Annotated in this window: 56 protein-coding genes, 5 tRNA genes and 4 rRNA genes (1 of these 65 only partly in view); 34 read left to right on the forward strand and 31 right to left on the reverse strand. The window is 43.9% G+C overall.

Going from position 1 to position 56810, the window contains the following annotated elements; translation table 11 throughout:
• Positions 1-141 precede the first annotated feature (141 nt).
• The 3 genes from J7W08_RS00260 to J7W08_RS00270 form a co-directional block, all read right to left on the reverse strand.
• Positions 142-291 carry a hypothetical protein gene (locus tag J7W08_RS00260; protein WP_233084729.1) on the reverse strand — a complete coding sequence of 50 codons (150 nt, stop codon included), beginning with the start codon at positions 289-291 and terminating at the stop codon, positions 142-144.
• A gap of 315 nt (positions 292-606) precedes the next feature.
• Positions 607-684: transfer RNA gene (locus J7W08_RS00265), tRNA-Glu, on the reverse strand.
• 85 nt (positions 685-769) lie between these two features.
• The gene (locus J7W08_RS00270) at positions 770-1969 is read right to left on the reverse strand and encodes a proteasome-activating nucleotidase (RefSeq protein ID WP_048193874.1); all 1200 of its coding nucleotides are present in this window, start codon (positions 1967-1969) and stop codon (positions 770-772) included.
• Positions 1970-2639: 670 nt separating this feature from the next.
• On the opposite strand from J7W08_RS00270, the gene J7W08_RS00275 reads away from it, so the two are divergent.
• The 3 genes from J7W08_RS00275 to J7W08_RS00285 all read left to right on the forward strand — a co-directional run bounded on the left by J7W08_RS00275 (position 2640) and on the right by J7W08_RS00285 (position 5887).
• Complete coding sequence (locus J7W08_RS00275; protein ID WP_233084730.1) at positions 2640-3494, forward strand: hypothetical protein; 855 nt, start codon at positions 2640-2642, stop codon at positions 3492-3494.
• A 236-nt stretch (positions 3495-3730) separates the two neighbouring features.
• A complete protein-coding gene (gene uvrB / locus J7W08_RS00280) occupies positions 3731-5713 on the forward strand; it encodes an excinuclease ABC subunit UvrB (RefSeq protein WP_233084731.1) in 1983 nt (660 codons plus the stop codon).
• Positions 5714-5815: 102 nt separating this feature from the next.
• Positions 5816-5887: transfer RNA gene (locus tag J7W08_RS00285), tRNA-Gly, on the forward strand.
• Between the two features lie 266 nt (positions 5888-6153).
• Here the strand turns inward: J7W08_RS00285 and J7W08_RS00290 are convergent.
• A complete protein-coding gene (locus J7W08_RS00290; protein ID WP_233084733.1) occupies positions 6154-7107 on the reverse strand; it encodes a bile acid:sodium symporter family protein in 954 nt (317 codons plus the stop codon).
• A 172-nt stretch (positions 7108-7279) separates the two neighbouring features.
• Here J7W08_RS00290 and uvsE point away from each other — a divergent pair, with 172 nt between their 5' ends.
• The 6 genes from uvsE to J7W08_RS00320 all read left to right on the forward strand — a co-directional run bounded on the left by uvsE (position 7280) and on the right by J7W08_RS00320 (position 12243).
• Positions 7280-8167, forward strand: a complete 888-nt coding sequence (gene uvsE, locus J7W08_RS00295; protein ID WP_233084735.1) for a UV DNA damage repair endonuclease UvsE — start codon at positions 7280-7282, stop codon at positions 8165-8167.
• A gap of 111 nt (positions 8168-8278) precedes the next feature.
• Entirely contained in the window at positions 8279-8863 is a 585-nt protein-coding gene (locus J7W08_RS00300; RefSeq protein WP_233084736.1) for an SOUL family heme-binding protein, read from the forward strand.
• Complete coding sequence (locus J7W08_RS00305; protein ID WP_233084738.1) at positions 8863-10293, forward strand: cryptochrome/photolyase family protein; 1431 nt, start codon at positions 8863-8865, stop codon at positions 10291-10293. Before J7W08_RS00300 ends, J7W08_RS00305 begins: the two co-directional genes overlap by 1 nt.
• A gap of 286 nt (positions 10294-10579) precedes the next feature.
• Positions 10580-10667, forward strand: a tRNA-Leu gene (locus tag J7W08_RS00310).
• A 507-nt stretch (positions 10668-11174) separates the two neighbouring features.
• Positions 11175-11741, forward strand: coding sequence for a hypothetical protein (locus J7W08_RS00315; protein ID WP_233084739.1), 567 nt, complete (start codon positions 11175-11177; stop codon positions 11739-11741).
• A gap of 103 nt (positions 11742-11844) precedes the next feature.
• Positions 11845-12243 (forward strand): hypothetical protein, encoded by a 399-nt coding sequence (locus J7W08_RS00320; protein ID WP_233084740.1) that lies wholly within the window; start codon positions 11845-11847, stop codon positions 12241-12243.
• Positions 12244-12318: 75 nt separating this feature from the next.
• Here the strand turns inward: J7W08_RS00320 and J7W08_RS00325 are convergent, their stop codons facing one another.
• Entirely contained in the window at positions 12319-13008 is a 690-nt protein-coding gene (locus J7W08_RS00325) for a hypothetical protein (protein WP_233084741.1), read from the reverse strand.
• A gap of 272 nt (positions 13009-13280) precedes the next feature.
• On the opposite strand from J7W08_RS00325, the gene J7W08_RS00330 reads away from it, so the two are divergent.
• Positions 13281-13448: a hypothetical protein gene (locus J7W08_RS00330; RefSeq protein ID WP_233084742.1), complete on the forward strand. Its 168-nt coding sequence runs from the start codon at positions 13281-13283 to the stop codon at positions 13446-13448.
• A gap of 195 nt (positions 13449-13643) precedes the next feature.
• The gene (locus tag J7W08_RS00335) at positions 13644-13811 is read left to right on the forward strand and encodes a hypothetical protein (protein ID WP_160174946.1); all 168 of its coding nucleotides are present in this window, start codon (positions 13644-13646) and stop codon (positions 13809-13811) included.
• A 92-nt stretch (positions 13812-13903) separates the two neighbouring features.
• Here J7W08_RS00335 and msrA read toward each other — a convergent pair whose 3' ends face one another.
• The gene (gene msrA / locus J7W08_RS00340; RefSeq protein ID WP_233085792.1) at positions 13904-14362 is read right to left on the reverse strand and encodes a peptide-methionine (S)-S-oxide reductase MsrA; all 459 of its coding nucleotides are present in this window, start codon (positions 14360-14362) and stop codon (positions 13904-13906) included.
• A 29-nt stretch (positions 14363-14391) separates the two neighbouring features.
• Positions 14392-14790: a peptide-methionine (R)-S-oxide reductase MsrB gene (gene msrB, locus J7W08_RS00345; RefSeq protein WP_233085793.1), complete on the reverse strand. Its 399-nt coding sequence runs from the start codon at positions 14788-14790 to the stop codon at positions 14392-14394.
• Between the two features lie 188 nt (positions 14791-14978).
• Between msrB and J7W08_RS00350 the strand changes: the two genes are divergently transcribed.
• The 3 genes from J7W08_RS00350 (at position 14979) to J7W08_RS00360 (ending at position 16848) form a co-directional block, all read left to right on the forward strand.
• The gene (locus J7W08_RS00350; protein ID WP_233084743.1) at positions 14979-15314 is read left to right on the forward strand and encodes a Rieske (2Fe-2S) protein; all 336 of its coding nucleotides are present in this window, start codon (positions 14979-14981) and stop codon (positions 15312-15314) included.
• Positions 15315-15411: 97 nt separating this feature from the next.
• A complete protein-coding gene (locus J7W08_RS00355; protein WP_233084744.1) occupies positions 15412-15828 on the forward strand; it encodes a hypothetical protein in 417 nt (138 codons plus the stop codon).
• A 123-nt stretch (positions 15829-15951) separates the two neighbouring features.
• Positions 15952-16848 (forward strand): mechanosensitive ion channel family protein, encoded by an 897-nt coding sequence (locus tag J7W08_RS00360; protein WP_233084745.1) that lies wholly within the window; start codon positions 15952-15954, stop codon positions 16846-16848.
• Between the two features lie 37 nt (positions 16849-16885).
• On the opposite strand, the gene J7W08_RS00365 is transcribed toward J7W08_RS00360, so the two are convergent.
• Positions 16886-17182 carry a class I SAM-dependent methyltransferase gene (locus tag J7W08_RS00365; protein ID WP_233084746.1) on the reverse strand — a complete coding sequence of 99 codons (297 nt, stop codon included), beginning with the start codon at positions 17180-17182 and terminating at the stop codon, positions 16886-16888.
• Between the two features lie 165 nt (positions 17183-17347).
• Between J7W08_RS00365 and J7W08_RS00370 the strand changes: the two genes are divergently transcribed.
• From J7W08_RS00370 to J7W08_RS00380, 3 genes are all read left to right on the forward strand, one after another.
• Positions 17348-18079 (forward strand): fumarylacetoacetate hydrolase family protein, encoded by a 732-nt coding sequence (locus J7W08_RS00370; RefSeq protein ID WP_233084747.1) that lies wholly within the window; start codon positions 17348-17350, stop codon positions 18077-18079.
• Complete coding sequence (locus tag J7W08_RS00375) at positions 18079-18378, forward strand: hypothetical protein (RefSeq protein ID WP_048193791.1); 300 nt, start codon at positions 18079-18081, stop codon at positions 18376-18378. Before J7W08_RS00370 ends, J7W08_RS00375 begins: the two co-directional genes overlap by 1 nt.
• A 66-nt stretch (positions 18379-18444) precedes the next feature.
• Positions 18445-20154, forward strand: a complete 1710-nt coding sequence (locus tag J7W08_RS00380) for a glutamate--tRNA ligase (RefSeq protein ID WP_233084748.1) — start codon at positions 18445-18447, stop codon at positions 20152-20154.
• Between the two features lie 257 nt (positions 20155-20411).
• Here J7W08_RS00380 and J7W08_RS00385 read toward each other — a convergent pair whose 3' ends face one another.
• From J7W08_RS00385 to hisS, 15 genes are all read right to left on the reverse strand, one after another.
• Positions 20412-21116: a 30S ribosomal protein S3ae gene (locus tag J7W08_RS00385; RefSeq protein WP_259370107.1), complete on the reverse strand. Its 705-nt coding sequence runs from the start codon at positions 21114-21116 to the stop codon at positions 20412-20414.
• A 167-nt stretch (positions 21117-21283) separates the two neighbouring features.
• On the reverse strand, positions 21284-22792 hold the full coding sequence (locus tag J7W08_RS00390; RefSeq protein WP_233084749.1) for a serine--tRNA ligase: 1509 nt from the start codon (positions 22790-22792) through the stop codon (positions 21284-21286).
• A gap of 248 nt (positions 22793-23040) precedes the next feature.
• A complete protein-coding gene (locus J7W08_RS00395; protein WP_233084750.1) occupies positions 23041-23589 on the reverse strand; it encodes a uracil-DNA glycosylase in 549 nt (182 codons plus the stop codon).
• Positions 23579-23824: a KEOPS complex subunit Pcc1 gene (locus J7W08_RS00400; protein ID WP_233084751.1), complete on the reverse strand. Its 246-nt coding sequence runs from the start codon at positions 23822-23824 to the stop codon at positions 23579-23581. The genes J7W08_RS00395 and J7W08_RS00400 overlap by 11 nt, the downstream gene beginning before the upstream one ends.
• A gap of 22 nt (positions 23825-23846) precedes the next feature.
• A complete protein-coding gene (gene recJ / locus J7W08_RS00405) occupies positions 23847-25160 on the reverse strand; it encodes a RecJ family nuclease (RefSeq protein WP_233084752.1) in 1314 nt (437 codons plus the stop codon).
• 37 nt (positions 25161-25197) lie between these two features.
• Positions 25198-26388, reverse strand: a complete 1191-nt coding sequence (glmU, locus tag J7W08_RS00410) for a bifunctional sugar-1-phosphate nucleotidylyltransferase/acetyltransferase (RefSeq protein ID WP_233084753.1) — start codon at positions 26386-26388, stop codon at positions 25198-25200.
• A complete protein-coding gene (glmM, locus tag J7W08_RS00415) occupies positions 26385-27686 on the reverse strand; it encodes a phosphoglucosamine mutase (RefSeq protein WP_233084754.1) in 1302 nt (433 codons plus the stop codon). Before glmM ends, glmU (J7W08_RS00410) begins: the two co-directional genes overlap by 4 nt.
• A gap of 17 nt (positions 27687-27703) precedes the next feature.
• Positions 27704-29548, reverse strand: coding sequence for a glutamine--fructose-6-phosphate transaminase (isomerizing) (glmS, locus tag J7W08_RS00420; protein WP_233084755.1), 1845 nt, complete (start codon positions 29546-29548; stop codon positions 27704-27706).
• A gap of 13 nt (positions 29549-29561) precedes the next feature.
• A complete protein-coding gene (gene glmU, locus J7W08_RS00425) occupies positions 29562-30779 on the reverse strand; it encodes a bifunctional sugar-1-phosphate nucleotidylyltransferase/acetyltransferase (RefSeq protein ID WP_233084756.1) in 1218 nt (405 codons plus the stop codon).
• A gap of 188 nt (positions 30780-30967) precedes the next feature.
• A complete protein-coding gene (locus tag J7W08_RS00430; RefSeq protein WP_048193803.1) occupies positions 30968-31426 on the reverse strand; it encodes a 30S ribosomal protein S15 in 459 nt (152 codons plus the stop codon).
• Positions 31427-31584: 158 nt separating this feature from the next.
• Positions 31585-32751, reverse strand: a complete 1167-nt coding sequence (locus tag J7W08_RS00435; RefSeq protein ID WP_233084757.1) for a DUF7284 family protein — start codon at positions 32749-32751, stop codon at positions 31585-31587.
• Between the two features lie 11 nt (positions 32752-32762).
• A complete protein-coding gene (locus tag J7W08_RS00440) occupies positions 32763-33248 on the reverse strand; it encodes a hypothetical protein (protein WP_233084758.1) in 486 nt (161 codons plus the stop codon).
• Entirely contained in the window at positions 33235-33843 is a 609-nt protein-coding gene (locus J7W08_RS00445) for a hypothetical protein (protein ID WP_233084759.1), read from the reverse strand. The genes J7W08_RS00440 and J7W08_RS00445 overlap by 14 nt, the downstream gene beginning before the upstream one ends.
• A 2-nt stretch (positions 33844-33845) precedes the next feature.
• Positions 33846-34319 carry a hypothetical protein gene (locus J7W08_RS00450; protein ID WP_233084760.1) on the reverse strand — a complete coding sequence of 158 codons (474 nt, stop codon included), beginning with the start codon at positions 34317-34319 and terminating at the stop codon, positions 33846-33848.
• An 18-nt stretch (positions 34320-34337) separates the two neighbouring features.
• Positions 34338-35573 (reverse strand): histidine--tRNA ligase, encoded by a 1236-nt coding sequence (gene hisS / locus J7W08_RS00455; protein WP_233084761.1) that lies wholly within the window; start codon positions 35571-35573, stop codon positions 34338-34340.
• 768 nt (positions 35574-36341) lie between these two features.
• Between hisS and J7W08_RS00460 the strand changes: the two genes are divergently transcribed.
• The 12 genes from J7W08_RS00460 to J7W08_RS00515 all read left to right on the forward strand — a co-directional run bounded on the left by J7W08_RS00460 (position 36342) and on the right by J7W08_RS00515 (position 46712).
• Positions 36342-37822, forward strand: a 16S ribosomal RNA gene (locus J7W08_RS00460).
• 112 nt (positions 37823-37934) lie between these two features.
• Positions 37935-38007 (forward strand) — tRNA-Ala (locus J7W08_RS00465).
• A gap of 144 nt (positions 38008-38151) precedes the next feature.
• Positions 38152-41077 (forward strand): 23S ribosomal RNA (locus J7W08_RS00470).
• Between the two features lie 67 nt (positions 41078-41144).
• Positions 41145-41266: ribosomal RNA gene (rrf, locus tag J7W08_RS00475) — 5S ribosomal RNA — on the forward strand.
• Positions 41267-41460: 194 nt separating this feature from the next.
• Positions 41461-41532: transfer RNA gene (locus tag J7W08_RS00480), tRNA-Cys, on the forward strand.
• Positions 41533-41660: 128 nt separating this feature from the next.
• Positions 41661-41782, forward strand: a 5S ribosomal RNA gene (rrf, locus tag J7W08_RS00485).
• Together the 16S, 23S and 5S rRNA genes with 2 tRNA genes alongside form the textbook arrangement of a ribosomal RNA operon.
• A 361-nt stretch (positions 41783-42143) precedes the next feature.
• Positions 42144-43256 (forward strand): amidohydrolase family protein, encoded by a 1113-nt coding sequence (locus tag J7W08_RS00490; RefSeq protein ID WP_233084762.1) that lies wholly within the window; start codon positions 42144-42146, stop codon positions 43254-43256.
• A 14-nt stretch (positions 43257-43270) separates the two neighbouring features.
• A complete protein-coding gene (locus J7W08_RS00495) occupies positions 43271-43723 on the forward strand; it encodes a universal stress protein (protein ID WP_233084763.1) in 453 nt (150 codons plus the stop codon).
• Positions 43724-43747: 24 nt separating this feature from the next.
• Positions 43748-44599 carry a CBS domain-containing protein gene (locus J7W08_RS00500; RefSeq protein WP_233084764.1) on the forward strand — a complete coding sequence of 284 codons (852 nt, stop codon included), beginning with the start codon at positions 43748-43750 and terminating at the stop codon, positions 44597-44599.
• A 68-nt stretch (positions 44600-44667) separates the two neighbouring features.
• Complete coding sequence (locus J7W08_RS00505; RefSeq protein WP_233084765.1) at positions 44668-45351, forward strand: 2,5-diamino-6-(ribosylamino)-4(3H)-pyrimidinone 5'-phosphate reductase; 684 nt, start codon at positions 44668-44670, stop codon at positions 45349-45351.
• A 166-nt stretch (positions 45352-45517) separates the two neighbouring features.
• Positions 45518-46024: a thioredoxin family protein gene (locus J7W08_RS00510; RefSeq protein WP_233084766.1), complete on the forward strand. Its 507-nt coding sequence runs from the start codon at positions 45518-45520 to the stop codon at positions 46022-46024.
• 43 nt (positions 46025-46067) lie between these two features.
• Positions 46068-46712, forward strand: coding sequence for a cytochrome c biogenesis CcdA family protein (locus J7W08_RS00515; RefSeq protein WP_233084767.1), 645 nt, complete (start codon positions 46068-46070; stop codon positions 46710-46712).
• Between the two features lie 99 nt (positions 46713-46811).
• Here J7W08_RS00515 and J7W08_RS00520 read toward each other — a convergent pair whose 3' ends face one another.
• The 7 genes from J7W08_RS00520 to cbiT all read right to left on the reverse strand — a co-directional run bounded on the left by J7W08_RS00520 (position 46812) and on the right by cbiT (position 51141).
• Positions 46812-47537 carry a precorrin-8X methylmutase gene (locus tag J7W08_RS00520; RefSeq protein ID WP_233084768.1) on the reverse strand — a complete coding sequence of 242 codons (726 nt, stop codon included), beginning with the start codon at positions 47535-47537 and terminating at the stop codon, positions 46812-46814.
• A complete protein-coding gene (gene cobJ / locus J7W08_RS00525; protein WP_233084769.1) occupies positions 47527-48330 on the reverse strand; it encodes a precorrin-3B C(17)-methyltransferase in 804 nt (267 codons plus the stop codon). Before cobJ ends, J7W08_RS00520 begins: the two co-directional genes overlap by 11 nt.
• Complete coding sequence (locus J7W08_RS00530; RefSeq protein WP_233084770.1) at positions 48299-48652, reverse strand: cobalamin biosynthesis protein; 354 nt, start codon at positions 48650-48652, stop codon at positions 48299-48301. Before J7W08_RS00530 ends, cobJ begins: the two co-directional genes overlap by 32 nt.
• Positions 48652-49137: a cobalamin biosynthesis protein CbiG gene (locus J7W08_RS00535; RefSeq protein ID WP_233084771.1), complete on the reverse strand. Its 486-nt coding sequence runs from the start codon at positions 49135-49137 to the stop codon at positions 48652-48654. The genes J7W08_RS00530 and J7W08_RS00535 overlap by 1 nt, the downstream gene beginning before the upstream one ends.
• A 23-nt stretch (positions 49138-49160) precedes the next feature.
• Positions 49161-49892, reverse strand: coding sequence for a precorrin-4 C(11)-methyltransferase (gene cobM, locus J7W08_RS00540; protein ID WP_135613175.1), 732 nt, complete (start codon positions 49890-49892; stop codon positions 49161-49163).
• Between the two features lie 14 nt (positions 49893-49906).
• Complete coding sequence (locus J7W08_RS00545; protein WP_233084772.1) at positions 49907-50518, reverse strand: cobalt-factor II C(20)-methyltransferase; 612 nt, start codon at positions 50516-50518, stop codon at positions 49907-49909.
• Positions 50519-50583: 65 nt separating this feature from the next.
• A complete protein-coding gene (gene cbiT / locus J7W08_RS00550) occupies positions 50584-51141 on the reverse strand; it encodes a precorrin-6Y C5,15-methyltransferase (decarboxylating) subunit CbiT (RefSeq protein WP_233084773.1) in 558 nt (185 codons plus the stop codon).
• Between the two features lie 76 nt (positions 51142-51217).
• Here cbiT and J7W08_RS00555 point away from each other — a divergent pair, with 76 nt between their 5' ends.
• Entirely contained in the window at positions 51218-52693 is a 1476-nt protein-coding gene (locus tag J7W08_RS00555) for a cobyric acid synthase (protein WP_233084774.1), read from the forward strand.
• A 78-nt stretch (positions 52694-52771) separates the two neighbouring features.
• Here J7W08_RS00555 and J7W08_RS00560 read toward each other — a convergent pair whose 3' ends face one another.
• Positions 52772-52918 (reverse strand): hypothetical protein, encoded by a 147-nt coding sequence (locus J7W08_RS00560; protein WP_233084775.1) that lies wholly within the window; start codon positions 52916-52918, stop codon positions 52772-52774.
• 51 nt (positions 52919-52969) lie between these two features.
• Between J7W08_RS00560 and trpD the strand changes: the two genes are divergently transcribed.
• The 4 genes in view from trpD to J7W08_RS00580 are tightly spaced (each overlapping or abutting the next) and all read left to right on the forward strand, a layout consistent with a single transcriptional unit that may run on beyond the window.
• Positions 52970-54031, forward strand: a complete 1062-nt coding sequence (gene trpD, locus J7W08_RS00565) for an anthranilate phosphoribosyltransferase (RefSeq protein ID WP_233085707.1) — start codon at positions 52970-52972, stop codon at positions 54029-54031.
• Positions 54018-54659 carry a phosphoribosylanthranilate isomerase gene (locus tag J7W08_RS00570; RefSeq protein WP_233084776.1) on the forward strand — a complete coding sequence of 214 codons (642 nt, stop codon included), beginning with the start codon at positions 54018-54020 and terminating at the stop codon, positions 54657-54659. The genes trpD and J7W08_RS00570 overlap by 14 nt, the downstream gene beginning before the upstream one ends.
• Complete coding sequence (gene trpE, locus J7W08_RS00575; protein WP_233084777.1) at positions 54656-56227, forward strand: anthranilate synthase component I; 1572 nt, start codon at positions 54656-54658, stop codon at positions 56225-56227. Before J7W08_RS00570 ends, trpE begins: the two co-directional genes overlap by 4 nt.
• Positions 56224-56810, forward strand: the 5' portion of a protein-coding gene (locus J7W08_RS00580) for an anthranilate synthase component II (RefSeq protein WP_233084778.1). Its footprint extends 4 nt past the window's final position; only the first 587 of its 591 coding nucleotides appear in the window; its start codon is at positions 56224-56226; the stop codon falls past the right edge of the window. Before trpE ends, J7W08_RS00580 begins: the two co-directional genes overlap by 4 nt.

Raw genomic sequence — 56810 nt, forward strand, 5'->3', positions numbered from 1 at the left:
TGGGTATATTGATCATGTTGATGTCTGGACTTTTCGGAAACTCTGCCAACGATAATTTAAAAAAACGGTAAGTTGAAAACGTGTTTCCAACAAGTCAATATGTTCGATGTATGTTAATTATTATTTTGTTGAATATGTGCATTAATTGTTCATTTTATTGAACATGATCCAGAATACTATTGCACCAATTATCGCACCTATTATTGCACCTGTGATCGTATAGTTAAATGATGCTTCTGCGATTGGTATCAATATCTCCTCTGTGCCGGTTAGGTCTGCTCCCCTTGTCATGACCACTCCTAATGGTAGTTTGCCTACTTGTGGAGCTTCCGGTCTTAGAAAATATGCGATTAATGCGCCGATCAGCGTTCCTACTAAGGGCAATTGTGCTAATTTTCTCTGATCCATTATATCTCTCTCTGGCCATGTTGTCTTAATACGTATTTTAATAAATGTATGGTTCTGTGCTTAATATATTTTTGCTGCTCGAACTGTCTGGATCTGACTAATGGGCCAACTGATCCCATGAAGCAATATCTAGTATCAAACACAAATTATATTTCTTCGAAGTTGAGTTCAAAAAGAGTATAATCATAAAAAAGTTAGTGGTGCTCCGATGGGGATTCGAACCCCAGTCGCAGGAGTGAGAGTCCTGCATGATTGGCCGTGCTACACTATCGGAGCACACGGTTTCGCGCCTTTCAGCACCCCCTAAAAGCAACCAATTATATTTATACTTATCGTCTAAAAAAGTAGTTGGAAGTTCGTTTTAAACGAACATTCCGAATGGTGCATTCACTTCTTCTTCCGATACGACCTTTTCGAATGCATCCATGAGGTCTTTCATGGTTATCATGTCTCCTCTCCTTCTCAGGACGAACATGCCTGCTTCTTTGACTATTACATTCAGGTCAGCACCACTAAGGCCGTCTGTCATGTTTGCGATCTTGGCGAGATCGAGGTCTTTTTCGAGGGTCATTTTCCTTGTGTGGATCTTCAGGATCTCTTCCCTTGCTTTCTCGTCCGGTAGCGGTACTTCGATTATACGATCGAATCTGCCAGGACGCAGAAGTGCCGGGTCAAGCAGGTCGATCCTGTTGGTTGCTGCAATTATCTTTACATTACCACTGGGGTCGAATCCGTCCATCTCTGCAAGAAGTTGCAACATTGTTCGGTTCACTTCTGCAGATCCGGTTGTGCCGTCGTGGGTACGCATACCTCCGACTGCATCGATCTCATCGATGAACAGTATTGACGGTGACTTCTCCCTTGCCAGCTGGAACACGTCCTTGACAAGTCTTGCGCCCTCTCCGATGAACTTCTGAACAAGGTCTGAACCTGACATGCGTATGAATGTGGCATTTGCTCTTGATGCAACTGCCTTTGCTATCAGTGTCTTACCTGTTCCCGGGTTTCCGTACATGAGAACTCCGCTTGGTGGTTCTATTCCTATGTTCTCGAAAAGTTCCGGTTCGGTCAGTGGAAGTTCAACTGATTCGATTACTTCCTTGAGAACATCGTCAAGGCCGCCGATCATATCGTAGTCGATGCCTGGTGAATTGATAAGTTCCATGACCTGGGCACGTACGTCTGCTGCCTTACTGATCGTGGATATGATGGAAAATGCTGCATTAATGCTCACGCGCATGCCTGGCTCAATAATGCCTTCCATTCCAGGTGGCACTCTTGTCATAACCTCCTGGTTGTTGCCATGCTGCCTCAGAAGCACCATGTCGTCATCTACTTCCATGACACTGGCAATGAACAGTGGTGGTGTGGTGAGGTGGTCCAATTGCTCCTTCAGTTTCTCTATTTCTGAAAGATACTTGTTAGCCATCATGTTGGCTTCAAGGAGCTTTGCTTTCATAGTTTCGTTCTGGACCTTCAGGACCTCATTCTCGTTGAGTATCGACTGGACGTCCATGTCTTCAACTTCTTCTGCTTCGCGGGTTACTTTGTCGGAATTCATGTCCGGTACATCATTTCCCGTTGATGATCCTGCACTTACGTCGGTCATGTTTCGTTCTTATAAACATCATGTAATATAAAAGCAACTGACTGGGGCAATAATGGTTTGTGCGGCAGGTGTTTGGATCGTTTCTGGATTACGTCTGGATCAATTTTCCTTTTCTTTTAAGACCTTATTTTTAATTTAAGAATATTCTATACATTTTATGCAGTTAAATATGAGTAATTATCTTTATTTTATATTATGATGGCTTTATAACTTTTCATTTTGTTTTTAGTTAGATAATCACAGTAAAAAGTATATGAAAACAAACCCCCTTACTTCCACTGGAGTATTAACTATAATACGTTGTGATTTCGGATTTTCTTGTTTTTAGACAAGTAATTTCGGTATTTTTTAAAGCGTTTTTATGTACTTTTTATTAAAAATAAGTGTTTTAAAAGCTTTAATCTGGTATAATACAGATAATGACTTATATTTTAATGCTAACTTTTATATATCATTAAGTATAATGGATGTATTGCAGTTCAAATCAATTGTACTATCACGGTACAAATCGATTTCATGAAACTGTATTCACATAAAAGCTGAGCCATTATCTGAGGGGATGAATGGTTTGTGAATCCACCGATCTGAGGGGATGGATGGATCCGCTGCAGAGGCGTAGAAGATGAAGATTCGGATCGAAATAATCGATGACGAAGGAAAAGAGAACACCAGTATTGAATTTGCTGGTGAGAATGTGAAAGAACGGGTTATCAAGTTTATTGATACTTTAGATGAGGTGCGACCTCGTTCGACCGGCTCTTCATCCTCCAATCTGCAATCTGAACAGAACGTTCAACAACTTTTTTCACAACAAACTTCCGCGACAACTCCGGAAACTGTTGTTTTACAACCTCCACAGGTTGTGCCACCACAATACTATCCTGTATCTGTGATGCCTGTTCCACAACAAGCACAGCCTTATTATCAGCCTGTGCAGATGCCGGTACAACAAGCTCAACAGTATCCACAGTACTATGTGCCTGTGAATCAGCAAACAGTTAATCCTACTGTAAATCCTGTGGTGAACCAGCCGGTTTGCTATCAACAACCTGTACAACCACAGCAAGCGAATGTATCTTCTGGTAACATCGCTCCCGTTCGTCCGGTTCAGGCTGCTATGACAGAACAACAGGTTCCACAGGTTAACAACAATGCTGTTCCTAACGTACCACTTCGCGACAAGGTCAGTAATTCAAAGCTTACGATCAACGAAAGGCTTGAGCTTTTCCTGAAGTACGAGCATCCTCGTGATTGGTCAACTTCACAACAGATCCAGGTGAACTATGAGCGTGTTTATGGTGAGATCAAGTTAAGCACAGTTTCTACCTACCTCTCCCGTATGTATCGCAAGAACCTTCTGGAACGTCGTGGTAACCGCACACAGCGTGAATATCTCTATATCGGTGACCGGGAAGAGGTTGCTGCCCAGGCAACACAACAAGGGTATGCTCCTGTCTGGCAGATGCAGAGGATATGAATTTAATTGACCTGCACTAATTGTTTTCTATGAGGTCAGAAAATGATGATCATCCATTTGTTTTTATGCTAATTATCATTGGGATTTTCTTTGTTTTTGCAGATTGGTGCTGTGGCTAAATGTTGTATCCATGTTGTAGGCATGTAATTGCGTGTTCACATTCTGTTGTATTGTGAATAGGTTCAAAGTGTCGCATACATACGTTTATAGATATTCACATACATATTCACAGAGTGATGAGCAGTTTTAAGCTTGTATCTGAATATGATCCAAAAGGCGACCAGCCAGAAGCTATCAGGAAGTTGGTGGAAGGTTTGGACAAGGGGCTAAAACATCAGGTATTGTTGGGTGTGACCGGGTCCGGTAAGACATTCACAGTTGCAAATGTAATTCAGAAAGTGCAGAAGCCTACGCTTGTAATTGCTCATAACAAGACCCTTGCAGCTCAGTTGTTCTCGGAGTTCAGGGAGTTCTTTCCTGACAATGCTGTGGAATACTTTGTCAGCTATTATGATTACTATCAACCTGAGGCTTATCTCCCGACCACCGATACTTACATCGAAAAGGATTCCTCTGTGAATGAAGAGATTGACAGGTTGAGACTTTCAGCCACAAAGTCCCTGATAGAACGCAGGGATGTTATTGTTATTTCCAGTGTTTCCAGCATTTACAACATAGGTTCTCCGGAAGAATGGAGGTCGATGTCTGTTATTTTGAGGCCTGGTGAGCAGATCGAAAGGAGTGACCTTTTTGCACGTCTTATCAATATCCAGTATGAGCGCAACGAAATGGACTATGCCAAAGGTACGTTCCGTTCTAAAGGGGATACTGTGGAAGTGTTCCCGGCACAGGAGACGCATGGAATCCGTATAGAGCTGTTTGGTGATGAGATCGACAGGATCTCTTCTTTTGATCCTCTAACCGGTAAGACGCTCGGGGTTGTGAAAGAAGATAACAGCATTGTGATATATCCTGCAAAGCATTTTGTAATGCCTCAGGAAGAGATGGTGCATGCGCTGGACTCTATTGAGGAGGAGCTTGAGGACCAGGTCGCAAAGCTTGAGTCTGAGGACCGGATACTTGAAGCCCAGAGGCTGTTGCAGCGTACGAAATTCGATATGGAGATGATCCGTGAACTGGGATACTGCAGTGGTATCGAGAACTATTCCCGTCATTTCGACGGTAGGAGCCCGGGCGACCCTCCGTCCTCTCTGCTTGAGTTCTTCCCTGACGATTTTCTTCTGGTGATCGATGAATCCCATGTGACCATCCCGCAGATAAGGGGGATGCATAATGGGGACCGGGCCAGGAAGGAATCCCTGGTCAACTATGGTTTCCGTTTACCTTCTGCTTTTGATAATAGACCTTTGAGGTACAATGAGTTCCACCAGAAGATAAACCAGGCGATATATGTGTCAGCCACTCCTGCAGACTATGAGCTGGAGATAAGCAGTGCAGTCGTGGAGCAGATCATCAGGCCGACCGGTCTTGTGGACCCTGAAGTATTCGTGCGCCCTGTGGAGAATCAGATCGATGATCTTATCGGTGAGGTCAACAAGGTCACAGAACGCGGCTGGCGCACTCTTGTGACAACCCTTACCAAACGAATGGCTGAAGACCTGACCGACTACTTGCTGGAAATGGGGATACGGGTGCGGTACATGCATTCGGACATTGACACTCTGATGCGGGCGGAGATCATCCGGGACTTAAGGAAAGGCGAGTTCGATGTTCTTGTCGGCATCAACCTTTTGAGGGAAGGTCTTGACATTCCTGAGGTTGCGTTTGTTGCGATCCTCGATGCGGACAAGGAAGGATTCCTGCGTTCGGAGAGGTCACTCATACAGACGATCGGTAGGGCATCCAGGAATGCGGAAGGTTATGTAATACTGTATGCTGACAATATGACTGGCTCAATGGCAGGTGCACTAAAGGAATCCGCCCGTAGGCGTGAGATGCAACTTGCGTATAACAAGGAGCATAACATAATCCCGCAGACCATCAGGAAGGCTTTGCAGAAAGAGCTTGTAGAAGCAGAATACGAGGAAGTGAAGTCCGAGGTGCTGGAGGTTGCAGAGGATCTTTCCGACATGGAACTTGCTGATATGATCATTGACCTTGAGGCAGAGATGCACTCCGCGGCTGCAAATCTGGAATTTGAGAGGGCAGCGGCGCTAAGGGACCAGATCAAAGAACTTCGCAGTACATATATTTTATAACCGACTAATCTCTGTATTGTATCTGACGCAATACTTTTTCACATGTCCGTTAATTTAGGCGAAAAGGTTATATTCTAAAAATGCAAGTTAGGGGATGCAAGTGCGCTGATGGTCTAGCGGCTATGACTGTGGCCTTCCAAGCCATAAACCCGGGTTCAAATCCCGGTCGGCGCATCTCTCTTTTATTATTCTTCTTGTTTTATGTTTTAAGATTCCAATAGAATTTTTTATACTTGTTTACGGTCTGGAAATATTAGCACTGCGTCTCATAAATCTTATACGTGTCCATGTGTGGTATAAATGCTACTTCTAATAAAACGGGGCTGTGAGTGGAATTAATCAGCAGCTTTGACGCGATCTGCCTATTCGCAAGCTGTGTATGATGGGACATGGTATCCACTAGCACACCATCCATATCGAAAATAACTGCCTTTAACAGATCACCATCGTTTTGGGGGAGCATCAGTTAGCATCTCTATGTCATTTTTGTCTTTACCAGATGACCAGTATGCAGCCAGCGCAGAGCCCATTATATTGTGCCAGATGCTGAATAAAGCGCCAGGCAGGGCAGCCAGGGGTGAGAAATACTTTACAGCAAGTGCGACACTTAATCCTGAGTTCTGCATGCCCACTTCTATTGCCAGTGTTCTGGCATCCTTGTCATCAAGCCCCAGCACTTTTGAAAGGAAATACCCACTGGCAAATCCAAAACCATTGTGAAGGGCCACCGCGATTATCACCATTTTTCCCGCAGTGAGAATATTATCATTGTTCAGGGCAATTATTATGGCAATGATAAATGCTATGGCAGCTACGGATAGTGCAGGAAATGCATGTTTGAATCTTTCAATATGCCTATCGAAAAGTGTGTTTATGATGATTCCAAGTGCCACCGGGATGAGCACTATCTTTGCAATGCTCATCATCATGCTTCCAACCTCGACAGGTACTGCTTGTCCAATGTAGATCCATGTAAGTGCGGGAGTCAGGATAAATGCCATTACTGTGGATACGGATGTAAGCGTTATTGAAAGGGCCACGTCACCTTTTGCAAGATAGCAGATAACGTTTGAAGCAGTCCCTCCCGGGCAGCAACCCAACAGTACCAGCCCTGCCATGATCTCAGTGGGGAGATGAAGCATATATGATATGAGAAATGCAATAAATGGCATCAGTATATACTGCATGGCAGTTCCAAGTACAATTACGCCCGGCCTTTTGAGCACAAGCAGGAAGTCCTCTGCTGAGAGTGTAACTCCCATACCAAACATCACGACCCCGAGTAATGGGGTTATTGCATCCTTATAGGGGGAAAAAACATCAGGGTGCATAAAGGCTGCTATTGCGAAGATGATTGCCCACAAAGGGAAAAGGGAGGTGAATTTTCTTATCATTTTTTGTCCCTGGATCTGACTTTAGAATTATAATCACCTTCAATTGATCTTTTCTCATATAGTTTGTTTGTTTGTTTGTTTGTTTGTTTGTTTGTTTGTTTCTATACATCAAAAGAATTAAATCACTCAGAGACTCAAGTTAAGTGGGGAATTTTTCCGGAGTGACTTGTCTATGAAATTGGGTTATCCCTGTATTAACCGGAGCATTGGTTGTGCTGCAAACAGGAAATTCAGGCTTTCTTCATATTCTGAAGAGAAATTGATCAACACGATAGCCAACAATCTGGATTGCATGCAGAGGATACTGAAATATAATCTCAGAAACAATCTTTTGTTCTTCAGGATAAGTTCTGATACTATTCCCTTTGCTTCACATCCCATATGTGACTTTGACTGGGCAGATCATTTCAGTTCAAAGCTACTGGAGATCGGCCGGTTCATAATTACTAATGGCATGAGGATCTCCATGCATCCGGACCAGTTCATACTTCTTAACTCTCCTGATATGGATGTCACTCAAAGGTCTATCTCAGAACTTGAATACCACTGCAAACTTCTGGATTCCATGGGGCTTGATAGAAGTGCAAAGATACAGATTCATGTCGGGGGTGTCTACAAGGACCGGAAACAGGCAGTTGGGCGGTTTGTTGAAAGATATGAGTCTCTCGATGAGAGTCTGAGGGAAAGGCTTGTTGTCGAGAACGATGACCGGCTCTACAGCCTCAGGGATTGTCTCCTGATAAATGAACTATGCGGGATGCCTGTTATTTTTGATAGTTTCCACCATGAATGTCTCAACAATGCTGAAGGCTTTTTCAATGCTGTGGGAAGTGCCTCTGCAACATGGTGTAAAGAGGATGGCATACCAATGATCGACTACAGCTGCCAGCAGGAAGGTGCAAGGAAAGGAAAGCATGCAACATCCATAGATGTTGCGCTTTTTCGGGATTTTCTTGAAGAGGTCAGGGATTTTGACCTTGACATAATGCTGGAGATTCGGGATAAGGAAAAGAGCGCATTAAAGGGCATTGGTATTATGAAGGAACTAGGTCTGGTATGATGGACATGATATGATATGATATGATTTTGGATGTTATTACTGGAATATTATCAATATCTTTGCTTGTTTTCATTCTAAAGATTTATTAACTTATCTTCCCCATATATTATCATGGAAAATAAGGGGGCAGTATTTGTGATAGTGGCAACATTGTTGGTACTTGTTGCAATCTGGTTCCTGATGGGGGTCAGGATATCTATGAGTACTGAACAGGTTAATTATACGGTGATCGAAGAGCTTGGCGGTGGTGTTGAGGTAAGGCAGTATGGGGGGAACACTTTCATCTCTGCAGATGCAGATGGCTCGAACTCCGGTTTCAGGATACTCTCCGGTTACATATTTGGAAAGAATGAACAAAATACAAAGATAGCGATGACAGCTCCTGTGATCTCAAGGCAGGAGGGGGATGTTATGCATATGTCCTTCGTCCTGCCGGAAGGTTATGATTCTAAAAATGTACCCACTCCTATGGATGACGATATTCTGATCCATGATGTGCCTCCAAGAAAACTTGTGGTGATCAAGTTCTCCGGCTATGTCACAGATTCTAAAATTGAATCGCACAGGGCCATACTTGAGGAAAAGATCTCCGAAAATGGCCTGAATACAAAAGGCGAGGTATTCCTCATGAGATACAATCCGCCGTGGGTGCCACCTCTTATCATGAAGAACGAACTTGCAGTGGAGATCGAGTAATGTCCCGCTTCCAGCGTTCTCTCTTTGTTTTCAGGAGGGATCTGCGGGTCGATGACAATACTGCTCTTCTTTCAGCTCTTGAGATGTCTCAGGAGGTGGTCCCTTGTTTCATCTTCGACCCGCGCCTGAGCGATCCTTCAAGGAAGAACTTCAACAGCAATGCCTTTCAGTTCCTTCTGGAATCGCTTGACGACCTCAGGGAGCAACTGGAAGCTGTGGGTGGCAGGTTGTACTTTTTTTCAGGTCTTCCGGAAGATGTGATCGGTAACCTTCTGGAAAATGCCGGTATTGATGCGATCTTCATGAACCATGATTACACTCCTTTCAGTTTTAAAAGGGATGAGCTAATCGCAAGTTTGTGCAATAACAGGAATGTTGACCTGCTTCAATTCCACGATTGCCTGCTCACTGAGCCCGGAACCGTGCGTACTAAACAGGGTACTCCGTACAAGGTATTCACACAGTTCTTCCGGTCGGCCTCGAAATGGGATGTTCTCACTCCTTCAATGTTAAATGGTGTAAGTGAAGACATTACTGATCATTTTTACACCGGGGGTCTCGGGGCAGGTGAGGTCTATGTTGTTTCAGATGTAGCTTTTTTGAAAGGCTCGCTTCCTGAGAAAAACGATCAGCTGTTTACACATGGTGGGAGAAGCAATGGCCTGTCCGTTCTGAAGTCTCTTTCTGAGTTCTCGAACTATGGTCGTGAACGTGATCTGCCTTATGTCAGGGGGACGACCGGCCTTTCTGCACACAACAAGCTGGGTACGATCTCCATAAGGGAGTTCTATTATTCGGTCCTTCATGAACTTGGCAGGAATCACATACTAATCAGTGAACTGTACTGGCGGGATTTTTTCACACAACTTGCTTTTGAGTTCCCTGAGGTCTTCAGACATGCATTCAAAAGAAAGTTCGATGATCTTGAGTGGGGCAATGACCGGAAGTTATTCGAAGCATGGTGTTCGGGAAACACAGGTTTCCCTATTGTGGATGCAGGGATGAGGCAGCTTAACAGCACTGGATACATGCATAATCGTGTGAGGATGATCGTAGCTTCCTTCCTTGTAAAAGATCTTCACATAGACTGGAAGTGGGGTGAGCGCTATTTCGCAAGTAAACTGGTGGATTATGATCCTTGTGTGAACAATGGGAACTGGCAATGGGCTGCTTCAACAGGTGCGGATTCCCAACCATATTTCAGGATATTCAATCCCTGGCGTCAGCAGAAGAAGTTCGACAGGGATTGTGAATACATCAAAGAGTGGGTCCCGGAGCTTGCAGACGTTGAATCGCCGGATATCCACAAGCTGGAAATGGGTGGTCGGTTAGAGGTCCTGAACTATCCAAAACCCATTGTTGACCACAGCAAGGAGCGGCAAATTGCATTGTTAATGTTCAAGTCCGCAAGTCAGATCGCTGATGTCTGAGGACCTTCGCAGGGGTTCGGCCAATACTCGGCTTCAATTATGTTGCAAAGTTCTATTCTCGTGTTTATGGTGCGATCTGGATGGCAGCTTCGCTCGGTATGTATCTGATGTTCGTAGTTGTGGCGGTCATGTTCTTTATGGAAGTAGGATTCCTCATACACGCTTCGACTGAATCTGTTAATTGAGGACTGTACGGGTTGCGATCTGGTTGCATGGAAAATAGATCCTGTCGTATCCATTGCATAAGATTAAATATAAAAAATGAGTTTACAGATTGTTTCTGTTTGCGGGGGTTGCCCAGCCAGGCCAAAGGCGCAGGGCTTAGGACCCTGTCTCGTAGGAGTTCGTGCGTTCGAATCGCACCCCCCGCACCATCTCAAATTCGAATAATCGGGTGTTTTTGTGCAATATTATTTTATTCCGGATCTCATGTTGTTTGTGAGATTGAAAATCCTGACTTTTCTTCGTTTTTTCAAATAATCAAAAAACTAATCGTGATCTATGAAAAGATGAGCCCCCACTCATCTGATTTCATTCCCAACCCTTTCATGCCCTGATACATCATATAGTGCGTTTGACTATATATTTATATCGAATTAATATAAGTTTTAATTCAAATTAGCTTTATTTGTGTTGTATTTTCCTCATAACATATGTGCATTTTAAGGTTCTTATTGCCTTTTCTTTAACTTTTCCAGAGATGTTAGATTCAAGACATTCAATCAATTATATTTTATAACCTCTGTTTCGATTGTACTCATTTGAATGGGGGGATGCATGCCTGACTCTAATGCCTGTGCTGGTTCTGCTTGTTGTTGGAAGAGTTTAAAAGGGTTAAATACAAATTCTCTTATAACGAATTATAAACTGGGGTGTTATCTATGAAATTAAGATTAGTAATTTCAATGGTGCTTGTGGCTATGTTTTTCATGGTACCTGCGAGTGCAGATCTGTTCGATGATCTAAATGCTCAGGTCGGTGAATACAATGATAAGATCGATCAGGTTCCCGGAACTGTGCAGTCTATATTTTCGGATCAGCACGTGATCCTTGCTGTTTACATGAATGATGCTGAAAATGGGACTACGGATGGCCCTGACTTTGATGTGGTTCTCAGTGACGGCCCATTCGTTACTGAAAGTGGTGTCACCATGAACATGATCGCTATCACAGGTAGTGATGCTTCGGTATCTAATTTCGGCAAATGGGGCGAGCTGGATTCCGAATACAAGTGGGATGGTGTAGACTTTACTGAAACCATCATTGTAACAACAAATGAGGATACGGCAAGAGCGATCCTGGATTCTGAATCTCCGGGTGAGGTCTTTCTGGAAGCATACGACAGTGGTATGATCATAATTGAGGGTGCCGATGATGCAAGTATAACAACGAAAATATATATTGCAGTAATGCCCTTGGTGATGAAGTTATATGCTTTGATCAGTTGATCTGATCATTTATTAATTTCAGCTCATTGGGGGGTTTCAATGGGCTGGTGCTTTTTTATATCTGTAAATAAGTTTTTGACAAGTGAATACCAAATTTATTAACATGGTTCGAAATCTTTACCTGTATTCTCTTGTTGTCTGGATGCTGTTCATATTTCTTGCCATAATAAATGGCACATCAAGAGGTCTTTATGCGCCTTATACGGGTGAACTTCTTGCACACCAGATAAGTTCGGTAATCTTCTGTATTGTTATATTTACAGTTTCCTATATATTCCTGAAATATTCGGGAGTTTCGGGAACCTCTGTCCAGTTCATTTATGTTGGTCTCATGTGGTTGTTCCTGACAGTATCCTTTGAATTCCTCTTCGGGCATTTTGTCATCGGTAACTCATGGGAACGCCTGCTACATGATTACTATTTTCTCGAAGGACGCATCTGGTTGCTTGTGCTTATTGTAACCGCAATATCTCCCTGGCTTGCCAACAGGATCCTGTCATGAGCTCAGGCAGAACTGCGGTCTTGTAATCTCCGAATTTTGGCATTGGTTTTGCCCTGTGATACTATTGATATTATGTCAGTAGTATATCATAGGCCAGATCACGTGCCAGATGCTGTAGTCTGCAAGACGCCAGACCACAGGTGCCAGGAATCCGTACTTTCTGAAAAGCGTGATCGGTATCAGGTTGCCTGCGAAAATGAATATGAACAGTCCTCCTGCGAAGAATGAGCTTGTAAGCATCCCCATCTGGGACATGCCCATGATCTGCATGACGGGTTCCCACAGGCTTGCAAGGATCGCAATTGATACGAATACCTGAGCTTGTTTTTCTCCTTTTAACACAACTGTCGAGATCATCCATGTGAGAGCTACCACCGGGACAAGGTGGTATAATATCTCAAGAAAGATCCCTCCGCTTAGGTAAACAGGAATTGAGTATGGAAATCCCACATGAATATTGGGCAATTGAAGGGCTAATCCAACGACTATCTCTATAATAGAAAAACCAACTCCCAGAGCTATTGGTATTGTGAACCTCTGTTTGTTCGGGATGCTCTTATCCCATATCTCCGGGAAACCTGCTTTTCCGGCAAGTTTTATACATATGGCTCCGAGAACTGCTACTGTAATGATCGCTGACCACGTGCCTGTCCATTGTTGCACGATGGGGTGGTTAACATCATAGTATTCCCATGTGGCCTTCCCAAGCAGCATTAACACTATCAAACCCAGAAATGTCTGATCAGATGTTGTCAGTTTATTCATAGTAGAAATTTAGAATGATGTTTTACATAAACATATCTATTATATTTTCAATGGCTTGGCCAATAGTTGTTTACTCATTATTCATATCCTCGCTTCCTTGTGTTTATGAGAGTTTGATCTTATTCTGATATTGGTTTGTTGGGCTATATATCTGGAAGAATAATAGAAACATTAATAAATGATTAATCATTATATATGTGTGCAATGATTAATCGTGATAATTACTCATTGACTACACAAGAATTAAAAACTAAAATTGGGGGAAATAACAAATGGATACATACCACGAAGGTTCTATGATGGACGACGAAGAGAACATTCTTGAATGGACTGCTAGAGGGCTTAATGTTGATGGCAACGGCGCATTCATTGTTACTCTTTCAGTTTCAATTGCCCTTATGGCCTTCCTAAGGTTTGCATCTTATGCCAGCCTTGTTTGAATAATGTGGATCAGGATCCAAGAATGGCTGTGGTTTGATCATATCTGTTTGTGATCCTGATATACTTCATATCTAATACATCTTCATCTCAGAGGTCTATGACAGAAACCTTAATAAACGATTAATCATTATATAAGTGTGCAATGATTAATCGTGATAATTACTAATCACTCATAAAATAGGAGGAAAGAAGAAATGGACACATACTACGAAGGTTCCATGATGGACGACGAAGATAACATTCTTGAATGGACTGCTAGAGGACTTAATGTTGATGGCAAAGGTGCATTCATTGCCACACTTACAGTGTCCATTGCTCTGATGGCCTTCCTCAGACTTGCATCTTATGTAAACCTCTTTTGAAGTAAAGGGAATTTCCGTTGATTCGGAAACTCCTTTATTTCATAGTCTTTTCATTATTCTCCATTATTTTCCATTTTCTTTTTTGAAATAAATTATCTTGATCTTAGTTTTTCGAAGTATTTCTGATGATATTCTTCTGCAGGATAAAAAATTGAAGCTGGGACAATTTCGGTTTTTATATCACTATCATATCTTTTGCTTTCTTCCTGCTTTTTCTTTGAACTCAGGGCAGCTTTTTTTTGCTTCTCATCATGGTAAAAGATCGCAGACCTGTATTGTGTGCCGATATCAGGTCCCTGCTTGTTCTTTGTGGTAGGGTCATGTATGTCCCAGAACACTTCCAGCAGTTCTTCGTATGAAATTATATCCGGATCGAAAATTATCTCTATGGATTCGGCATGTCCGGTGGTTCCTGTGGCTACATCATAGTATCCGGGATCTGCCATTAAACCGCCTGTGTATCCTACTTTTGTTGATGTTACTCCCTTTATCCGGCTGAAGTTTTCCTCAACTCCCCAGAAACATCCTGCTGCAAGTGTGGCTTTTTCCATCATTGTTACTCACCATTCACATGTGTTTTTTATTCATCTTCCCCGAACTGGAGGGCTGCAGAATTTATACAATAACGCTTCCCTGTGGGTTCCGGACCGTCATCAAAAACATGTCCCAGGTGGCTTCCACAATTAGAGCAGATCACTTCTATCCGGTGCATGAAGTGGCTGTCGTCAGTGGCAAGTTCCACACGATCACTGGATATCACATCGTAAAAGCTTGGCCACCCGGATTGTGAATCGAACTTCTTATCTGATGCGAATATGACCTGGCCACAGGCGCCGCAGTTATATGTTCCCTTTTTCTTGTTTGACAACAGTTTCCCTGTAAACGGCATTTCCGTTCTCTTTTCCCTTAAAATTGCATACTGTTCAGGTGTCAGCAGCTTTTTCCACTCCTCTTCTGACCTCTTTATTTTCTCTATTATGCTAAAACCCCCTTTAGCAGAAAAATAATGTATAAAAATTGGATCTTGAAGATAAGTACTTTATGTAATAATTAAGGTTACTGTGGTATATTTTATCCTTGTATAAATACATAATATGTAATTCATATATATGGGACAGGGGAATGTTCTTATACGGATGCCACAAATAATTAATGGGGTGATATGTCATGGCGGAATATTTAGAATTATGCAGTACAACTGATGTACCGGAAGGGGAAATGAGGAGCTTCACAGCTGGGGGTAGCGAGGTTCTGGTGGTTAACCTGAAAGGGGAATTCTATGGTCTTGATGCCATCTGCAATCACATGGGTGGCAAATTGGTCGAAGGAAGGCTCAGGGATAACCTTGTGATATGTCCTGTTCACAGGTGCCGTTATGATGTGACTTCCGGCAAGGTCAAAAGGGGTGCAGGTTTTTTAGTTGAGACGTTTTCAGGAAAATGTGGTGACCAGAAAGCATACGAGCTCAAAGTAGAGGATGGCAAGGTCTTCGTAAATATGTAAGGTTGTTATTATTCTATACTTGAACAATTTTGCTACGGTTCCTGATGTATTAGTTCCTACCGCAAATGCTTATATCAGGCAGTCTTATCATGTACTCATGGCACTTCTACTTATATTGGGATTCATTGTTGTTTTAGTATTAATTGCGTTAATTCTGCTTGGGATCGGTGTAAAGAATAGCTCTGACGCTGATCAGGGCTCAGTAATGTATCCCAAAGGCTACTGGCTTGGAAGGGGTATTGCCCTTGGTCTACTGCTTGGTGTGCCGCTGGGTCTTGGTGCAGGCATCTTAACCGGAAATCTCGGTCTCGGTATTGCTCTTGGTCCTGTATTTGGAATAGGAGTTGGAAGTGCTATAGGATCTATACTTGAAAAGAAACATAAAAATAACATCCGGGAACTGACGGATGAAGAAAAAAGGCTTCAAAGGACACTTCTGGTTTTTACAATCAGCTTTCTGATCCTTGGTGTCACTGTGCTCTTTGCTTTGTTCTACTTATACAGTAGGATGTAATTACTTGTTTATGTGCCAGATCTTAAATTCAAGGTATATATCTGGCTTAAAAAATGACTTTTACCTGATCTTATCTACTGACAATAGTCAAATATGTATATCATCTGTGTCTAATTATATTCTATGGGTATTCTGGATATTGTTCCTTCCTGGCTCTCATGGGATGTTGCGATAATTTTTTCCGTTCTGGTCATAATATTGACCTTCCTGTTAGCTAAGCTAATAGATCGGTTGCTAAAGGCATATTTTGTATTGGCCAGCAAAAAAATGAACATCGATGAGACAACTTATGGGCTTGTACGACGAATAATAGTTGCGCTAGTCTATTTCTCCGGTTTCCTTGTGATCGTTTTCAGTAATCAAGGCCTTCGTGACCTGTCCATAGCTCTTTTTGCAGGGGCAGGATTTGCAGGTATTGTTATTGGTATGGCTGCCCAGAGCACGCTTTCCAATATCATTGCAGGTATTTCCCTTGCGACCTTCAGGCCATTTCGTGTAGGTGACCTGCTGACCATACATAATGAATATGGTCGTGTGACTGATATCACGCTGGGCTATACAAAGATCAGGACATGGGACAACAGGAGGCTGAACATTCCTAATCATATCATAAGTGATGAGGCCATCATTAACTGGTCCATTGATGACCCTTCCGTTAACTGGACAGTTGAGATCGGAATAAGTTACGATTCAGATATCGATCTTGCACGTAGTATAATGATCGCTGAGGCTCGTAAACATCCAAAGGTCATGAATTATGAACAACTCCTGCATTATCAGCCCAATAAACGGAGTGGTGAAGAGATCTCTGTGCTGGTCACTGAACTGGGTGATTTCGCGGTGAATCTTAAATTATATGTGTGGGTCCATGACCGCTCAGTTGCATTTGACACTGGCTGTGAACTGAAAGAGGCTATTAAGAAAAGGTTCGATGCTGAAGGAGTTGAGATACCATTCCCATACAGGACCATCGTTTACAAAAAGGACCTAGAAGAGTCGCAGCACGAGTCTGCGGCTTAAACTTGCTTTTTGAAGATCTGGCATCTGATGTATGATTTCAGATAGGCTTCCCTCTCCAGGTCATGGAGTTCTCTTCACAGATATCCACATAAGCAAGCTGGTTATTTGAAAGGTCGATTCCCAGGACCTTACCGGTATGTTCCATCTTCTCTTCTATTTCAAGATCAAGTGATGCAGTGGCGTATCCAAGATCGAGCACTTTCATTCCTTTTTCAATTGGCATCTCTGATGCGGCTCTTTCATAGAAGGAATGCCCGAATCCCAGCAACGTTGCGAAAATATCGTAGTTCTTCCCACCATATATGGTCTCAAAGTCGTTACCCTTCGCACTCATCCAATATAATATTGGAAATCGTATTTTATATATTTATTTTCCATGTTATATTCTTCCAGAATTCACCGCTGTTCTCATCCGATTTCAGGTAATGGGGAATGTTTAACAAATAATTTATACTACAATTCTGTTCTTAACTACAATCAGAATAGAGAATGTGCAATTATGATAGGTCGATTCAAACACGGTGATGATGTTTTCTATGGTAGTGTCAGCGGGGAGCTCGTTACATCCATGGACCATGAAGGCAGGACATTTGAGCTATCTGAGCTTGCTTTACTTCCTCCTGCAACTCCTTCTAAGATAATATGTATTGGTCTGAACTATGTTGATCATGCTATTGAACTTGATATGGAGATTCCCACAGAGCCTGTAATATTCATGAAGCCTTCCTCTTCGTTGATCGGCCCTGGTGGCAAAATTGCTTATCCTGCCATGAGTCAACGCGTGGACTATGAGGCAGAACTGGCCGTTGTGATCGGGAAAAAGTGCAGGAACATCAGCTCAGATAATGCAATGGATGTCATCGCAGGTTATACCTGCTTTAATGATGTGACAGCTCGTGACCTGCAGCAAAAAGATGGGCAATGGACACGCTCCAAGAGCTTTGATACATTTGCACCTTTAGGTCCTTTCATTGTTCCAAAAGAGGAACTTGATCCTTCTGATGTTAATATCAGCAGTTTTGTGAACGGTGAGGTCAGGCAAAGTTCAAGCACATCGAATCTGATATTTGATATTCCTCACCTGATCGAGTTCATATCCGGGATCATGACCCTTGAGGTCGGTGATGTGATCGCGACAGGTACTCCGCCGGGAGTAGGCGAGTTGGAACGCGGTGACATTGTGGAAGTTAAGATCGAAGGAATTGGTACTTTGATGAATGAGGTTGTATAATGCTATTTGACCAGATCAACAGGGAACTCGAGCTTACTGAAAGGCATTTGATCGTTCTCCAGAAGGTCGTTGAAAAAGGACCTATTGGCATATTGAAGTTAGCCGAAGAAACGGGAATGCCAACTCATAAGGTAAGGTATTCGTTGCGTGTACTGGAGCAGGAGCATCTTATCAAGCCTTCCTCACACGGTGCAATGGCGGGTGACATGGCAGAAGAGTTCGTTGTAAAGTTCAATGAGAATATAGGCAGTATTCTGGAAAAGGTGAATCTGATCAGCGACCTGGGCGACAGGCTCTGATATTCATCTGCTTTTAAATTCATACATTACAGATTAAAAATTATTTGACCCTGCGAGGGATTTTAGATGACCCTGACTGATGAAGATAAGATTACTATAGAGAAATTTGCGCTTCAAAACGCTGTAAAATATGGAAAGACCCCTCAGCTTGGAGCTGTTATGGGGCGTGTTATGGGCTCGTGTCCTCATCTGCGTCCTCTTGCAAAGGATGTTGGACCTATCATCCAGCAGATACTGGACGAGGTTTCAAAAGAGAGTCCTGGGCAGTGGGAATCCCGCCTTGAGGCGATAGCACCTGAGCTTATCGAGGAGCTTAACACGAAAAAAGTGCCTGATAAAGGGCTCAAGCCTCTTGACGTTGCAGAGGGTGAGAACGTTGTCATGCGTTTTGCACCAAATCCCAATGGTCCTCCTACAATTGGAAGCACCCGTGGCATTGTGGTAAACTCTGAATATGTCAAGAAGTATGGTGGCAAGTTCATCATTCGTTTTGATGATACAGATCCACAGACCAAGCGTCCGATGCTTGAGGCTTATGATTGGTACATCGAGGACTGTACATGGCTTGGTGCAAAACCGGATCAGGTGGTAATTGCATCAGATCAGATGGAGGTCTATTACGATTATGCAAGGCAGCTCATCGAGATGGGTCACGCCTATGTCTGCTTCTGTGAAGGCGGCGACTTCAAGAAGTTCAAGGATGCCAAGGAACCCTGCCCCCACCGTGGACAGAGTCCTGTGGTGAACCTTGAGCACTGGGATAAGATGCTTGCAGGCGAATATGAGGAAAAGGCTGCAGTGGTCAGAATAAAGACCGATATCAAGCACAAAGACCCTGCACTTCGTGATTATGGTGCTTTCAGGATCGTCAAGACCCCTCACCCTCGTCCTGAGGTCGGTGACAAATATGTGGTCTGGCCTTTGCTTGACTTTGAAGGTGCCATTGAGGACCATGAGCTTGGCATGACTCATATTATCAGGGGTAAGGACCTGATGGACAGTGAGAAGCGCCAGGGTTATATCTATAATTATCTCGGCTGGGACTATCCAAAGACTACTCACTGGGGCCGTATCAAGGTGCATGAGTTTGGCAAGTTCAGTACAAGCGGACTCCGGCAGGCAATAGAGGAAGGGGAGTATTCAGGGTGGGATGATCCAAGACTTCCAACACTGCGTGCACTCCGAAGACGTGGTATCAAGCCTGAAGCGATCCGTAAATTCATGATCGAAATGGGTGTGGGTGAAACCGATGTCAGTATCAGTATGGACACTCTATATGCAGAGAACAGAAAGATCATTGATCCTATTGCTAACAGGTATTTCTTTGTGTGGGATCCTGTTGAACTTGAGATCGAAAATGCAGAAGCCTGTGTTGTGGAACCTTCATTGCATCCTACTGAAGAGAGGGGAAGGCGTAGCATCAATGTCGGATCAAATGTATTTGTCTGCAATGATGATGTAGGGTCTGTCAAAGAAGGTGATGTCCTGCGTTTGAAGGATCTCTATAATATTGAGGTTACATCTGTAAGTCCGCTGAAAGGTCGTTGCATTGGAAACTCCATGGAAGATGCTAAAACCAGGAAGATGCGCATAATCCATTGGGCACCTGAGGACAACATCGCTATAAAGGTGCTGGCACCACATGGTGAGTTCACAGGTGTTGGCGAGAAGCAGGTTGTTGAAGAGCTTAACAATGTTGTCCAGTTCGAAAGGTTCGGCTTCTGCAAGATCGATTCAGTGGATGATGGTGTCGTTGCATACTTCACACATAAGTAAAGTTAAAATTCTGGATCTGGATCCTTCTATAAGGCTGGGTTAACCAGCCATTTCTCTTTTTATTTTAGCAATATGGGCTGGTTAGCTGAAAGTGTGTTCTCAAATTGATGACCGAAGTCTCTTGATTCATCTTGAGGCAAATGAATATTCCTGCATTGCACATACGTTTGCAAGCTTAGCTAAAGCTAATTGAAAATGAATATTGTTAAAAAAAGATGTTAACGGTGACCAAAGGGTCACCATTATGTTTTAAAAAATCATTCCTCAGTTGTAGTCTCTACAACTTCCGGAGCTTCTTCAACTACCGGAGTTTCTTCAACTACTGGAGCTTCTTCAACCACTGGTGCTTCTTCAACTACTGGAGTTGCTACTGCGTGTGGTGGAACTACCTGAACTTCGGTCTTTCTGATCTCTACCCTTCTCAGTGGGTAGATGGATTTTGATTTCCTGTAGATGTTTGCGGAAAGTTTTCCGACAATAGCTTCTTCTACGAACTGCTCAAAGTCGAGTTCTGATGCGCGTTTTGCTACTGTTTCGGTCATGACATCCCTGAGACCTTTGATCTGGCTTGTCCTTGCTCTCTTGACTGTAAAGCAGATAGGTTTGACCCTGATCTTGTAACCATCCTTTGTCTTGACATTGAGATTAGCATCAATTCTGGAAGTCTGGCGCTTTACGATGGAACGCAGGTAATCGGTTGTGATCTCGTGGCCAATGAATCTTGTGTTTGCCACATCGCCGGTTACATTATCGATCTCAAGTTTGAGTTTGATGTTGTGCTTTGAGAAATCATTGGTGAGTTCACCAACGGTGGTCTCCACAATACGACCGAGAAGTTTCTCCGGTTCGTCAGTTGGGGTTACACCGATATGGTTGCTACCGATGAACTTTGGTGCAACGATGTTATACCACTCTTTTGATTTCCACTTATCCAGCTTCCTTTGTACTCTCTTTTTTGCCAAGCAATTCCTCCTTATTATTGTGATAGTTGTTTTGATCAATAAATTGATCGAATTAAGTTTTGATGTTCGTGATTCTGACCGTTATAATTTCCGTGTGAATGGTTATTAATAGCGGGTCAATACTGTACATGTCTCTATATAAATAAATCGGTACGATGAAAAGGGATTTAGAGGAAATGAATTCCCTTTGGCATTTCACCGACTCTCTTCCTGAACTCCTCTGGCCAGTTTTCGGGATCAAGACCCTTCTGTGCAAAGAATGCTGACGCCCAGCGCTCAAGTCCCACGCCTGAACAGCCTGACCATAGTTCTTCACCGGATTGGGATTTCACATTGAATCCTGATGGGTACTTGTTACCGTTGATACTGACATTCTGGAACTCAAGCCATTCCCCGTCATCGCCTCTGTAAGGCAGTGGTGCTTCATAGTCCGTGGTACCTGCTTCACCCTGCTCTGAAAGACCTGTAAGACCTTCCTGTGCCATGAACCATGGGGTTACCCATGCCTTTCTCCACTCAAGGTCAAGGATCTCATTAAAGATGTGCATGTACTTTTCATGCAATTCCTTTGCAGTTGCCACAACCTGTTCCTTTGTACCAAGCCATACGATCTCCACACGGTGGAACTCGTCCACGCGCTCCATTCCATGAATGCCGCCGCTCTCATATCGGTGTGATGTGCCTGACCTGTCAAATACCTTTATCGGGAAGTCCTCGGTAGGGATCGTTTCTCCCTGCAGGTACATCCAGAACGGAGGACATTGTGCATAGCACAGACCACCGATAGGATCTCCGATCTTCTCTTTAATAAGCTCTGTTGGCACCTCATGTGTGACCTTGTAGTGATCAGAGACCTCTTCCCAGAACTCAGGATCCCTGGTCTTTGGAGGGCAGACGTAGTAGATCTCAGGATATACGCCCTTAGCATGCCCGGATTTCTGCCAGACCTCCCATGGGATCAGTTTCGGGAAGATCATTTCCCTGTATCCCAGAGGTCCAAGGAGCTCTTCCATAACGATCCTTTCGAAGGTCCTGAACATCTTTGTGGACTGCGGTCCATGGATCCACTGTCCGCGGCTTGCTCCTCGCTTGATCCATCCTTCTTTCATCATTTCCTGTGTGGGATCGCCATGGAATGTGTGTTCCTTCTTTTCACTTTCCCAGAGGACCTGCCAGTGCTCTGCTTTGCCACCGTAGTCCTTTGCCCTGACCTTTTCTTCCATAAGGGTCAGTATCCTGTCAGGGATACGGTTCTCAAGCTCGGATTCTCCGACCTCAAGCTCAAGGACTATGCCGCCTTCAACATTTGTGATGTTGCTTACATGTGGGATCTTTATATTGTCAATTTTCTCTTCTGCAGGCATTTCAATGGTGAACTCTTTCACATCGATTCCACGAATGCCTATGTGGAACTCTTTTCCAAGCTTTCCTGCAAGGGGTTTCCTGAGCCGGATTATTGCGTCATGTGCCCTGACGAACCTTCCTGATTCTATAGAGACCTCGACACTGTTATCAACAATATTCCATTCTGTGATCCTTGCACCCTGTCCTTCTGGTGCTCCTTTTGTAAGGATGGTCTCATTTGCCTCATTGATATACTGGGCAATAATATCTTTTGCGTCGGTCGGGTCGGCGCTGGTCTTGAATGCTCCTTTCAGGTTGAATTTAAGTTCCATACGTTATTCCTCTTGAAACTGGCCATACTTTGTCAACAGGCTCTTATGTTTCATTTATGGTCATGATCGAATTAATTGTATTTATTGCATTTATTGCTAAAGCAAACAGTTATGAAATAGGCTCCAGATTTAATAATTTTTCCAACAAAAACAGTTGTATTTATGATAATGCTAGCTTAAATTGTCGAGAGGGCAAAAATATGCTGGAGCCGATGATCTCACATTTGCATAAGATCGCCTTGTTCAATTCATGAGAACAAATGCCTGTTCTCATCAATGAACCTGTGCTGGTCTTCTGTTCGGGATCTTGTATAGATCAATGCTGCCGGGTGGAATATCTTAAGCACATTTCGTCCTTCGAAATCCTCGACAGCTCCCCATTCCATCTTATGTCCATTAAGGAAAGCCTTTTCAGCAGTATTTCCAAGGAGAATTATCAATTTCGGATCAAGCAGTTCTATCTGCCTGTTCAGGAATGGTTTGCAGGATTCGAGTTCTTTCTTGTTCGGATTGCGGTTCTTTGGCGGTCTGCATTTGATCGTATTGATGACTGCCCAATCACTATCTTCAAGTCCGGCATAGTCGATCAGTTCATCCAGTATCTTCCCTGCACGTCCGCAAAAAGGAACTCCTGTCTCATCCTCGTTCTTTCCCGGTGCTTCTCCAATAAATAATACTTTAGGTTTGTCCGATCCCTTGCGTACGACCTTATTGATAACAGTCTCAGAAAGCGGACATGCCGTACAGTCAAAGATATTCTTTTCAACATCTTCGAGTGTTTTCCATTCAGAGCTCATTTTCATCCTCCACTTCCTTTATGATATCTTCGGCGATCTTTGCGTTCATGAGCAGATCGTCCACGGTCGCGATCATGGATGATATCTTCTCTGTTCTGATGGTTATGGATGCCTGTTCTTCTCCTATCATTGTTTCCATGTTGGTAAGATTGTCAGGTTTTAGTGAAAGTGCAACTTTCCTTGCAACATCAGGTGCATCCGGGCTGTTGAACTTGATCGTTGTAGATATCTTCATAATTTCAAATCCATTTTTCACATCAGTTCAGCTGTTCTCCGATAATGTCATCGACAAGTGCAATGAATTCCTCTGTTCTTCCAAGTGGTATTGATGCACCGGAAGCTACACTGTGCCCTCCGCCATCCCCGCCAACAGATGATGCTGCAGTTCGCATTGCATAGGCAAGGTCAAGTCCTTTTTCGACCAGTTCCCTGCTTCCTCTTCCGGATATCTTGATCACGCCTTCCACCTCGTTAATTGCGATGAATGGCATGTCCGGATGTACATATCTTATAATTGTACTGGCAACCATTCCTGTGGATTCAAGTTCCTTTCCACTCAGGTAGTAGATGTTCTTACCCTTTTGCAAGAGCTCTTCTGCTTTCTTAATGTCGGCGATGATGGCCTTCTGGCTTTTGAGAGTTATGTCCTGTGCTTCTTCCAGTGCTGACTCGTCCTTCATGCAAAGTGCAATGGCAAGTCCGGGAACTTTCTGTTTGCCACAGGTGTTCATGATGGCTACAAGGTCGTAGGCATTCCTGACAATCTCTCTGTTCAGTATGTATACATCTCCAATAGCAGCTTCAATAGCTTCAGGGCTGGCGGCTTTTGTAAGTTTTAATGCAATTGTGGATGTTAGTTTTTGCAGTTGTTCAGTATCAAGTGAATCGATATTGCCATGTATGTCAAGCATTTCCAGGAAATGATCTATTTTTTCACGTTCGCCTGTAATATCTAGGTAGGGTTCCGGTGTATTCTCCAGTATGTCCGCAATATCACCGCTGCCTACTTTCAGTCCCTTTTTCACAGAAACTATCCCGGCTTCAACAGCTTCATCCAGTATGACCTTGTTCGCAGTTTCGAACAGTTGTTTATCTCCAACGGCACCCGCTATAGCAAGTCCTGCAAGGTCAACATTTTCTTCATCCAGTGCCTTTGCAACAAGGTATGTTGTAGTGGCCGCACACAGGTGCACTGCTCCGTCAATTCCGACCATATGTGGGTTTATCATGGCTTTGGATGGCGAATCTCCGACTGGCTTGTGGTGATCGATCACGATCACATCCTGTTCGACCTTTTCGATTATCTCTGATTGCCCGCTACCCATATCGCAGAATATCACAATATCATTATCAGAAGTAGTTTCATTTACCATCTCTGCAACGCTTTCGTCCAGACGTCCAACGATCGTCAGATGGTATGGTATCCCTTTTCTGAGCAGTGCCTGGCAGATGATCGCGGCTGAAGATATGCCGTCTGCATCATTATGGGAGATGACACGTGCATGTTCATATTCTTCAATGATGGAAGCTATCTGTTTTGCAAGTTCTATTAAATTCTGCATTTCTATCAATCAGATCACCGTTTATTAATGTAAAAGTGGTTCTGTGTCACCTGACAAGCTCTCCGGGTTTCGTAAAGCTTCCACTTTTCATGACTGTTCCTACGTTTATGCTGGTGTTTATCCCGGTGTGGACATCGTCGCCCATGATGACGCCAAGCTTCCTTCTTCCTGAATCGGTCCTCTTTCCCTTGATATTGACCTTTATGTTCCTGCCATCATGTCTGAGGTTGGCAACTTTTGTTCCGGCACCGAAATTGCACTTTCGTCCTATAATACTATCCCCTATGTAGGTCAGGTGTCCGATCTTTGTATCATCCATTATGATACAGTTCTTAACTTCAACGGCATTTCCAATATGAACCCTGTCTCCGATAGTTGTTGAAGGGCGTATGAAACAATTAGGTCCTATGTCGCAATCTTTTCCTATCACCACAGGTCCGATTATATATGCTCCGTTGCGTATGAGGGTTCCTTCTCCCACACTTACATCGCCTATTAGGGTGGCATTAGGTTCTACAAGACCTGATCTCACCGGCTTCATATCTTCTAACAGAACTGCATTAGCATCGAGGAGGTCCCACGGTCTGCCGATATCTATCCATTCTTCTTCCAGGACCTCATAACCAACATTGGCATCGCTATCGATCAGCATCTGAAGTGAATCCGTGATCTCGTATTCTTCTCTTGGTGACAGTGGGGTCTTTTCGATAAGTTCAAAAATAGATTCTCTGAATAGGTATATTCCTGCATTGGCGAGGTCTGTGGGTGGGTTTTCAGGTTTTTCTATTATTCTGGAAACGTTATCGCCGCTGATCTCGATGACTCCGAAATCCGAAGGATTTTCCACATGTTTGACCGTGATGACCGCATCCTCTTTTCTTTCGGTCATCCTCCTAATGTGTGATGAACTGACAAGAACATCTCCATTGAGTACGATAAACTTGTCTTTGACGTACTCTTTTGCATATCCAATGGCATTGGCTGTACCAAGCTGTTCTTTCTGGTGAACGTAGTCAATAGTAACACCTCGTTCCTCTCCACTGCCAAAGTATTCACTGATACTTTCTTCATTATAACCTGTAATGAACACGAATCCTTCAATACCTGCTTCTATTGCTGCATCAACTATATGTTCAAGCATCGGTTTGTTGGCTATCGGAAGCATGACCTTTGGAATCTCTGATGTCAATGGTCGCATCCGGGTACCTTCTCCGGCTGCAAGTACTACCGCTTTCATGCCAAACCTCTTCTTACAATATTTTCCACCATGTCGTATAGTTTGTCTACGCCTTCCCTTGCCTCAGCAGTTATGCGCATCTTGGGTTCTGTTCCGGATGGTCTTACAAGCACCCATCCTTCTTCCATGTCTACGCGTATTCCATCGATATCTGTGATCTCTCCGGAAGATCCAAGTTCAGAATGTACTAACTGCATTACAGCGTCCTTTCTTTCATTGTCGCATTTGACAGTTCCGCGGCGCGTTGGGTAGTGTGGGAGTTCAGCCTTTAGCTCTGATAGCTTTTTATCCTTTATGAGTTCCATCACCTTTGCAGCTGCATAGATGCCGTCAGGGCAATATGATATTGCAGGGAATATCCAGCTTCCTGATGGTTCTCCTCCGAAGTCCGCTTCAGACCTTTTGATCTCCTCAGCGACATAGACATCTCCTACTCTTGTGCGGACAACTGTTGAATCTGGCAGTGCATCATCTATCATCATTGATGTATCAACCGGAACTACAAGTTTTGCGTCGCTTTTGCATTCGTGTCTGGCAAACATCGCAAGCATTTCATCTCCGGTAATGAACTCTCCGTTTTCGTCCACGGTCATCATCCTGTCAGCATCACCGTCCTGAGCAATGCCTATGTCTGCGCCGAATTCCTTCATTGCTTTTTTTAGTAACGTCAGATTTGCATCATTTGGTTCAGGATTTCGTGCAGGGAAGTGTCCATCAGGTTGTGAGTTCAAAGTTATGACCTCACATCCGATCTCTCGCAGGACGTAAGGGGTTATTGTGCTACCTGCTCCACACCCGCAGTCTATGATCACACGTTTTGATGACATTTCCACATTCTTCACGATCATCTCAATGTGTTTCCTGATGGCATTGCTGTCTTCGGTCAGATTGCCGATCCTGTCCCATCTGACAGGCTCGAACGTTTCGTTCTCGATGATGTCTTCGATCTCTTCCTGCTGGGATGAATCAAATGCCATTCCGTCAGGATTCCACAATTTGATCCCCACATATTCTGCAGGATTGTGGGATGCTGTTATCATTACTCCACATTCATAATCTCTGGAGGCATAGGCAAGTGTGGGTGTGCTTACCATTCCGATGCGTACTACGTCACAACCAGCTGAAAGAAGGCCAGATATGACTGCATGTTCTATCATTTCTCCTGCAACCCGTGGATCACGTCCAATAACTGCAGTTCCTTTCGTCTTTCCAAGTGCAAGCCCGACCTTCAACGCAAGATCTACTGTTACGTCCTTGTTAGTAATCCCTCTGATGCCGGATGATCCGAATAATTTCATTTGATAACTCCATCCTTTTACTCTACAGTAACGCTCTTCGCAAGGTTCTTCGGTTTGTCTATGGAACATCCTCTTGCAAGGGCTGTATAATAGGCAAGCAGTTGCAATACTACGGTTGATAGCACCGGTGAGAGTAACTCATCTGTTGCAGGTATGCGCAATACCCAGTCAACGTATTTCTCTATCTCAGTATCATCCGCATTGGCAACAGCTATGACCGTTGCTTCTCTTGCTTTTATTTCCTTGATGTTGCTCAGGATCTTCTCGTATACATGTCCTTTTGTGGCAATTGCAACGACAGGTGTTCCATCCTCGATAAGCGCAAGAGGTCCATGTTTAAGTTCGCCACCTGCAAAACCTTCTGCGTGTATATATGATATTTCTTTAAGCTTCAAAGCACCTTCAAGTGCAATAGGATAATTAAGGTGTCTTCCAATAAAGAAATAATCACTCTCTTTTGCGAACATTTTCGCACATTCGCGGATCGTATCCTTGCGGTTCAATATTTTCTGTATCTGTCCCGGGATGCGCTTCAGGTTCACAAGCAGGTCCTTTGCTTCATTTACATCTAGTGTCCCCTTGGCTCTTGCAAATCGGATCGCAAGTATGTAGAGCATGATGAGCTGTGCCGTAAAGGTCTTTGTTGCAGCTACACCTATCTCGGGTCCCGCATGTGTGTAAAGAACATTGTTTGCATCTCTTGTGATGCTGCTGCCAACGACATTGGTAATGGCGATCGAATTGCAGCCATATGATCTGCAGCTTCTGATCGCAGCAAGGGTGTCTGCTGTTTCACCTGATTGGGTGATCGCAATTGAAAGGACGTTCTCATTCATTATGGGACTACTGTACCTGAACTCAGATCCGATATCTACATCGGTGTGTATGCCTGCGAGATTCTCAAAAAGATATTTGCCTACAAGGCCTGCATTCAAAGATGTTCCGCAGGCAATGATTTCGATCCTGTCAATATTCCTGATCTCTTCATTGGAGATGTTTAGCTCTTCAAGATTCACGGAACCATCTAGTTCGGATAACTTGCCTGAGAATGTATCATTCACAGATCTAGCTTGCTCATGTATCTCTTTAAGCATGAAATGTTCATATCCTGCTTTTTCTGCAGCTTCAATGTCCCATTCAATAGTGGTATTCTCTTTTTCAAGGACATTGCCATCGAGATCAAAAAATTCCACTCCTTCTGGCCTGATGGTAACAAGATCAAGGTCATCTACAAAAACTACTTCCTTTGTGTGATTGAGGAAAGCAGTGACATCAGATGCTGCATAGTATTCTCCATCTCCTATTCCGATTATCAGGGGACTGTCCTTTCTGGCTGCGAGCATCAGGTCAGGTTCACTGGTACATACTGCAGTGACTGCATATGATCCTTCAACTTCTCGGAGTGTACTGCAGAGCGCTGTGAAGAAGTCACAAGTCTTTTTTGTGTTGTTAACATTTCCATATAATTTTGAGTGCAGAAGGTGTGCAATGACCTCTGTATCTGTGTCTGATAAAAATTCATAACCATTCTGCTGCAATTTTTCTTTGATAGAAAGATAGTTCTCGATGATTCCATTGTGCACTATGGATATGTCGCCGGAGTTATGTGGGTGGGAATTAACCGTACTTGGAATTCCATGTGTGGCCCATCTTGTATGTCCGATCCCTATATTCCCTTTTAGCTCTTCGGGGATGATCTTTTCCAGTTCCCTTATTTTCCCGACGGTCTTGTATGTGTCTATATTTCCATTGAGTATTGTGATTCCGGCTGAGTCATATCCTCTGTATTCAAGCTTTTTTAAGCAATCTATTAGTATAGGCGCTGCCTCACGGTTGCCCACATATCCTATAATTCCACACATATTGCTTCCCCCTTTAGACAACAATGGAATTTTCAGGTAATATTCGAGTGATGGTTTTTCCGGATTCTATCTGGCAGTTGTGAGATATCATGGATCCCGCTTTTACGAGAACCCTGTGGCCGATCGTAATATCGTCACCAGTGATAGCTCCCAGTTTTTCAGCAGTATGAAGTTCATCTTCCATCTCGATCCTGACATTTTCCTTGTCTTCAGCAACAAAGTACGGTCCAATGATGTTGTTCAGTCCGATAATAGAATTTGGGATTGATCCATGTGAACGGATTCTGGTGTTATTCATAATTATGCTGTTCTGTACTTGTGTGAAGGAGCCGATTGAGACGTTGTTACCAATAGTTGTGGATGGGAGTATGACGACATTGGGTGCAATTTCACAATTGTCACCTATCATTGCAGGTCCTACGATGTAACATCCGGATCTTATCACCGTGTTATTTCCAATACTGACCTTGCCATGGATAATCGCCCCATCTTCAACAGTTCCTTTTATGTTGTAATCTTCTGATCGGTCAAGGACCATTGAGTTATCCTTCAACAGGTCCCATGCAAAGACTGCATCTCTCCATACTGATTTTGTAAGGGCATGATTAACTTCGATGCCATCTTCTATCATCTGTTGGATTGTATCGGTGATCGCATATTCTCCCTGTGGGGATATTTGTGTGTGTTCTATTTTTTCGAATATGGCATGGTTAAATATGTATATGCCTGTGCTGATGATGTGGCTGAGTTCCGTGGTTGGTTTCTCTATGATCTTTGTTACTTTTTTTCCGCTTGAGATAATGACTCCATATCCGCTGATATGTTCTTTTTTTACGGTCAGTATCGTTGCGTCACCAGTATGCTTGTCTATGAGATCCTTGATCGTTTGTGGTTCAATAACGTTGTCTCCATTGAGCACCATGAATTCGCTGTCATCTTCTTCCATCAGGTCTGCTGCTTGTTTAATAGCATGGGCTGTGCCAAGCTGTGCTTTCTGGTGAACGTACCTTATATTTACTCCAAAATCGAGTCCATCTTCGAAATAGTTCATTACGCGTTCTCGTTCGTAACCTACAACAAGTATCAGGTCCTTTATATCGTTCTTTGAAAGTGAATCGATGACATGTTCAAGTATCGGTTTATTAGCAACAGGAAGCATGACCTTTGACCTAGTGGCCGTAAGCGGTCTGCACCTGATCCCTTCCCCTGCAGCCAGAATAACAGCTTTCATAACTTCTACTGGTCATTCTATGAATTTATATCTTGCCTTTTAATAGACATTGGAAGCTATTAGCTACTCTATTTTGAATTCTATGCCAACCTATGATTAGAAAATATAATCAAAAAATATAATCAAAAAAAGATATTGTGATGCTCAGCAGAACTGAACATCAAAGAATTAATAAGCGGGCTGGCCGCTTATCTTGTGATCAGCATTTCTGCAGTTTCTGGTTTGTACTTCCAGTCTGAAGGGAGTACTTTTGTGGACTGGTAGTATTTAACGAGCCTTCTGATCTTGGACTCGGTTGACTGCAGTGATCTCTTGTTGTGTACGTCCTTATTGTTAACAACAAGGTGCTTGCGCATTCCGATAGCTTTTACAATAAGGTTGTAAAGATCTTCCGGTACGTTTGGAGCTTCATCGTTCTCTTTAAGGATGTCAGTGATCTTCTTTCCTGTTGCGAGTTTGACATCCGGAACTCCGTAGTTGTCCCTGAGGTGCATTCCAATGACGCTTGTGGAGTTACCAAGTTTCCACATGTCGAGGATCACAGTTGTGATCTCTTCTGTGGTTGCTGTGGACCATGCTGGAGCTTCTGTCCTGATTGGTCTTGTTGATCCTGATTTACCTTTTGTACGAGTATGCATTTTTGCCATAGCATTCCTCCTGATGATTATAATTTGATTGTTTAGTGAATATTAATGTTTTGAATTTATGCTCAAGTTAAGGGAACGTTGGGATCAATAACTTGAATCGTTACTTTGGCGAAGTGACCTACATACACCTTACATTTCATATAAAGCTTATGTTCCTATTACCAGATGGAAAGCGTGATATCCAAATATCCCTTGTTAACTTTCCTGTATATTTGGTCCACCTGAACAGTTCTTAGTTCCTTTGTCGTGGTGATGTTCGTGGAGTTTATCATTTGTGAGACCGTTTCGTTTATGTCCGGGTCCATATTGTTGTGCAGGTGTGTTGCAATGTTGTGTTGGTTATGGTCGATTATCTTTCTTTCAATAGTGGATACTATGCTGTTGTTCAGTTCTGCAGGCATGTAACTGGTTCCATATGTTGTGTTCGTGCCGTAATTCAGTATGTATGCTGCTATCAACATTTCAGTGTCCTTGTTTTCATCTTGTGGATTGCTGATGAATATATTTTCTGTGCTTTTTGTTTGGCCTTGCCTTATCAGGCTTCTAAGGTATTCTGAAGGGAATACGATGTCTGTCACTAGTACTGCAGTTGATACTGCTGCCTCATCGATGGTTTTGTTGAACGCCTGATGATATGCGTAGAACTTTGTCTTATTGGATGAATTATGAAGTTCTTCAAGCATGCTGTCATTTATGTTTGCAAAAAGTTCATCTCTGGATGTTCTGGTGTTTAATGGTAGTGTTATTCGTGAACTTTGGCGGACTGCATCGTATGGGGGTGTCATTCCAACTGATATGGAGCTTTTTAGTGGATAATCTTCTACAGGTTCCCAATTTGCTTCAAGGTGGTATTCATATCTGCCTCCTATTCTTTTATCGAGGTATGAAGCAATTGCTGTAGATGTCTGTTCTTTATGTTCCCGTGCAATTGGATTTATGTAGCGGATAGTTCCATTGGCCTCGATTGCAAGCGTTAATATCATGTCTTCTGCGATCATATCTGCGAAAGTACGATGATGTTGCTGCCTTCCGAAAATTGTATTGATGGGGTCGTTAATGATGGCATTTTCAGGAGTTGTTATGCCTGTGATCGCAAGAGGTGTGATCTCATATTCAAATTCATCTATATTTGAGTTGAGTACTGAGCTTAAAAGGTGTGTGTCAAAGTCCTGTGTTGCGGTGTATGCTGCTGCATCGTATTGCCTTTCTGCCATTATGGATGGCATAATGATGACTGTTGCAATAGATATCAGTACAAGGAAAAATAGGGCATCTGCTGTTGAAGAGAATGCACGCTGGTCCTCTATGAGTTTCGTTTTTGGCATATTTCCCTTCTTTATATGTATCTTTTCCAGAGTCGGACCGTAAGAGTTCCTGATGTGTATTGTGCAGGATTTATCTCTATAATAACCGGGATAGATGCTGCTATCACATTTCCGCTTGCTGCAGCTTTACTTTTATGGATTGACCAGTGGTGTTTTCCGTCATCGGTATGGATCTCTACTGTGAATTCATTGTTGGCGGAGAATCGTGCAAAGAAAAGTTCATGTGTCTCTCTGTCTGAGACCGGGTCTGAAATACCTTCAAGTACTTCAGCGGATATTATGTCTGGGCGTGTTCCCTGTATTTCATCCCAGCTGGCAATGCTTTCAGCTATGCGGGATGCTTCTTCGTAATTCTCTATAGAATGGCTCTGCTCATCGTAGATGAGGTAGGCTTTTGACATGACTGCAGCAAAGACCACAAATCCAATGACTATCAGTGCTGTGGCAAGGATATCATTGTGAGGTTCAAGGATTGCTTGCTCGTCATTGATGAACAAGTATAACTTCAAGTCTATTGACCTCGGAATCGTTTTTCAGGTAAATGGATGTTTTTTCAATATTGACTATTTTTCCTGTATTTAATATTACTTCCTGGCTGCCAACAGTTGAGATCACCTCAAGGATTGTGGTTGTATCAGTGATCAAAGGATGTGCGAATGTGCCGGGCTGTCCATTGAAATTGTTCGAAAGGACTTTTCTCATTTCAGTTTCATTAAGTGGAATTGTTCTGAACGTGAGTGGTTTGACCGAGTGAATTATCTTCTCGCTGTGGGTCGTTTCAAATCGTATGTATTCGTCGGAAATGAATGCATCAATCGGATATTCTGAATTGAATGAATATGTGGTATTTTGTATGATGCTATCGGGCGAGATACTACCTATGTCCTCAATTGATGCCTTTAGTTTAATAGCTTCGGAATCAAGTTGTCTTTGCATTTGAATGTCGCTAAAATCGGCTCCGATCTGGTAGAATGCTGCAAGGAGGATTATGCTTGTTATCATCAAGGCCGCTTTTGATAGTGTGAACTCGATCCAACCGTTTCGATCCTTGAGCATATCCTGGATTGTATGGGGTAGTATTTCGTTTTTCATTTTTATTGTTCAGATATTTTAATGAAGAGCATTCCTGTGCTGGTATCTCTTTCGCTTTCAAGTTTCAGTTCATGGTGCCCGGGAGTTATTACATATGCTCCGGTCATGTTCTCGTTGGAAAATGAGGATATTGAATCGTATATGATGTGTCGCTCATCGATTTGGATGTAGTAGTTTTTGGAGTTTGAAGGCCATAAATTATCTTCGTTCGGTAGTTCTCCCATATGCACGTATACATTCTCAGGAATGTCAATCTCCAGATAAATGATGCTTCCTTCTCCGCGTACGGATATCTGTTCGGTGTTTGATACGAGTTTTTCAATTTCAACGATGGCAAGATTTTCGTCTGATTTTTCTTTTAGATCAGAGATCGCAGTGAAAAAAAGTATCATTATGAGTAATATCAGGAGGGATGCAATTGTGAACCTTAAGGGCAGTGAATCGGCTGCCCTTTCGTTTTTGAAAAGTGAATTCATTTTGTGGGTATTGTAATGTTAGTTGCTTTTTATCGATTGTATAGCTTCTTCAAGTGTAAGTTGCAGTTGCTCTCCACTTTGCATGTTCTTTACTGTCAATTTGCCTGATTCTATCTCTTTTTTGCCTACGATGACGGCGTAATCTGCCTCTGTATTGTTTGCATGGGATAGTTGTGACTTGAAGTTGCGCTTCATGATGTCCATGTAGACTGTCAGTTCTTTTCGCATCTTTGTTGCCACCTTTATTGCATCGGTGCGGGTGTCATCAGTTGCTACGATCACTACTTTGTTTTCCTTTGGAGGCTGTATCTCACAGATCTCCATTATACGATCGAAGCCAACTCCGAATCCGGTGGATGGTATATCTCCGCCGCCAAAGAGGGATATGAGCTGGTAGGCGCCGCCACCACAGACCTGGTTCTGTGCACCAAGGCCTTCTGCATATATCTCGAATACCATTCCTGTGTAATAGTCCAGTCCTCTGGCAATGCCAAGGTCAACGTTGTAGTCGATCTCATATGCGTCAAGCAGGTTGAGAAGTTCTTCGAATTTGTCGATCTCTTCGATATCTCCTAGTATCTCTCTTGCTTTTGCGATAGCCTCTGAACCGCTCAGGCAGATGAGCTCAAGAAGGTTTCTTCTGAGTTCGGCAGGTGCGTTGATCTCCTCAAAGTAATTGTCAAGTCCTTCATCATCCTTTTTATCGACAAGGCGCATGATCTTGCTCTTCTGTTCGTCCTCTGTATCCTTGAGGATGTGGCGTATAATTCCCAAGTGTCCAACATGCAGGTCCCCTTTGATACCTGCTGCTTCTATCATGTTCGTTGCAAGGGCAATGATCTCTGCATCTGCATCTGCGCGGTTGCTGCCTATAACCTCTACACCAAACTGCCAGAATTCCCTGAATCGTCCTTTTTGTGGCCTTTCATATCTGAAGCAATTCTCAAAATAGAATAATTTAAGAGGTCTGGGCATTGCCTGCATTTCATTGACGTACATCCTCATCACAGGGGCGGTAAGCTCTGGACGCAATGTCATGTCCCTGTCACCTTTGTCGCTGAAATTGTAAAGTTCGCCTACCACGCCTTCTCCTGATTTAAGGGTGAAGAGCTCCAGATGCTCGAATGTGGGTGTAATGACTTCTTTATATCCCCATTTTGTCACTACCTGCCTCATGATGTTCTCTACATTTCTCCTTCGAGCGGTCTCTTCTGGAAGGAAGTCCCTTGTACCTCTTGGTTTGCTGACTTTCATTTTGATCGAATCCTGCTGATGCAGATTATTATAATAATTTCCGTTAACATGTTTTTGCCATTTTGCCTGTTATAGTATGTAGGACCTATGGGCGTTTGGCTGATGTATAGTAAGGAATGATGTATTTTAGATTTTCGATTAGTTTTCTCATGGTGGTGCCCTATGAATTACTGAATTTTGTTTTATTACGATAACTCGATGTTTTATTTCTCTGTGGCTGAGCTATCTTTGTTTGATGATTTATATGCTGGATATTTTTTTCTGTGATGGTTTATTGATAATGTGAGTTTGTTCGACGTATCAAATAACCCTTGAATATAAACCCATGCCACATATTGACACACAACGTATAAATACGAGTGAGCTATTGTAGGGGTGCTCTCAGTGAGCTGGTTGCTGTCGATTCTGACACGATCTACTGAGAGTTCGAAAAACGTCATACATTTCACGTATGTCGACACATTCTCCAAAAATGTGTCATAATCTTCCGATCAGGAAGGTATATATGCGATGAGATGTATTATGAGAATCCCGCACAACGTGCGTGGAATTTCAATCACCTCCATTTCAAAATCATTAGTGGAGACCGGAGCTTTTCCGGTCTGACGTTGAAAGTGGCAGTTCGGTTAATTCTGACTGATAGTGACTTTATCTATCAAACAGAACTAACCAACTATTGTGCAAAGAAAACAACTCTCTAATTAAACAAAAGAGTTCTTTTCCGACAATTCTTAGTTAACTTCCAAATTTTGTGTGCTTTAACAAATAACTCTGGTTGATCCTGCCAGAGGTTACTGCTATCGGTATTCGACTAAGCCATGCGAGTTAAATGTTCTTCGTGAACATAGCGAACTGCTCAGTAACACGTGGATAACCTGCCCTTAGGTTCGGCATAACTCCGGGAAACTGGAGATAATTCCGAATAAACCATTGATGCTGGAATGCTTTTTGGTTCAAAGACTTCGGTTGCCTAAGGATGGATCTGCGGTCTATCAGGTAGTAGTGGGTGTAAGGTACCTACTAGCCTACGACGGATATGGGTTGTGAGAGCAAGAGCCCAGAGATGGATTCTGAGACATGAATCCAGGCCCTACGGGGCGCAGCAGGCGCGAAAACTTTACAATGCGGGAAACCGCGATAAGGGGATACCGAGTGCCAGCATATTATGTTGGCTGTCCACATGTGTAAACGGCATGTGTTAGCAAGGGCCGGGCAAGACCGGTGCCAGCCGCCGCGGTAACACCGGCGGCCCGAGTGGTAATCACTTTTATTGGGTCTAAAGGGTCCGTAGCCGGTTTGATCAGTTCTTCGGGAAATCTGACAGCTCAACTGTTAGGCTTCCGGGGAATACTGTCAGACTTGGGACCGGGAGAGGTAAGAGGTACTACAGGGGTAGGAGTGAAATCTTGTAATCCCTGTGGGACCACCAGTGGCGAAGGCGTCTTACCAGAACGGGTCCGACGGTGAGGGACGAAAGCTGGGGGCACGAACCGGATTAGATACCCGGGTAGTCCCAGCCGTAAACGATGTTCGCTAGGTGTCAGGGACGGTGCGACCGTTTCTGGTGCCGTAGGGAAGCCGTGAAGCGAACCACCTGGGAAGTACGGCCGCAAGGCTGAAACTTAAAGGAATTGGCGGGGGAGCACTACAACGGGTGGAGCCTGCGGTTTAATTGGACTCAACGCCGGAAAACTCACCGGGGCGACAGCAAGATGTAGGTCAAGTCAAGCTAAAGACTTTACCTGAATCGCTGAGAGGAGGTGCATGGCCGTCGTCAGTTCGTACTGTGAAGCATCCTGTTAAGTCAGGCAACGAGCGAGACCCGTGCCCACTGTTGCCAGCATGTCCTTCGGGATGATGGGTACTCTGTGGGGACCGCTGGTGCTAAACCAGAGGAAGGTGCGGGCTACGGTAGGTCAGTATGCCCCGAATCTCCCGGGCTACACGCGGGCTACAATGGCTGGGACAATGGGTTCCTACACCGAAAGGTGATGGTAATCTCCTAAACCCAGCCGTAGTTCGAATCGAGGACTGTAACTCGTCCTCGTGAAGCTGGAATCCGTAGTAATCGCGTTTCAACATAGCGCGGTGAATACGTCCCTGCTCCTTGCACACACCGCCCGTCAAACCACCCGAGTGAGGTATGGGTGAGGGCACGGATTTTGTGCCGTGTTCGAACCTAAATTTCGCAAGGGGGGTTAAGTCGTAACAAGGTAGCCGTAGGGGAATCTGCGGCTGGATCACCTCCTAAGCAACGATCCGCACAAAGCGGATCAACGCTATCAGTCAGAAATCGATAAACTGCCACTTTCAACAAACCACTTCAATGAAACAAGATTTCGCTGGAAAAAATGCGAGCGAGGGCTTGTAGATCAGTTGGAAGATCGTCGCCTTTGCAAGGCGAAGGCCCTGGGTTCGAATCCCAGCAAGTCCATTGGATCAATTACGATTCACAATCATCAAGTGCACCGAGCAAGTAATGTTGCTTGGGAAGGATGGATGCGCCCTTTCCCCGATATTGGGCGCTATGAGATCATGTATATATTACATATCAGACGCTCACTGGACAAAGTGAGATGGACTCTGGTAATTATGCCGTCAGGTGGATGGCTCGGCTCAAGCGCTGATGAAGGACGTGCCAAGCTGCGATAAGCTCAGGGTAGACGCATGGAATCTATGAACCTGAGATTTCCTAATGAGACCTCTTAGCACATTTGTGCTGATCAGTCATGATCGGGAACGCCCCGAATTGAAACATCTTAGTAGGGGCAGGAAGAGAAATCGAAGAGATGCCGTTAGTAATGGCGAATGAACACGGCAAAGTTCAAACTGAATCCCTCCAGTAATGTGAGGGAGATGTGGTGTTGTAGGAACTTTCTAAGGTTCCGACCTTTTCTTAGCTGAACTTTTCTGGAACGTTAGACCGTAGAGTGTGAAAGTCACGTAAGCAAAGAAAAGAGGAACTGGAAATGTTCCTGAGTACCGTGTGTTGGAAATCACGCGGGAATTTGGGAGGCACCAACTTCCAAAACTAAATACGTCTTGAGACCGATAGCGAAGTAGTAGGGTGACCGAAAACTGAAAAGTACCCCCAAAAGGGAGGTTAAAAGTGCCTGAAACCTGATGGTGATGGAGCGATATGGCATGAAAGGATCTTTAGTTCGAAGGAATCAACCGCGAGGTTGTAGTACGAGTTCTAATGCCGATGTCATATCATACGTTTTGAAGAACGGGCCAGGGAGTGTAACTAAGTGGCGATGGCTAACCTTTTATCTGGGAAGCCGAAGCGAAAGCAACAAGCACGCAACCCCTCACGGGGTGAGGTGCGGCGTATACAAGTGCGTGGAGTCACTAAGTTACGACCCGAAGCCGGGTGATCTAGGCGTGGGCAGGTTGAAGCGTGGCGAAAGCTACGTGGAGGACCGCAAGCGGTATTGATCTGCAAATCATTCGTGTGACCTGCGTCTCGGAGTGAAAGGCTAATCTAACCCGGCATCAGCTGGTTCCTTCCAAAACATGTCGCAGCATGACCTAACTGGAGATAGTCGGTGGAGTAGAGCACTGATTGGTGGTCCCGGGGGAGAAATCCCTCAGCCGCTTGTCAAACTCCGAACCCACCGTCGTCGTAGAAGGTTGGAGTCCGGGCTACTGGGGTAAGCTTGTAGTCCGTAAGGGAGACAACCCAGCCCGTGGTTAAGGTCCCTAAGTGTCGACTAAGTGTTAATACTAAAGGGCGTCCTAAGCCCTAGACAGCTGGAAGGTTAGCTTAGAAGCAGCTATCCTTTAAAGAGTGCGTAACAGCCCACCAGTCGAGGTTTGGGGCCCCGAAAATGGACGGGGCTCAAGTCGACCACCGATACCACGGAGTACCGAAAGGTAATCTTGTAGGAAGGCGTTGCGTTTGGGCAGAAGCAGGGCTGTGAAGTCCTGTGGACCGAGCGGAAACGAAAATCCTGGTAATAGTAGCAGCATAGTCAGGTGAGAATCCTGACCGCCGAAGGGGCTAGGTTTCCTCGGCAATGATCGTCAGCCGAGGGTTAGTCGGTCCTAAGTTGTACCGTAATTCGAGTACATCAAAAGGGAAACAGGTTAATATTCCTGTACCATTTAACAATAAAACTGACGTTTCGGGGCAGGCTGAGCGGCGCCGTCGCGCCGTCTAAGCATCGAACTCTGTGGAGAGCCGTAATGGCGAGAAGCAGACGAATATGTTATGGCGAAAGTCAGCTTCACCCTGGAACCCGTGAAAAGGGAGTTAAATGTCCGTACCGAGATCTGACACAGGTGCCCCTAGCTGAAAAGGCTAAGGCGTGTCGGAATAATTTGGCTAAGGGAATTCGGCAAATTGGCTCCGTAACTTCGGGAGAAGGAGTGCCTGCCGTGTAGACGGCAGGTCGCAGTGACCAGAGAACTCTAACTGTCTAATATCAACATAGGAGATCGCAAACCCGTAAGGGCTAGTACGATCTCTGAATCCTGCTCAGTGCAGGTACCTGAAACTTCGGTTCAACGGAAAGAAGGGCCTGTAAACAGCGGGGGTAACTATGACCCTCTTAAGGTAGCGTAGTACCTTGTCGCTTAATTGGCGACTTGCATGAATGGATCAATGAGAGTTCTACTGTCCCTAGCCAGAGTCCGGTGAAGCTTACATTCTAGTGCAGAGTCTAGAGACCTCTAGGGGGAAGTGAAGACCCCGTGGAGCTTTACTGCAGCCTGTCGCTGGGGTGTGATTTTGGATGTACAGTGTAGGTAGGAGACGTCGAAGCCGGTGCGCCAGCATCGGTGGGGTCTTGGGACACTACCCTTCCAAAGTTACGCCCCTTACTCCGAGAGGAGGACCCCGATAGGTGGGCAGTTTGCCTGGGGCGGGACGCCCTTGAAAAGATATCAAGGGCGCGCAATGGTTAACTCAAGTGGGTCGGAAACCTACTGAAGAGTGCAAGAGCATAAGTTAGCCTGACGTGATTCGGCACAGTAGCGGATCACGAGACGAAAGTCGGTTCTAGCGAACCTTTATGTCCCGCTTGGTGCGGGCTAAAGATGACAGAAAAGTTACCCCGGGGATAATTGAGTCGTTGCCGGCAAGAGCACATATCGACCCGGCAGCTTGCTACCTCGATGTCGGTTCTTTCCATCCTGGCTGTGCAGCAGCAGCCAAGGGTGAGGTTGTTCGCCTATTAAAGGAGATCGTGAGCTGGGTTTAGACCGTCGTGAGACAGGTCGGTTACTATCTACTAGAGGTGTCTGTAGTCTGAGGGTAAGTTGCTTTTAGTACGAGAGGAACAGAGCAACGGCGCCACTGGTCGATCGGTTGTCTGACAAGGCACTGCCGAGCAGCTACGCGCTAAGGAATAAGAGCTGAATGCATCTAAGCTCGAAATCTGACCTAAAAAGAGACTACGTTAAGGATTCCGGTAAAAGACCGGATTGATAGAGTCGGGATGTACGCACCAAGGCAACGAGGTGTTCAGTCCGCGGCCACTAATATCTGTGCCTCATCCGTTTTGCTTTGTCCAGGCGAAATCTGATATGTAATATAATAACATGATCATTTCCAGTATTAGAGATGAGTATGGCGGCCATAGCGGCAGGGCAACTCCTGTTCCCATTCCGAACACAGAAGATAAGCCTGCCCACGTTGCTTACTGTACTGAGGTACGAGAGTCCTCGGGAAATCTGCGTCGCTGCTATGCTCACTCTTTACCTTAACTTTTCTTCGATCTGCTACAACTCATGAGTTGTAACTTTATCTTTTTCTGGTATTCAACAGTCATTGAGCTTTGCTTAAAGTTAGTACTGAGCTGGTGTCTTATCATCAGACTTGTGCCTTCATTGTCGCAATGTAAAGGCTTATATGCCTGTATTACCTACTAGGATTCGTTCAAATGCCAAGGTGGCGGAGCGGCTACGCAATCGCCTGCAGAGCGATTCCATTCCGGTTCGAATCCGGACCTTGGCTTTCATCCGTTAAAAAAGTAAAGTCTGATTCAGCATCCTGACCTCTTGAGCAAAGCTCAAAGGTTGCGCGCTGCAGAAGCGCTGATCTGGATTCGGACTTTGGCTTTCATCCATTAATATGAGTCCGAGTACGGCGGCCATAGCGGCAGGGCCACTCCTGTTCCCATTCCGAACACAGAAGATAAGCCTGCCCACGTTGCTTACTGTACTGAGGTACGAGAGTCCTCGGGAAATCTGCGTCGCTGCTGTGCTCACTCTATTACCCTTTTTCTTTTACTGATCTTAACTCACTAGCTTTGAGTTTGCTGTTCTGATATGTTCTTATTCATGATCACAGTTTTGCAGATTCGAATCGCTATGAGCTATCGTTTCTCAGTTTATTTCTTTGATTTCTAACATAGTTACTCTGATCATATCATGAATTTGCTAGGATCTAGAGCTTCTAAATTATTCTTTATTCCAATGCTTAACTGCATCAGAATCTCTCGTAAAATCTTCGATTTGACGTGATGATGAAAGGGACGCACGCTGCAGAAGCTCTGATCTGGGTGCATGATCTGGCTTTACTTCCGCAGAATATATCTACTTTATTGGATATATTAACTAGTTGTAATGTCATGTGAACAGATTATTTCTGGTACGATCATTCTTGGGGATGAACTGGAATCGATTGAAGGTTATATCTGCGTGGAGAATGGACTCATAACTGAAATTGGTGAAGAGTCCACAAAAAGTAAGAATATCATTGCTCCATGCTTTGTTAATTCACACACTCATATCGGAGATTCCATTTGCAAGGACCCTGTACTTGGTTCATGTGAGAACTTCAGGGTGAAAAAAGACCTTGATTCATTGGTACGTCCTCCTGATGGGTTAAAGCACAGGATACTCGGAAAAACGTCCTATTCTGATCTGGTTAATTCCATGAGGTCAACTATAGAAGATATGTTGGCAACCGGAACTTGTGCTTTTGCTGATTTCAGAGAGGGCGGGGTTCTCGGTATCCTTGCATTAGAAGAGGCTATTGATGATCTCATCATTGACAGCATAATTCTTGGAAGGCCGAATGATCCGGATTCATCGATTGATTCTGTATTAGCAGATGTTAATAGAGTCCTTCGGCATGCAGATGGGCTTGGGATGAGTGGAACAAATGATGTTGATATGGAACTTCTGCGTAGATCCAGAAAGTCATCAACAAATAAGAACAAGATGTTTGCTATCCATACAGGAGAAAAATCTGACAATGATATCGATAAAGCTCTCTCTCTTGATCCTGATATTTTGATCCACATGACGCAAGCAAAAAAATCAGATATAATGGCAGTTGCAGATGCTACTATCCCTGTTGTTGTATGTCCCCGTTCTAACTTCATAACCGATGTGGGGATGGCTCCTATATCTGAAATGTTGGAATCTGGGGTTACTGTAGCAGTTGGTACTGACAATGTTATGCTGAATTCAGTTAATATGTTTTCTGAAATGGAGGTACTATCCAAGGTTTTTGGTCTTGAGGATAGACAAGTATTTAAGATGTGCACGCTAAATGGGGCATCTATTCTGGGATTTAATAATATGGGTTCCATTAAGAAAGGTAACAAAGCCAATCTTATGATTCTGAATGGTACTTCCAATAACCTGATGGGTGTGAATGATCCTGTAAGCGGAATGGTCCGAAGAGGCAGGCCAGATGATATTTTATCCATAATCCATGCAAACGAATGATGGCGAGGGGTAATATGACAAGCGAATTGTACAAGAAAATATTGATAGCAACCGATGGTTCTGAAAAGAACAAAAAGGCAATATCTTATGGTATTGAATTTGCAAAGTTGAGTGGGGCAAAATTGTATGTTGTTTACGTGGTGGATACCGCTGCGTTTGCTTCAATTCCAATGGATGCAGGGTGGGAAATGATGTATGAACTTCTGGAGACTGAAGGCAAAGATGCAGCAAAGGGAGTTGAAGAGCTTGCAGCAAATGCAGGTCTGGAATCCGAATCAGCTGTCCTCGAAGGTCACCCCAGCCATGAGATAATTGAATTTGCAAAGAACAATGACATTGATTTAATAGTAATGGGTACACTTGGAAAGACCGGAATTGACAGGTTCCTCCTTGGAAGTGTGGCCGAAAAGATCACTCGCAACTCAGAAGTTCCCGTACTTATTGTACGTGGTGACCAAAACGAATAAAATCAATATTGAGGTTAAAAAAACATGCCTAAGGATACACTCGTTAGAGACGTAATGGTAAAGGATGTTGCATCTGTATCTCTTCCCGGCTCAAGGGATGAGGTTCTTTCCATTCTGAAAGACAAGCGGGTTTCAGGACTGCCTGTTATTAAAGACAATAAAGTGGTCGGTATTGTAAGTCGATCCAACTTACTGAAGAATCCCACTGAAGAGCAGTTGGCACTATTGATGGCACGTGACCCTGTTACAATAACTTCTGATGAGGATATCACAATTGCAGCCCGTCTTCTTCTTAAACATGGCATAAGAAGACTTCCTGTAGTTGATGATGGTAAACTTGTGGGTCTGATCTCAGTTGCCGATGTCGTAAGCGGCATGGTGGATCTGAATATTACTGATCCAATTGGTGAATATCTTAACCATGGTGTTGGTCCTGTCTGGTATCAAACCCCTCTCCCTGTAGTTGCCCGGCATATGGAACTTGCTCATGTAAAAGCAGTTCCTGTGATCGATTCATCTCTTGATCTTGTAGGTATCATTTCTGATCGGGATATCATAAGTTCAAGTGTTATCGAGGATTCTGTTGAAATGTCTGACATGTCTGCAGGCTCTGATGATGATGAATGGACCTGGGAAAGCATGAGGGATACAATGAGCATCTATTATAGTGTCTCAAGGATCAAAGTGCCGGAAGTTCCTGTGGAGGAGGTCATGGTCAAAGATCCTATCACCGCATCAAACAACATGGGTGTAAGTGAATGTGCACTTAAAATGAAAAGGCACAGAATAGATCAGATGCCTGTTGTAGATGCAAATCAGAAATTTATCGGACTTTTGAGAGATCGCTACCTGTTAAAAGCACTTCTTAAGTACTGATTCTGAAGTTGCCAGAGACATTTTGTCTCTGGTATTTTGTTTTATTTATTTTCATAGGTTGTTTTGTTATGGATAAGCCATTTACTTTCATCAATTCAGCAATGTCTGCTGATGGTAAGATCTCCACAAAGGAACGAAAGCAGGTTCGCATCTCCGGTGATGTGGACTTTGATCGGATGGATGAGCTTCGTGCAACTTCTGATGCCATCATGGTTGGAATAGGTACTATTCTTGCAGATGATCCAAGTCTTACTGTTAAGTCTGAAGAACGCAGATCTGCTCGCAAGAGCAAAGGTGCTGATGAAAATCCGGTTCGTATTGTAATTGATAGTAAAGCGAGAACTCCTCTGGATGCTGATATCTTCATAAAAGGAGAGGGTAAACGTATAATTGCAGTTTCAGGTTCAGCACCTGTTAATAAGGTTGAGGTACTTCAGCAGAAAGCATTGGTCATAAGAACAGGGGATGAGAAGGTTGATCTGTCTGCATTAATGAAAGAACTGAATTACATGGGTATAAAGCGCCTTATGTTAGAGGGCGGAGCAACTCTTAACTGGGCTATGCTTTCAAACGGTCTTGTAGATGAAGTATATTCATTCGTAGGCAATCTGTTGATAGGTGGTGCCAGTGCTCCAACTCTTGTTGATGGTACTGGTTTTGCAGAATCTGATATCCTATCGCTGGAACTTAAGAGTATGGAAAAGATGGATGAAGGGGTTCTCCTGAAGTGGGCTGTCATTAACAATAACTAATAATTTGGCATGTTCTATTATTTTTCCATTTTTTTTCAACATCGGTTTTGTCACATTGTGTCTAAATCGTGCAAAACCTTTAAATTAAAACAATGCTACTTTTATTCATGTACCGATATAATGATTCCTTAAATAAGATTATGTCATAGTTTTAACTGGTGATGGTATGAAGTCCAAAATATATCTTCTTGGATTGATCTTGGGCGTGGTCCTTGTTGCAGGGTGTGTTGCAGAGTTACCTCCTGTAGATGATGCCGGATCATTGGAATCGGGTGAAAGGGCAGCTATCCTTGTTACAGATCAGCAGCAAATAGATGATGCACTTGAAAATGGTCCTGTTCTAATCAAAGCAGGTGCTGATTGGTGTCCCCCATGCAGACAATTGGATCCGGTCATCGATGGGCTTGCAAGAGACTATGAAGGGCGTGCAACAGTTATGTATATTGACACTGAGCTCACTCCAGGGCTTGGCGCCAAATTCAATGTATATTCAATACCTGATACAACTGTGATCGTTGACATTGAAGATGGAAATTATGTATTCATGAGGTATGGTGGTGTAAAAGAAATGGATCGTAATAAAGCCAGAATTATCGGTTATATGGATAAGGGTACTTTTGAAACGATCCTCGATCATGCGATCGAATACAGGGAAGATATTTCCGAGGGTTAATATTTCTTTGAATAGATTTTATATTGGTATTGGGTGATTGAAAATGGAATTTGGAGGGGTGACACCGCTAGCGGCATTTATGGCAGGGTTGATCAGTATATTTTCTCCCTGTGTCCTTCCACTCCTGCCCGCAATATTTGCTTATTCGACCTCTAAAGGACCTTTAAGGCCCTTTGCAATAGTGCTCGGTCTTACAATATCTTTTACCGTTATGGGGGTTGTAACATCTGCATTTGGTTCGTTGTTCCAGCAATATCTTCCATATCTTAGCTTATTTGCAGGTCTTATTATCATACTTTTTGGAGTCACACTACTCTTTGATCTTGGTACCTTCAACATATCTGGTAGCTTTTCTGGAATTGGTGTACAAGAAAAAGGTCTTCTTGGGGGTTTACTTTTTGGAATGTCGCTCGGCATCATATGGATACCCTGTGTAGGTCCGATATTAGCATCCATTCTTACATTGGTGGCTATTGAAGGCGACATTGCCTATGGTGCTTTCCTGCTTTTCATTTACTCAATGGGGGTAGGTATCCCAATGCTTGTGATAGCATATTCTGCGAATATTTCTTCATCAGCTCTTAGCAGCATCGCGAAGTATGACTCGTATCTCAAAAAAGGTGCAGGTATAGTATTGATATTTGTTGGTCTGTGGATGCTTTATACCAATGTCCTGTTAAGACTATAATCTCTCTATATGGGGAGTTATTGCTACGATCATAACAGATGAAGCCTAATGGTAATAATAGGAATAAAAAAAGATTGAAGAAAAGATCGGTGTATGGTATCAACACTCGTCCTTTTCTTTTGCAATGGCAACAAGCTCGTTGACACAGGCAACAGCCATTGGTGTTCCGCCACGTGTTCCAATGCAGGTGATAGATGGAACGTCCATCTTCCTTACTTCTTCCTTGGATTCTGCTGCGTTGACGAACCCAACAGGGGTTCCGACTATAAGTGCCGGTTTGATGCCGTGCTCTATCATCCTGCACACTGCAAGTGCTGCAGATGGTGCATTTCCGATAGCCACAATAGAACCTTCAAGCCTGTCCCTTGCTAATAGGAATCCTGCAGCAGTTCTTGTGATGCCATATTTCTTGGCAACTTCTGCATTCTGGTCTTCATCAAGGACACAGATTACTTCACAGTCATGTCCTTTCTTTGTAATTCCAGCTTTGACCATGTTGATATCTACGAAAATTGGAGCGCCATTTTTAATAGCTTCAACTCCCGCATCTACAGGATTGTTGGTGTAGGACATAATATCTGCAACTGATGGATCTCCTGTGGAGATCACACAACGTTGAGTTACACGTTCTTCTGGGGTTTCCTTTTCTCCCTTAACTATAAGGTCGTGAGCAATGCGACGACTTGTCATGTAGATGGTCTTAGCTTCATCTGTGCGAGCACCCGAGTCAGAACAATCTTTAATAAGCTCCTGATCGATGTTAACTGTCATCTCTACCAGATCTTCAAGTTCCGGGATGTCCTTATTTTTGTTTTCAGTAGTCATATTTCCTCTGATACCCCCTGGGTGTGATTATCTTCTCGCCTTTCTCACTCTTCCAGATGCGAGAGTCAGCATTACAGACAATGATCATTGTGCTCATGTCTACCCAGTCATTATAGTCAAGCACATCTTCAAGGGTTGTGACAATGTAGTCCTGGCTCTCTCCACGAAGTGCATTCTTGACAAGTCCTACTGGCACTGATCCGTCCTTGTGCTTCTTTATGATCTCAATAGCCCTTGAGAAATTGGAATGGCGCTGCCTGCTCTTTGGGTTGTATAGTGATATCACAAAATCAGCAGATGCTGCTGCATCCAGGCGCTTCTCAATTACTTCCCATGGTGTAAGGAGGTCACTAAGACTGATAACTGAAAAGTCATTTACAATAGGTGCACCGAGTACACTTGCACCGGCAGTGATGGCAGTAACTCCGGGAAGCACTTCTACATCGACATCAAGATCTTCGTGCTCTGCAACTTCAAGAACAAGACCTGCCATACCATAGACATTTGCATCTCCACCGCTTATCATGGAAACGACCTTGTTCTCTTTAGCAAGGTTTACTGCCTTTTTAGCACGGTCTACTTCTTTACCCATTGCACTGCGGATGATCTCCTGTTCGCCCAGGAGACTTTCCATCTGATCAAGATAGGTGCCGTTGCCGACAATATAATCTGAATTCAGTATAACGTCTCTGGCACGTACAGTAAGCTGTTCAACAGAGCCAGGTCCAATGCCGATAATAAATAATTTACCATTTTCATTTTCATTCTGCGATTGCAATTGTGATCCTTCCATATACTTTTTTTTCCAGTATCAATTTCTTATTATCAGATAATGCTAATGCTGCCGGCTCAGCAACACCTTTGAGGCCAAATCGGCTTGCCTGTGAGTCGGATGGCACTTCAAAAGCGTTCAGGACGTCATCAGGCAGGAACTTTATCTCAAATCCCATTTTATCTATCGCTTCTATAAGGCCGGTCTCGTTCTCCTTTAGGGTGGATGATGCGAACATCTTTATTTCACTTTCATCCCTTCCGACCTCATTCAAAGCATGCTTTACAGCATCGATGACCTCTTCGGATGATACGCCTCTGCGAGCACCTATTCCAAAGTACATTACTGGTCCGCCTTATCTTTTTTCAACACCGAAACATCATTTTCCACGATAACTATCTTTGGCCCCTTTATCTCCAGGACTTCCACGTCCTGATCAAGCAGAGCACAGTTAACGTCCCTCGTGGATTCCTTGTTAACGATGTCGTATCCCAGCTTTGCTGCAATACCTTCTACAGAGTTGCGATTGTGTACTTCAGTAGCTGTAGTTATAACGGGAACTACGCCCATCTCGGATATTTTGCGTACAAGCTCATTTGCACCATGATGTCCTCCGAGCAGTGATATGGCGAAGTTCAGATTGGAATCGACCACCACTACGGCGGGGTCTTCCCATTTATCGACTACCAGTGGTGCGATCTCACGCACGACTATCCCTGTTGCAAAGACTGCAACCAATGCCTGGTAGTCTTTGAAGATCTCCTCAAAGATCCCCTTTTTGTAAATAATAACATCTGCATCGATGTGGTCTGCAAGTTTGTTGGCCACATCGAGGTTACGTTCAAATGTTATTACAGCGGTTTTTGTGCTACTCCGTATAAGTGTGACCTCCTGTAATCGACAGGGTCTACTACACCGCCGATAAGGATCATTGCGGAACGTATGATGCCTTCATCCTTTACCTTCTGTGCAATGTCCGCTACTGTGCCATAAATAATCTTCTGGTCAGGCCAGGATGCGTGGAATACAACAGCTACCGGGGTATCGTCTGAATACTCTACCTTTTCCATGATCTCTTCGATCTTTTGGGTGCCGAGGAAGACTGCCATTGTTGTATTGTGTTTTGAGAGACCTTTCAGATCATCTTCTTCCAGTGTCTTTCCTGCAGGGCGTGTGATGATGAGGGTGTCGGAAACACCATTGAGTGTAAGCTGGGTGCCAAGTGCTGCAGCGGTTGCGAAAACAGAAGAGACTCCTGGTACACGCTCTACTGTAATATCGTACTTCTTCAGCTCTTCCATCTGCTCAACGACGTTACCGTAGAGGGATGGATCTCCGCTGTGCAGGCGTACGACCTTCTTTCCTTCCTTAATGGCATCTGCCATTTTCTTTGTGATCTCGTCAAGGGTCAGGCCATAACTATCTACCTTCTCTCCCTTACAGTAGTTGACGACTTCAGGGTTCACAAGTGAACCTGCGTAGACAACAAGATCTGCTTCTTCCAGTTTCTCGCGTCCAAGAAGTGTGATAAGTTTTGGGTTTCCCGGTCCGGCACCCACAAAAGTAATTACGTTATCTGTCATTTAAGATGGCCTCTTTAGTCCTTTTTCGCATACACGATGCTGAAGTAGTTTCCTTTTTCAGGGATCTCTTCTGAGTTCTTGATAATAACTTCTCTGTCAGAGAATAGTCTCTCTGCAAAGACAAATTCGTTATATCCTTCCTTTCTAAAGTCATCCATGATCTCTTTTGGATGGACTGCCTTGAGTCTGATCTTGTGCTTCTTTTCAGATCCATCGCTGACCTCAAAGGAGCTATCAACTTCTGCATCAGCTCTTGCAGCAAAGGATGTTATTGAACTTATTCCCGGTACTGTTGAAGTTTCAACGTCAGGGTAATGCTTGTTCATGACACGCTTCAGGTGTGTGAACGTGGAAAAGAAATTTGGATCTCCTATAAGACCGAAAGCGACAGTTCCGTTTCTTGATTCATCTGCAATAAGGTCAGCATTCTTCTTCCATACTTCGTTCAGAACATCATAGTCCCTTAACATTGGGAAATCCAGAATCACTGGTGTCGCATATGGTTCTACAAGTTTTGCTGCCATATCTCCAGGTACATACACCTTATCGCTGCTCTTGAGAATTTCCACAGCTTTAAGTGTAAGAAGTTCCGGGTCACCTGGGCCAAGTCCTACTCCTATCAACATTTTTCTATCTCCACTGTATTATAAATATTATCGATTATGTATCATTAAAGGCGTCAGTTCCTTTTTCATTCACTCTGCAGTTTACCTACTACAATATAGACCGGGTTCTCGGGTTTGAACATTGTTTCGCCTGTAAGTTCATAACCCCTGGTAATGGTGACGTGGATGACCTCTGAGTATATTCCCAGTTCTTTCATCTTATTCATCACACTGACCACGGTTTCGATCCTTACCGCGTTAACAACAATATTTCTTGCCTTTTTCTTATAGAGCACATCCAGTACCTTGGATATGTTCTTTGTCCCGCCTACAAACGCACAGTCAATGGATCCTATCTCAGCGTTCTCATCAATAGATTCGGAAGATTCACCACTAATTAGTGTAACATCCTCAACGCCGAAGTTCCTGAAGTTCTGTCTTGCAACATCGATTGCTTTTTCTCTTGCATCGATGGCAACGACCTTAAGGCCACGTGCTATTTTCGATGCTTCAATAGAAACAGCACCTGTTCCACATCCTACATCATAGAATGTGATCCCGTCTTTCAGGTCCATTTTTGATAGTGATATCGCAATGACCTCTGGCTTTGTTGGCCCTCCGCTTATGTGCAATAGATCTGACATTTTTCACCTAACTAAAGTAAATTGGAGTTAATTAGATATAGCATAATAAACGTTGTCACATAAAAGGTTGTTGTGAATGAATACTAAAAAACATCTGTTAATATTGGGAACAGCATCTCATGTTGGCAAGAGTGCAGTTGTGACCGGTCTTTGTCGCATACTTTCAGCTAACCATAAGGTTGCTCCTTTCAAAGCACAGAACATGAGTCTTAACTCATGGATCACACAGGACGGGAAAGAGATCGGCATCGCTCAGGCAATACAGGCGATGGCAGCAGGCATTGAGCCGACTGCAGACATGAATCCTGTACTGCTTAAGCCCAAAGGGGATCGTGTTTCACAGGTAATACTCCTGGGGGAGCCCTATGCTGACAAAAGTGCAGGCTCATACTATGACTCCATAGAGGAAACTCATGATGTTCTCAGAGGTGCACTTCAAAGGCTCGCAGATGAGTACGATATCATTGTTATGGAAGGCGCCGGCGGCGCTGCTGAGATCAATCTCTATGAGCGCGATATTGTCAATATCGGTACTGCAAGACTGACCGATGCGCCTATCATTCTGGTAGGGGATATCGAAAGAGGTGGTGTTTTTGCAAGTATTTATGGTACTATTGAGCTCCTGCCTGAGGATGTACGTAAGAATGTCTGCGGTTTTATCATAAACAAGTTCAGAGGCGATCCTACAATACTGGAGTCCGGTCTTACTGAGCTTGAAGAGCGCACAGGTATCCCTGTTCTTGGGGTTCTTCCACATTTCAAGCTGCGTATTCCTTCTGAGGATTCCGTATCCATTGGTGATAAGTCCTCTGACGATGCCGGAGTTCATGATGTTGATATTGCGGTCATACGCCTTCCCAGGATCTCCAATTTCACGGATTTCGAGCCTCTGGAACGTATGGCAAAGGTGAGATATGTGGATCTTGATGATGATCTTGGTACTCCTGATGCGATTATAATCCCTGGTACTAAGAACACTACCAGTGACCTGCACGATCTAATGGAAAGTGGAATGGCTGGAAAAATAAGATCCTTTAATGGTAAGGTCCCGATACTTGGTATCTGTGGCGGTTACCAGATGCTTGGAAATTCAATTGTTGATTCCGGCATTGAAGGCGGCGAATCTGCTCGCTTTGAAGGTCTTGGCCTGCTCGACATTGATACTGTGTTCGATGCATATGAGAAACGAACAGTTCAGGTAACGAAAACCATTAACGAATGTGGTCCTATTCTAGGATGCATAAATGGTGAGGTTGTAAAGGGATATGAGATCCATATGGGCATGTCAACATCAAATAGACCGGTTTTCGGAGATGATGGTTGCGCTGATGAAAGTGGTCTTGTGATCGGCACATATCTTCATGGATTATTTGAGAACCAGAATGTCAGGCATGCTCTTATAAGATATCTGGCTGAAAAGAAGGGTCTGGTCTTTGAAGATGAGGACATTCCTGAGCAGGATCCTTATGACGAACTTGCTGATGTTATGCGAGAACGTCTGGATATGCCTCGTATCTATGAAATGCTTGGATTAGGTCCTGAAGGGCTCTGATCCGCATTTGACTTTTACTTTACTTTTCTTTTCCTTTTTCTTTTTTTCTCTTCAGATCATATCTATCCTCCTTTTGCATTAACTTCTTCTTTTGTTTCCTGCTGATGTATTTACATTATCAGTTTCATCAGCATCTGTATTATGTGGATGTGGCTTGATCTGCATTGTATTCTCTATCTCTTTTTTCCTTTCTGCGAACTGAATAAAGTTTATATACAAAGACATTTGTTATACATTATTGTACACAATTATACATTAATGCAAGAAGGTGTCATGATGAAACGTTGTCTCCAAAAATTAATTGATGGTTATGATCTGACAATGGCCGAGGCAGAAGCAGCCATGGAGCAGATACTCGAAAATGCTACAGACGCGCAGATCGGTGCATTTGTAATGGGTATGAAGATGAAAGGCGAGACTCCGGAAGAGGTCGCAGGATTTGTAAAGGCCATGCTGAAAGAGGCTAATCTGATATCTCCTGATGTATCAGGTACTCTTGTGGATATAGTTGGTACAGGTGGTGACCGCCACAACACTATCAATATTTCAACAACAGCTGCTATTGTTGCAGCAGCTGCAGGGGTTACTGTGGCAAAACACGGTAACTTTTCCTTCACATCCCTCTCAGGAAGTGCGGATGTCCTTAGGGAGCTCGGGATAAAGATAGACCTTGAACCCGATCAGGTCAAAAAATCGATTGAGGACATTGGAATTGGCTTTATGCTCGCCCCGAAGTTCCATCCTGCAATGAAGAGGGTAGTGGGACCACGGAAAGAGCTTGGGGTAAGGACTATGTTCAATATTCTCGGTCCTCTGACAAATCCTGCGGGTGCAAAGTCACAGGTCATAGGTGTCTTCGACAAGAACCTGTGCAGGCTTATGGCAGAAGTTCTCTGCAAGCTTGGTAAGGAGCATATACTAGTACTTCACGGCGATGGAATGGATGAGGTCAGTACAATTTCCGAAACATACGTCGTTGAGCTCAAGGACGGCGCAATCTCAACATATACAATAACTCCTGAGGACCTGGGGATCCCGAGGGCTAAAGCTACTGATATTGTAGGTGGTACTCCGGAAGAGAATGCCCGGGATATTCTTTACATCTTCAATGGTGAAAAAGGTCCGAAACGTGATATTGTCGTCGTCAATGCTGCAGCTGCGATCTACGTTGCAGGTATGGCTGATTCCATAAAGGAAGCCATCCCGATTGCAGAAGAGGCAATTGATAGTGGCAAAGCATTAGATAAATTGAAGGAGTTCATCGAATTCACATCCGGCGAAAAGGTGGAAAATGAATCACTCAACACGTGTCAAAGTATGCGGCATGAAGTCTGTTGAAGACGTCGATCTCGCAGTAAGTTCAGGTGCAGATGCTGTTGGTTTCATAACCGATGTTCCTGTTGAAACGCCAAGGAAGATCGATCTCAAAAAGGCAGAAGAACTTGTTTCTCAGGTGCCTTTTTTTGTGGATTCAGTATTGGTTATCATGCCAAAGTCTGCCACAGAGGCTATTGATATGATTAATTCCATAGGACCTGATGTGGTTCAGATACACAATGCTCTTGGTATTGATGATCTGGGATATGTTCGTGATAATACAGATGTTAATATAATTCGCACCTTCCATGTTCCTTCGGAAAGTAATGTGCTGGTGAATGAACTTGTAAGTGAGATCAATTTGCTTTCATCTGAAGATCTTATCGATGGCATTCTGCTGGATTCTTATGTTTCCGGTAAGGTCGGTGGTACAGGTCAGGTCCATGATCTTTCTATAAGCAGGCAGGTCGTGGAACTTGTGGATCTACCTGTGGTATTGGCAGGTGGCTTGAATGCCGAGAATGTTGCAGAGTGTGTAAAGCAGGTCTCTCCCTTTGCTGTGGATACAGCTTCAGGTGTTGAAACCGATGGGATAAAGGATGCTGAAAAGATGAGGCGTTTTGTAAAAGAGGTTAGGTGTGCAAGATGATATCGTTCGATCTTACAAAAGATGAGTTCACAAAGCTTGTGAATATTTCAGAGAAACCTGCACTTGTACAGCTGATGGCTAAAGTAAGGTCGGATTGTACTCCTTTGCAGTTATATACAACTTTCCAGGCTGAAAATTATTCTTACATGCTTGAATCGGTGGAAAAAGAAAAAAAGCATGCACGTTTTTCCTTTGTTGGTGCTTATCCTGATGTTGTTGTTAAGATAAGTAGACGCAAGCTTACTCTTGAATACGGGGTAGATTCTGTACTGATCGATGCTATTCGTTCAAAGCTGGATCTTGAATTTGAGAACATTGTGGATGACGGTTCCATTCTGATGGCCGATATAATGGATGGCTCGGATGTGGTGGATGCACTCCGTACAGTATTCCCTACAGCCGATGGAACTGTTCTTCTAAATGAGAAAAGGTTTGACAGACAGACCTTTCTTGGGGGTGCCATCGGTTACAATGGTTATGACATGATCTACGACTGCTGGTTAGATATTGGCAGGAGTCATCAATCAGATGTTCCTGATATGCAGTTCATTCTTACTACTCGGACATTTGTCTTTGATCACCTGACCGATGAGACTTACATGGTGGTGACGCCATTTGCAGGTTTGGATTGCGATCCCGGTAAATTGTATGATGATGCGCTGAATGAAGCTGAACGTATGTGCCAGTGTCTTCGCGATGCAGCCGCTGTCCGGCTTGGCGAAGTGCCGGCGGTGTCTGGCTCATCAGAAGCTGTCTGCAATATGGATCAGGATTCATTTGAAAATGCAGTACGTGCAGCAAAGCAGCATATTCTGGATGGGGATATCTTCCAGGTGGTACTTTCCAGACGCTATTCGATGGAAATAGAACAAACTCCTCTGGAGTTATATCGTACCCTCAGGGATATCAATCCCAGTCCGTATATGTACCTGTTCAGTTTCCGCGACCTTGACATTGTGGGTGCTAGTCCAGAGACTCTTATGACAGTTCATGAGCGCAAGGTAATAACAAATCCTATCGCAGGAACATGCCTTCGGGGTAAAGATGAAGCTGAGGATGATGAATTTGCTGCTAAGATGATGTCCGATAAGAAAGAGCGTGCTGAGCACGTTATGCTTGTGGATCTTGGTAGGAATGATGTACGTATGGTCTCAAAGTCCGGTTCGGTGGAGGTCAGTGATTTCATGAGCGTTGTGAAATATTCTCACGTGCAGCACATAGAGAGTACTGTTTGCGGAGAACTTCGACCCGAATGTGACCAGTTCGATGCTACACGAGCTATCTTTCCTGCAGGAACTCTTTCAGGTGCTCCTAAAATAAGGGCAATGGAGATCATCGATGAGTTCGAGCCATCAGCACGTGGGATCTATGGGGGTGGAGTTGGATATTACTCGTGGAACGGTGATGTGGATACGGCCATTGTCATAAGGACAGTAATTATCAAGGATGGTGTTGCCAATGTACAGGCAGGGGCCGGCATCGTTGCAGATTCCGATCCGACTTATGAATATGAGGAAACAGAACGCAAGATGGCTGCCATGATCGCTGCCATAGGGGGTAAACGATGAAAATACTTTTCATTAACAACCGGGATTCGTTTGTATGGAATCTTGTGGACTATGTTTCCATGTTCGAATCTGATACTCTGGTCGTTCCAAATACTATCTCTGTAGATGAGGTTCGGAAAATATCTCCTGATGCAATAGTCATATCTCCAGGTCCTGGAAATCCTGAAAACAGTCGTGATGTCGGAAGTTGCATTGAGATCATCCATGAATTTGGTGCTAGGATCCCTATACTTGGGGTTTGTTTTGGTCATCAGTCTATAAACACTGCTTTTGGTGGATCGGTAGGTCATTCGAAGGGTGGTCCGGTGCATGGCAAGGCTTCAATAGTAATACATGACACTTCATCTCTGTTCGATGGAGTCCCTACCTCATTCTATGCAGGCAGGTATCACTCTCTTTCAGTTGAAAGGCTGGCAGAAGATCTGGAAATAACTGCACAGGATGAGAATGGTCTGATCATGGGAATTAGGCATAAAGAATATCCGATCTATGGCGTCCAGTTTCATCCGGAGTCAGTCCTGACACCTGAAGGTTTAAAACTCATTGAAAATTTCCTGAAAATTGCAGGTATGGGGACGAAGGA

This window comes from Methanococcoides orientis, assembly GCF_021184045.1.
Classification (GTDB): domain Archaea; phylum Halobacteriota; class Methanosarcinia; order Methanosarcinales; family Methanosarcinaceae; genus Methanococcoides; species Methanococcoides orientis.

Excerpts from the sequence above, each read along its gene's own strand:
- J7W08_RS00260 (WP_233084729.1), bottom strand. The coding sequence starts at position 291 with ATGACAAGGGGAGCAGACCTAACCGGCACAGAGGAGATATTGATACCA.
- J7W08_RS00270 (WP_048193874.1), bottom strand. The coding sequence starts at position 1,969 with ATGAATTCCGACAAAGTAACCCGCGAAGCAGAAGAAGTTGAAGACATG.
- J7W08_RS00275 (WP_233084730.1), top strand. The coding sequence starts at position 2,640 with ATGAAGATTCGGATCGAAATAATCGATGACGAAGGAAAAGAGAACACC.
- uvrB (WP_233084731.1), top strand. The coding sequence starts at position 3,731 with ATGAGCAGTTTTAAGCTTGTATCTGAATATGATCCAAAAGGCGACCAG.
- J7W08_RS00290 (WP_233084733.1), bottom strand. The coding sequence starts at position 7,107 with ATGATAAGAAAATTCACCTCCCTTTTCCCTTTGTGGGCAATCATCTTC.
- uvsE (WP_233084735.1), top strand. The coding sequence starts at position 7,280 with ATGAAATTGGGTTATCCCTGTATTAACCGGAGCATTGGTTGTGCTGCA.
- J7W08_RS00300 (WP_233084736.1), top strand. The coding sequence starts at position 8,279 with ATGGAAAATAAGGGGGCAGTATTTGTGATAGTGGCAACATTGTTGGTA.
- J7W08_RS00305 (WP_233084738.1), top strand. The coding sequence starts at position 8,863 with ATGTCCCGCTTCCAGCGTTCTCTCTTTGTTTTCAGGAGGGATCTGCGG.
- J7W08_RS00315 (WP_233084739.1), top strand. The coding sequence starts at position 11,175 with ATGAAATTAAGATTAGTAATTTCAATGGTGCTTGTGGCTATGTTTTTC.
- J7W08_RS00320 (WP_233084740.1), top strand. The coding sequence starts at position 11,845 with ATGGTTCGAAATCTTTACCTGTATTCTCTTGTTGTCTGGATGCTGTTC.
- J7W08_RS00325 (WP_233084741.1), bottom strand. The coding sequence starts at position 13,008 with ATGAATAAACTGACAACATCTGATCAGACATTTCTGGGTTTGATAGTG.
- J7W08_RS00330 (WP_233084742.1), top strand. The coding sequence starts at position 13,281 with ATGGATACATACCACGAAGGTTCTATGATGGACGACGAAGAGAACATT.
- J7W08_RS00335 (WP_160174946.1), top strand. The coding sequence starts at position 13,644 with ATGGACACATACTACGAAGGTTCCATGATGGACGACGAAGATAACATT.
- msrA (WP_233085792.1), bottom strand. The coding sequence starts at position 14,362 with ATGGAAAAAGCCACACTTGCAGCAGGATGTTTCTGGGGAGTTGAGGAA.
- J7W08_RS00350 (WP_233084743.1), top strand. The coding sequence starts at position 14,979 with ATGGCGGAATATTTAGAATTATGCAGTACAACTGATGTACCGGAAGGG.
- J7W08_RS00355 (WP_233084744.1), top strand. The coding sequence starts at position 15,412 with ATGGCACTTCTACTTATATTGGGATTCATTGTTGTTTTAGTATTAATT.
- J7W08_RS00360 (WP_233084745.1), top strand. The coding sequence starts at position 15,952 with ATGGGTATTCTGGATATTGTTCCTTCCTGGCTCTCATGGGATGTTGCG.
- J7W08_RS00365 (WP_233084746.1), bottom strand. The coding sequence starts at position 17,182 with ATGAGTGCGAAGGGTAACGACTTTGAGACCATATATGGTGGGAAGAAC.
- J7W08_RS00370 (WP_233084747.1), top strand. The coding sequence starts at position 17,348 with ATGATAGGTCGATTCAAACACGGTGATGATGTTTTCTATGGTAGTGTC.
- J7W08_RS00375 (WP_048193791.1), top strand. The coding sequence starts at position 18,079 with ATGCTATTTGACCAGATCAACAGGGAACTCGAGCTTACTGAAAGGCAT.
- J7W08_RS00380 (WP_233084748.1), top strand. The coding sequence starts at position 18,445 with ATGACCCTGACTGATGAAGATAAGATTACTATAGAGAAATTTGCGCTT.
- J7W08_RS00390 (WP_233084749.1), bottom strand. The coding sequence starts at position 22,792 with ATGGAACTTAAATTCAACCTGAAAGGAGCATTCAAGACCAGCGCCGAC.
- J7W08_RS00395 (WP_233084750.1), bottom strand. The coding sequence starts at position 23,589 with ATGAGCTCTGAATGGAAAACACTCGAAGATGTTGAAAAGAATATCTTT.
- J7W08_RS00400 (WP_233084751.1), bottom strand. The coding sequence starts at position 23,824 with ATGAAGATATCTACAACGATCAAGTTCAACAGCCCGGATGCACCTGAT.
- glmU (WP_233084753.1), bottom strand. The coding sequence starts at position 26,388 with ATGAAAGCGGTAGTACTTGCAGCCGGAGAAGGTACCCGGATGCGACCA.
- glmM (WP_233084754.1), bottom strand. The coding sequence starts at position 27,686 with ATGAAATTATTCGGATCATCCGGCATCAGAGGGATTACTAACAAGGAC.
- glmS (WP_233084755.1), bottom strand. The coding sequence starts at position 29,548 with ATGTGTGGAATTATAGGATATGTGGGCAACCGTGAGGCAGCGCCTATA.
- glmU (WP_233084756.1), bottom strand. The coding sequence starts at position 30,779 with ATGAAAGCTGTTATTCTGGCTGCAGGGGAAGGGATCAGGTGCAGACCG.
- J7W08_RS00430 (WP_048193803.1), bottom strand. The coding sequence starts at position 31,426 with ATGGCAAAAATGCATACTCGTACAAAAGGTAAATCAGGATCAACAAGA.
- J7W08_RS00435 (WP_233084757.1), bottom strand. The coding sequence starts at position 32,751 with ATGCCAAAAACGAAACTCATAGAGGACCAGCGTGCATTCTCTTCAACA.
- J7W08_RS00445 (WP_233084759.1), bottom strand. The coding sequence starts at position 33,843 with ATGAAAAACGAAATACTACCCCATACAATCCAGGATATGCTCAAGGAT.
- J7W08_RS00450 (WP_233084760.1), bottom strand. The coding sequence starts at position 34,319 with ATGAATTCACTTTTCAAAAACGAAAGGGCAGCCGATTCACTGCCCTTA.
- hisS (WP_233084761.1), bottom strand. The coding sequence starts at position 35,573 with ATGAAAGTCAGCAAACCAAGAGGTACAAGGGACTTCCTTCCAGAAGAG.
- J7W08_RS00490 (WP_233084762.1), top strand. The coding sequence starts at position 42,144 with ATGTCATGTGAACAGATTATTTCTGGTACGATCATTCTTGGGGATGAA.
- J7W08_RS00495 (WP_233084763.1), top strand. The coding sequence starts at position 43,271 with ATGACAAGCGAATTGTACAAGAAAATATTGATAGCAACCGATGGTTCT.
- J7W08_RS00500 (WP_233084764.1), top strand. The coding sequence starts at position 43,748 with ATGCCTAAGGATACACTCGTTAGAGACGTAATGGTAAAGGATGTTGCA.
- J7W08_RS00505 (WP_233084765.1), top strand. The coding sequence starts at position 44,668 with ATGGATAAGCCATTTACTTTCATCAATTCAGCAATGTCTGCTGATGGT.
- J7W08_RS00510 (WP_233084766.1), top strand. The coding sequence starts at position 45,518 with ATGAAGTCCAAAATATATCTTCTTGGATTGATCTTGGGCGTGGTCCTT.
- J7W08_RS00515 (WP_233084767.1), top strand. The coding sequence starts at position 46,068 with ATGGAATTTGGAGGGGTGACACCGCTAGCGGCATTTATGGCAGGGTTG.
- J7W08_RS00520 (WP_233084768.1), bottom strand. The coding sequence starts at position 47,537 with ATGACTACTGAAAACAAAAATAAGGACATCCCGGAACTTGAAGATCTG.
- cobJ (WP_233084769.1), bottom strand. The coding sequence starts at position 48,330 with ATGGAAGGATCACAATTGCAATCGCAGAATGAAAATGAAAATGGTAAA.
- J7W08_RS00530 (WP_233084770.1), bottom strand. The coding sequence starts at position 48,652 with ATGTACTTTGGAATAGGTGCTCGCAGAGGCGTATCATCCGAAGAGGTC.
- cobM (WP_135613175.1), bottom strand. The coding sequence starts at position 49,892 with ATGACAGATAACGTAATTACTTTTGTGGGTGCCGGACCGGGAAACCCA.
- J7W08_RS00545 (WP_233084772.1), bottom strand. The coding sequence starts at position 50,518 with ATGTTGATAGGAGTAGGACTTGGCCCAGGTGACCCGGAACTTCTTACA.
- cbiT (WP_233084773.1), bottom strand. The coding sequence starts at position 51,141 with ATGTCAGATCTATTGCACATAAGCGGAGGGCCAACAAAGCCAGAGGTC.
- J7W08_RS00555 (WP_233084774.1), top strand. The coding sequence starts at position 51,218 with ATGAATACTAAAAAACATCTGTTAATATTGGGAACAGCATCTCATGTT.
- J7W08_RS00560 (WP_233084775.1), bottom strand. The coding sequence starts at position 52,918 with ATGTCTTTGTATATAAACTTTATTCAGTTCGCAGAAAGGAAAAAAGAG.
- trpD (WP_233085707.1), top strand. The coding sequence starts at position 52,970 with ATGAAACGTTGTCTCCAAAAATTAATTGATGGTTATGATCTGACAATG.
- J7W08_RS00570 (WP_233084776.1), top strand. The coding sequence starts at position 54,018 with ATGAAGTCTGTTGAAGACGTCGATCTCGCAGTAAGTTCAGGTGCAGAT.
- trpE (WP_233084777.1), top strand. The coding sequence starts at position 54,656 with ATGATATCGTTCGATCTTACAAAAGATGAGTTCACAAAGCTTGTGAAT.